The sequence below is a fragment of the Moorena sp. SIO3I8 genome, assembly GCF_010692325.1.
In the GTDB taxonomy this organism is placed as follows: Bacteria; Cyanobacteriota; Cyanobacteriia; order Cyanobacteriales; family Coleofasciculaceae; genus Moorena.
In genome coordinates, this window is the sequence record NZ_JAAHHW010000002.1 from 143,835 (window position 1) to 201,505 (window position 57,671).

The window sequence follows — 57,671 nt, forward strand, 5'->3', positions numbered from 1 at the left end:
ATGGTCTGCTAATTGCTCAACAGATTCTACATCGATGGCCAGATCCATTAACTGTTCTAATTTTTCGACACTCAACCCCTTCACACGAGCTTGAATTTCAGGGGATAGGTCTCCAAAGCGCCTGTTAAGCAATCGTAGCAGCAGTCGCTCAGCTCCTTCCTGACGACCTTCTTGACGACCTTGCTTAATGCCCAACCTTTCGATACTCGTGACATACTTCATGTTGACCTCCTGTTCGTACTGGTTAACTTCTTCACGAAAGGCTTGTTCTAGTGCTGAGGGTAAGTGCATTACCCAGTCGATGAAGTGATATAAGTTTAAAATGTCTTGTCGCTGATACCCTTGCTGGTACAATCGTCTGGTCAGAGCCATTTTCCAGATTTTCCGTTGCTGGCCATCACTACGAGTATCAACTGCTTTCAGGTGAGCCATGATCACCGTGGCAAAGGGATTGGCACTTTGTTCTAATTCTGGCCACTGCTGTTTGTAGTCTAACAGTTTCACCATCAAAAAATTGAACTGGATTTTACAGCCGAAGATTTCGCTACTGTATTGGGTTGGTCGCCACTGGGGGTTAGCATCACTCAAGACTGCTAAACTAGCAACCGGTCGATTGTAGCGTCCGCTAATCCGATGATGGTAGGTGTACATCCGTTTAGCAAACTCCGTCTGTTTTTCCCCTTGGACTTCCACATGAATTAGAATCCAGGTTTCTTGACCATTGTTGAGCCAGACCTTAACCAGTTTGTCTGCCCATCGACGTCCTACTTCCGCGTCTCGCACCACCTTTTGTAGTTCTTTGTCGAGGAATTCACTTGGACGAGACCAATTGATTTGACTATGAATGTGGGCAAAGCACAGGGCAATGAAGGGCTCAAAGTACCATTCCAGGGTGTCTTTCCAGGGGGAATCATAGTCCGCTGCTGGGTTAATCATTAATTTCCTCTAGTTCGGCTGATTCATCTAATTAATCACCAAACCCTGTTTCCCTGGTCATCAAATAGTGAAGGATTAATTGTGATTAACCCTTCAGAATAGATACAGGACATATCAGTCCTGGTTTTAATCAGCGTTTTAATTAGCGGCTTCGGGTGCTGGCAAATGGTCTGCTAATTGCTCAACAGATTCTACATCGATGGCCAGATCCATTAACTGTTCTAATTTTTCGACACTCAACCCCTTCACACGAGCTTGAATTTCAGGGGATAGGTCTCCAAAGCGCCTGTTAAGCAATCGTAGCAGCAGTCGCTCAGCTCCTTCCTGACGACCTTCTTGACGACCTTGCTTAATGCCCAACCTTTCGATACTCGTGACATACTTCATGTTGACCTCCTGTTCGTACTGGTTAACTTCTTCACGAAAGGCTTGTTCTAGTGCTGAGGGTAAGTGCATTACCCAGTCGATGAAGTGATATAAGTTTAAAATGTCTTGTCGCTGATACCCTTGCTGGTACAATCGTCTGGTCAGAGCCATTTTCCAGATTTTCCGTTGCTGGCCATCACTACGAGTATCAACTGCTTTCAGGTGAGCCATGATCACCGTGGCAAAGGGATTGGCACTTTGTTCTAATTCTGGCCACTGCTGTTTGTAGTCTAACAGTTTCACCATCAAAAAATTGAACTGGATTTTACAGCCGAAGATTTCGCTACTGTATTGGGTTGGTCGCCACTGGGGGTTAGCATCACTCAAGACTGCTAAACTAGCAACCGGTCGATTGTAGCGTCCGCTAATCCGATGATGGTAGGTGTACATCCGTTTAGCAAACTCCGTCTGTTTTTCCCCTTGGACTTCCACATGAATTAGAATCCAGGTTTCTTGACCATTGTTGAGCCAGACCTTAACCAGTTTGTCTGCCCATCGACGTCCTACTTCCGCGTCTCGCACCACCTTTTGTAGTTCTTTGTCGAGGAATTCACTTGGACGAGACCAATTGATTTGACTATGAATGTGGGCAAAGCACAGGGCAATGAAGGGCTCAAAGTACCATTCCAGGGTGTCTTTCCAGGGGGAATCATAGTCCGCTGCTGGGTTAATCATTAATTTCCTCTAGTTCGGCTGATTCATCTAATTAATCACCAAACCCTGTTTCCCTGCTCTGAAAATATCTCTGTCGTACGTAAATATGGGGGCGGTGGGACTTGAACCCACACGACCGTTTAAGGTCAACGGATTTTCATTCTCCCGTAGCTTTCGCTACTGCCATAGCTGGCTCTTGAGAATTGGACTCTCTCTTTACCCTCGGCTTTACGTTAGGGTAGCTCCCGTCGAGTCTCTGCACCTTCCGAGAGGTTTTCCCGGCTTGGCTCAGGATTGCCTTATCTTTGACCAGACTTAGGTTTCCCTGAGTTTGAGAGCATTCACATGACAGATTTCTCCATCAGTGCTCAATTTCCTTAAGTCCGTAGCGTCTACCATTCCGCCACGCCCCCTGGTTGATATCACATAGCGGTGGGTTTGCGTTTACCCATCAACCACTGTGATTTCACTGTTTTCTATTTAACCATGAACTGGGGCTACTATGCAAGTATAGTATTGAAATTTTTGAAATTTTTAGGATGGGGCAAAGTCTGCCTCTGGGGGAACACAGGGCAGCATGTTCGACCTAAGGTAGTATAGTAGGGTTGAGCGATTGACCTTGGCCTTTGGGCCACGCTAAGCGAAGCAAATGGTCACGCTACGCGAACGCATTTTTGTCTTCTGTGTCCTAAACCAAAATTCTATGATTACTGCGATACTATACCTGTCTCTGGCAGGAGCCTACTTATTGGTATTCCCTCTCGCCATCTATCTCTACCTACAGAAACGGTGGTACGTTGCTAGCTCCTTTGAGCGAGGCTTCATGTACTTCATGGTCTTCTTATTCTTTCCAGGTTTATTACTCTTCAGTCCAATCTTAAACCTCCGCCCCAAGCGGCGTCAGCCACAAGGGTAAGTCAGTCACTTAAGCGATCATTAGTAATTCATGCGACGAATTGACGCGATTGGAATTGCCCTTGGTATCTTTGCCGCTGGCGGCATAGCCTACTTGATCTTTCAGCTCGCTGGGTACGATCACATCCAAGCCGGGATTTGGAGTCAAGTCCTCTTGGTTGGGGGGTTAGTTGGGTGGGTGCTAACCTACCTGTTTCGAGCCCTGACCCAAACCATGACCTATAACCAGCAGGTGAAAGACTATAAAGATGCTGTCCTGCAAAAGCGACTCGAAGAAATGACACCAGAAGAACTTGCCCAACTCCAAGCAGAGGTGGAACAGGAAAAGCGTTTGACCAAGGCACAGGACGATTCCTCCATATCCCCCCTTAAGCAGGAGGGGCAGGGGCAAAACTAGATGACGAATGACCAATGACAAAAATTTCCGATTGCTTCGGATCCCTGAGATCTAACTCCCAGTGTGCTCTGATTCCTTTTATTACCGCTGGGGATCCCGATTTAGAAACCACAGCCAAAGCCTTGCGGGTACTCGACCAATCCGGTGCTGACATCATTGAACTGGGAGTACCCTATTCCGACCCCTTGGCCGATGGTCCAACTATCCATGCTGCTGCGACTAGAGCATTACAAAAAGGTGTGCAGTTGGATGATGTCCTGGCAATGGTCAAGGACATTAGCCCAGAGTTACAAGCGCCAATTGTCCTATTTACCTACTACAATCCCATTCTCAACCGAGGGATTAATTCCTTTTTAGAGCAGATTGCTGAAGTGGGGGCGAAAGGCTTAGTGGTGCCTGACTTACCCCTGGAAGAAGCTCAAATATTGCTCAAACCTGCAGCAGAGCTTGGGATTGAAGTGATATTGTTAGTGGCACCAACTTCACCAACAGAACGGATTGAAGCGATCGCTAAACAGTCTCAGGGCTTTATTTACCTAGTCAGTGTTACCGGTGTCACCGGGATGAGAACTCAGCTGCAATCACGGGTAAAAGACTTACTCAATCAGATGCGTGGTCTCACTGATAAGCCAATTGGGGTTGGCTTTGGTATCTCCCAGCCAGAACAAGCTAAGCAGGTCAAAGATTGGGGTGCAGATGCAGTGATTGTGGGTAGCGCTATCGTAAAGCGTTTGGCAGATGGGACGCCATCAGAAGGCTTGTCAGCCATTGGAGACTTTTGCCAAAGCCTGAAATTAGCCATTACAGAGTGAATCCATGGGTAGTAAGTAGGGCTTGGCATTTACTGTCAAGGTCTAGGATACCGATCAGTAGTTTCTGATCGGATTAATCCTTGGTATTTAGATGTTATTTCATATCCAGATTAGTTCTCTGATTAAAATCCTTTCTCGGATTTATCAATTTCGTTTCCAAACACTGTTACGAAATCCTCTTTCATACTGATAACTGTCCAACCACGAGCTTCGGCCTCCTGAAGAGCATTCTCGGCACCTGTATCGTATACATATTCGCGGGGATCATCGTGGTGAACCAGCATCATCAAAGCTGGACCGTCTTGCTCGTCAGTGTACTGAAGCATTTCTAAATCACCATCGGAATTACCAACTGTGATAATTGGTTTTTTACCAATGTAGCGCTCAATCCCCACTACTTTACCTCCTTTAGTATTAATGGGTTGCACCAGTTCTGGCTTCCGAACCAAGACATGGGATCCATCGTCTTTGGTGATAAACTCGGTTTGGATGCTACTACCAATGATGTTTTCAGGGGGAATACCGTAGGCATCTTCGGCATAGGAGCGAATGAAATCAATCCCCCCCCCAGAGCAAATATAGACCTTGAAATCATTACTCCTGAGATAGTTGACCAGTTCAACCATGGGCTGGTAAGTCACCTTTATGTATGGAACTCCAAAGTCTGGATGCTTTGAGTTATCCAAAAATTCCCTAGCCTTCTGTTGATAGTCTTCTGTTGTCATTCCCTGGAGTTGAAGATCGTCTAGGATTACATCCTTTTGACTTAAAGAAGCAAGTTCTTTGAAATCTGGCAATGGATTACCTAGCTGTTCTAGGATAAATAACCGCTGAATAGTTGTGGGTTTTTCAGTCCACAGGGTTCCATCATTATCAAACGTGGCGATGCGATCGCTAGGACGAACGTAGTTATCACTGTTGGGATTGGTAACCTCTTGCACAAAGTCAAAAATCCCTTGCTTAGCTGCACCGGCATTCCAAGACAGTAAGGGGTCATAGTCCGCAGCAGCAGGGGCACATCCCAGAAAGCCTCCTAGGTAAAACACTGATAAGAGAATCGACAGGAAAACTAAAAACGTTCTTTTTTTCATGACCTAAGATTTATCGGGTGTAATTGCTGATCCGCTTCAAGGCAAACAAGGCTATTTTTACCGACTAAACCAATCTTGTCAATATAATCTTTTCCCATTAGTTAACCCTGTTCCAAGACACAAAAATGTTTCCTAGAACAGGGTTATAGCAGTCGAATTATAGATTAGGAGGTTAGCGGAACAGCCATGTCTACTCCCTCTCGTAAATATTCAATCGTACCACGTGACTTTCTCCGTTGGTTTTTAATCGGAAACCAATAATGTTCTATCTCATTTCAATCAGGAGAGTAACCAAGCAAATAATCAATTCTATAGCAATTGTCTTTCCCATGAGGTACAAAGGGATACCCCTAAATCCCCCTTAAAAAGGGGGACTTTGAATAAATGCTATATAATTTTTTCAGATTTAGGAAAAATTATCAGGCTTAACTAACCTAAATCCAATGTGAGTCGTTCCTGTATCCGGTGATTGAGACTCCCGAGCAGCAGGACGATAGCGACTACAATAATTAGGAGCACACAGGTAAGACCCGCCTTTAATTACATGTTTAGCAACACCCGGTTCTCTCGGGTCGAAGCTTTCTTTTTGATTAGGTCCTGTAGGATTAAGGCTGTGGGCTTTGCCATTGTGACCGATGCTATACCAATCTGAAGTCCACTCCCAGACATTACCAGTTATGTCATACAAACCATAACCATTTGGTTCAAAAGAACCTACAGGTGCAGTGCCGGTGTGACCATCAGCTTTGGTGTTGAAAAAGGGGAAGAATCCTTGCCAGGTATTCGCCTTCTGGGCCGAGTATTGCTCACCCCAGCTGTAGGTGGCATCATCCATTCCACCGTGAGCAGCATATTCCCATTGGGCTTCTGTGGGTACTGACTTCCCTGCCCACTTAGCATAGGCTTGAACGTCTTCATAGGCAACATGGACGACGGGATAGTTCTTTTTACCCTTAATGTCGCTCTTTGGACCAAAGGGATGTCGCCAGTCAGCCCCAGGAGTCCACTTCCACCAGCTCAGGTAACCCACTGGTCTAACCCCATTGTCCGGCATCTGAAAGACTAGGAAGGTGCCCGTTGCTCCTCTGTTAAGTCCGGAAACTGTTCGGAGGAGAGGGGACGCTCTGCTACTGTAATATAACCAGTTTCCTTGACAAATTTGGCAAATTCGGCATTAGTGACTTCGTATTTATCGATGCAGAAGCTCTCAACGGTAACATCTTCGGCAGAGCGCTCGGAAGGATAGTAAACGTCGGAACCCATCTTGAAAGTACCGCCAGGGATTAAGGTCATACCTTCAGGGCAGCTATTTACGGTGGGAGATGCCTTGACTTGTGTGGCAGTGCAAAGGACTAGGCATACTGTCAGGAAACTGAGGAAAAGTTTGAAGAGAAGTGATTTTAACCAAGGAGTCTTCATTGTTGAGTCAGAAAAGCTATTAGTACGTAGGCATTTAGCGGTCAGCGATCCGTTCAGCTATCAGGCGTTGCCCAAAGACCAATGGCACCTCAAGTACCGTGCCCATAGCCCATAAGCTGAATATCACTAAGCCACTCCATAGCCTGTGTAAGGACGTTTATAACTGGGATGTAAACCGAGAATAATATCGTCTTTTGGTATACCCATTTCCACCAAATCTTGTGCCAAATCAGCTTCTGTCATATTTCGCTGAATCCAAATTCTACCATCTTTGATATCTAAATGGATGAAACAGTTATAAACTCGTTTGAGTCCATCCCAGCCGATATCTAGAAGTTGATAATGGTCATGTTCTGTGTCAAAAATAAGTTGACCCTCAATCTCTGAATCTGAATTATTCGCTTCTAATGTGGCATGATTAGTTAATAGTTGGCGAATTATTAATCGGTACTTTTCTAATTTTTTCATAACAAAGGGGAACCATTATAATGAGTAGTAGACTGACACAGTTAAAGTAGTAGAATGGATTTTTGCTAAAAACCTTAATTGACAAGGGATTTAGGGATTTTACTAAAGCACCATTTTAGCTGTGTCAGTCCAGTGGGTTTCATTTTCGGGCAGCCAGGATGCCCACCCCACTCATATTGATCCCGCCCCTAAGCAATGCTTGGTTATTCAGGAATGACTGTATCTTCCCGGAAAGCCAGATTTTGAATTCGCTCGTCCAATGTTGGGTCAGTATCAGGCTGATTAAAGGCATTAGCTGCGGTGGGGAAGAATTCATGGAGGTATTCTGCTAAGGCATCCTGCTCGGAACCAAAGGAGGCAAAATTGGCAAAACCATCGAAAGGTTCAGGGATCGCACCATCTCGGATGCCGTTTTTGTTGAGGTCTTCGTCAGGATCTAAAACCCCATCGCCATTGCTATCCGGCTCACCCCAGAAATCGACCCGATTGAACAAAGCTGGATTGGCACTCAAGAAGGTGGATAAGGGAGCGCCATCAGCCACGTAGCTAATGGTAACACCACGAAACGTGCGGCTGGGATCCCCCACTAATTCACCATTTTGAGCCACCACATCAATAACTTGGTCTTGATCCTCCAGGACAACCAAAGATAGAACCCGATCATTGGCAGGACGAGTGCTATCAAAGCTAAATTTAAGCCGACCGACTTGGGGAAACTGGCCGGGAGTCACACCTGGAGCTGTTGCTGCTACCGCATCCTCGATGGTTTGCAACAATTGATCTGCCGTGACGGTAAACAGGGTAAGTCCATTGTTAAAACGGAGGGAGTTTGTAATGTCGAGTTGGGAAACTTCCCCTTCTTCCTTGCCCACCGCAGGATTGGCTGCTGGGGGCAACAGTTCAAAGTCATTGGGGTCGATGCCACCGTTAGCAGCGCTAATTACCCCGATGTTGGAACGGATGCCACCTCCATTTTTGAAGGAAAACACGGTTGTATCATCGACAGTCTTGGCATAGGTCAGGTTAGCATCAGCGGTTAGGTTACCCAGGTTGGTTTCTTCGGTACGGACAAAAGCGCGATCGCCCCGCAGGAAAACTTTGGTATTGCCAAAAATATTGCTATCCTGAGTACTGATCACTTCATCCAGGGTATTGGTAATTTCTACAACCTCTGGATCTGGGGTCCCTCCTACCGCTGCAACTCCTTGATCATCTGTGGCGTAGGCTCCACTAATGTTGGGGTCAATACTGCTGGCAATCAGGATACCGTTTGCATCAAAGTCCACCACCAGACGACCCACATACTTATAGGTGGCATCTGTGTTCACAACAGCGATCGCGTTTCCATCTCCATTGGTTTTGATAATAGGATAGGAACCGCCACTGGTATCTCCGAGCCGAAGATGATCGGTGGCATCAGACAGCAAGGTGTGAGACCCTCCCGCCACAATTATATCTACATCCCGCAAACGAGGGGCTAACTCATCCCGCTCAATGGTCAACTGTTGCATATGAGCCAGGAGAATAATCTTGTTGATGCCCGTAGCCGTCAATTCATCCACCGCAGTTTGGATTTTAGCAGCCAGGGCGTCATAGTCTGTGGGATTTTCCGGGAACACCGTGACTCCATCAGAGGAAGAGATGGTAGGCAGAAGGGGTGTGCTTGCTCCGACAATACCAATTGGCTCACCATTGACGGTAATCACTGCAGTCCCCGCAACTTGTCCTGCCGGAATGGTGCTGACTTCTTGACCGTTTGCACTGATCAGGCTTGATAGGTTAGGGTCTGTGCTAAAATCCAGGTTTGCACTGAGATAGGGAAACAGCGCCCCACGGTAAGATCCATCAGGTTGAATGATATCCCGCACTTCCTTGCTGCCGAGATCGAAATCGTGATTCCCAAAGGTCGAAGCTTGGATACCGAGTTGATTGTGGATTTCGATATTGGCGTGACCAATACTAGCTTCTCCCACAGGGGTGTCGTTCAACCTAGGGTCGCTGCCAGCAAACAGGAACGGACTGGGAATGTAGTTGTCTCCAGAGGAGAGGACAAGAGTATTGGGGTAGTCCTCCTTGAGGGCATTCAGGACGGCGGAAAACCGAGGAGCATCTTCCAATGCGGCCAGTCCAGCCTCAAAATCTGAAGCATGGAGCAGTTGTAGAGTAAAAGGCTCTGTATCTGAGTCAACAACCTCTGGCTCCGGGTTACTAGTTCCTGTAGAGCCTATATCGGGGATGGGTCGATTCTGTTGTCCTATCACAAGGTAGGCAACGATAGCCAAAACTAGGGCGATCGCAACTGCTACCCCTATTTTCCAAATACGGTTCCAATTCATTAAATATACCTAATAACTTATCTGTGCCTTGTTTACCCTATCAAGTTATTGCTCTTTTTTGTACGATAGGATGCCGAAGCAATACCAAACTTCGACATCCTATCTCTAATCCCTAGTTGTTTAATTCAACTGGCCGCCCAAACCAACGCAAAAGTTAAATATCCCTGCTGTTTCGGACCTATTGCTTGAACCGATTGATTGGCGCTAATACGTGTGAAATACAAATCACCAATCTGGGTAGCCAAAAACTCACTCTGGAACGAACCACAAGAAAGCTGCATTATTTGCATTTGGCTATAGGTCAAGAACTCAGTAAACTGTTCCACATCCGTAAAACGACAGGAAAGAATCTTGGAACGTCCTGCGGTAGATTCGTTCAAATCTTGACCAGAATTTGCTGCATTAAAACTCATGACTAGTTCAGATAAAATACATTATAATTCGTGGCATTTGTCAGTAAGGATGTAGTTCACCCTTGGTATTTTAGGGAGTAGGGATTAGGTAGTAATAAAATTAAATCTACCTCATAAGTATGATCAATTATATCAAGCTTTTGCTAAGATATATAGCAATTATCATAGTTATGAGGAAAAAATTTCTGGATTTTAGGGAACAGGGAACAGGGAACAGGGAACAGGGAAGAGAGAATAGGGAATAGGGAATAGGGATGTCCTGCATCAACACAGGGAATCAACGTCAAAGAAGACTGTACCTCATAACTGCGAGAAACGCTATAATTTAAAATTATCTCATGAAAGCAAATGCTGATTTATCATACAGCCGTTTTCCTATTAATGAAGTACACACCGATTTTTTGTCTTTTCCCTGTTCCCTGTTCCCTATTCCCTATTCCCTATTCCCTATTCCCTATTCCCTTTGACCATTAATTATAGTTTCACCTCTCAACTAAAAATGCTATAGCTGATGGCTGACAGCTGACGGCTGAATGCTTACTAACACCCTACGTTAAAAATTCCTTAATTATGAAACCCCAAACTGAGCAAATTGTTACTACCCTTCAAGAACTAACCAAAGATGAATACTACAGCCTAGTTGGTGACGCACCTTATATAATTATCCCTTGGGAAGTGCAAGATAAAGGTTCCTTTTCAGTGGAACGCTTTCTAGTGGATAACACCGGTCTTATGCCCTTTGCTCCTGAAGAGTTTCTCAGTCAGATTCGCGCAACCCAATCTCAAGCTGTGAGCGACCATTACCAAAATCTGATCGCACTGCTGCAAGCTAACTTGTCAGAGTTAACTATCTATGGCTATCGCCTTCCTACACTACCAGAAGACTTGGAAGAGGGATTTCCCCTTCAACAAAGTGTCTTTGGCTCCTTAGGAATTCCGATGCTAATCGGTTCATCAACAGCAGGAGAGTGGATTGGATTAGGTATCAAACAAAGTTGGCGGTGCAACTCATCACCACAATTTATGATTCCGGATCTAGAATCTCTCCAAGACAATACCGCTGCACTGGTTGAGCAAATCAAATCTATCACCAATCAAATTACTCATCAAGCCCAAGCAGAGGAAGAATTAACTTTGGGAGGTTTCGAGGTAGTGATCACCACTAGTCGCAATGAAGTTATCCAAAAATTATTGGATACTACGGGATTTTTAGAGATTAGCGAAATCAATGAATTTATTAGAGTTCGAGATGATTACGGCACCGAGATAGAAGAGTATCAGGAAACAATAGCACAGCTAGAACAAGAACTAGTAAAGTTAGAGGAAGAAGGAGACTTATCAACGGAACAATACCAAGAGGTTCAAGAAGAATTGTCAGAAGAAAGAGCAGGATTAGAGGAAATCCAAACAGAATGCAAGTTCGAGTTAGACTTGAGAAACTTGTTTGCCACTCAACTGCTTAATTCCAAAACTTACCATCTTAACTTCAATCTGTCTGGAGAATGGTGTACAGTTCACTATGCCTTAGGGGAAACTCACGATCACGATTGGGTAGTAGTAGCAACAATTAGTTATACTCTTTGAGGGAATCACAGGAGTGGGCGCGGGGAGATGGGGAGATGGGGAGATGGGGAGATGGGGAGATGGGGAGATGGGGAGATGGGGAGATGGGGAGATGGGGAGATGGGGAGATGGGGAGATGGGGAGATGGGGAGTCAGATAAGCAACTGGAACTCCAAGAGCGCGCTCCATCGCTACTCCCTGCTCCCTGCTCCCTCTCTCACTATTGGTGATTTTTCATAACTATATTTTTCACAACTAGTTGAAAATTGTGATAAGATAGTTTTTGGAAAAAATTCAGGATTAATCAAAAGTTTACTCTCGGATAGTAGGGATTTATGGTAATAACTAAAACTTAGTTATTGTTAAAATATTTGCTTTTAACCGATTCCCGATTCCCGATTCCCGATTCCCGATTCCCGATTCCCGATTCCCGATTCCCGATTCCCGATTCCCGATTCCCTGTTCCCTGTTCCCTAACGATATGCAAATTATATTTCGTGAGTTTAACCCATTTGATTTGTGGATTTGGATAGAATTTAGCACTGTTCCCTCCTATCGGGAAAAGGAATACGTGGAAGAACTGTTCAATTCCTGGTTTTTATTAGGTAAATTGGGAGGATTTGATGCAGAAAACCTGCCGGTGCAAGAAGTTGGCCTAGAAATCAGCTACATGGAATATGATGATAGAGTAGCGGAAAAGAGTTTAATGGCCTTGATGCATAATCAGGGCGAGTTTGAGTATGAAGGCACTTGGGGGCGCTGCTGGTTTGATTTAGGAACTAGTGATGCGATCGCTCTTGATATTTTAATTAATTCTCTCCGGCAACTTGCCAAAGAATATGTGGAGATTGAAAAATTAATTATTGGTGGTGAAAACGACGATTGGCCAGTGTACGATCGGAGCAAATCAATGTTTTACGAATCTAATTCCAACTAATTCCTACTAATCACTTAGCAAATCGTCCCTGGATTTTTGGGTCAGGGTAATGGGTAATCGTCAAGTACCCATTACCCATTACCCATTACCCATTACCCATTAGCACTTAGACCAATTCAAGTAGGGTGGGCAAAGTAATCTAATCATTAATACTCATTTGAACCAAACTGTTTTTGCCCACCCTACAAGCTACAAGCTCAAGCAGATTAGAGATTAAACAGCCTCTAAATTCCTTTCTCCAGTCCTAATCCGGACAACTTGCTCAATGGGACTGATAAAAATTTTCCCGTCGCCGATTTTACCGGTGTGAGCAGCAGCGAGAATTTTTTCTACTGCCATGTCAACTAAGCCATTTTCAACAACGACTTCTAGCTTTACCTTAGGAAGAAAGTCTACCCTGTACTTTGTACCGCGATACTGTTCAGTTTGACCTTTCTGTCGTCCAAATCCCCGAACTTCAGACACGGTCATGCCAACGATACCAGCATTGACTAAAGCGATTTTGACGTCTTCGAGCTTATAGGCTCGGATAATTGCCTCGATTTTTTGCATTTTCCCAGCCCCTTACTGGGGCTACCACTCCAATTGACTAAGACCAGCATGACACATATACCACGAAAAATAAATTTTTCTGTAAAAAATAATACTTTTGTCATAGGTCATTTGTTAACGCCCATGTTCGTGCCTGCCTTGCTCAGAGAGGATAAGGGGGAATCCCCATTTTTTCGTTTAACTTTTACCATTTAACTTTTCCCGTTTAATTTTTATAGCAATTCCCATCACGAGTGAGGTACACAGGTTTTTTTACCACTCCCTACTCCATTCCCCCCTTATTAAGGGGGGTTAGGGGGGATCCCTACTCCCTAAAACCCATAAATTTGTACCTCACCCAATTGATAACTGCTATATCTTCATTGAAATCCCAGTGCTAAAGCTCCCTGGTAAAATATCAAGCTAGCTACCCAAGCCAACCCTAAGGAAAACACTAAGGAAAATAGGGTAAATTTCCAGGATTTAGCCTCATTAAATAGGGTAACAATGGTAGTTAAACAGGGAGTGTAGATTAAGCAAAAGATACAAAAACTATATCCTTGGATAAAGGTTACTGTATCAGTTATCTGCTGACTAACAGCAACGGAGTTAAGTCCATAAATTACCGCTAAAGAGCCAATCACAATTTCTTTAGCAATGAAACCAAAAATTAGGGCTAGGGTTAAATGGGGATTAATACCAATGGGATTCATGACCGGACTTAAAAATTGTCCAATTTGCCCGCCAATGGTATCCAATCCTGTGGCTCCTGGCGGTAAATTCGTGATGAACCAAACGGCAACACAGCCAAAGGTAATAAACCCAGATGCTCGTTGCAAAAATTCTTTGACTTCTCCCCAGCCTCTTAGTAAGACTTGTTTGAGGGTGGGAATTCGGTAAGGGGGTAATTCTATAATAAAGGGTTCCTCGTTTTTAAAGACTCCTTGGAAAAGAGCAGCAGTGACAATGGCGGCGACAAAACTAAGTAGGTATAAAGAAAATAATACTAACGCTCCGTTACCATGGGGAAATACAGCGGCAATGATAAAGACAAATACCTGGAGTCTTGCAGCACACAAAGCAAAAGGAATGACTAGCATAGTTAGCAGTCGCAAGGCTTGCGATCGCATAACTCTAGTGCCCATTAATGCGGGCACATTACAGCCGAATCCCATCATTTGCATCACAAAACTGCGACCATCTAACCCCAACCGTTCCATAAAGATATCCATTAAATAGGCAGAACGGGATAGGTAGCCACTATCTTCTAGAATTGCCATTAAGATAAAGAACAGCACAATTAATGGAACAAAGGAAGCAACGGTAGCTAAACCGTTCCAAATCCCATTAATCAAAAAGTCTTGAATCACTGTGGGTAAGGGTTGGATAACAGGCTCAATTATGGCACCTTGAATCCAGCCAGTAATCTCATCCATCAGGTCTTGAGAGGGTAGTCCCACAGTCCAAACTACCCAAAATACCAGGAACATTCCTAAGAAGAACAAAGGTAAACCCAATATCGGATGCAGCAGGAACTGATCAATCCTGGCAGTTAAATTGACTGCCATCTCAGAGGGCATTTCTACCGCACCATTGAGGAGTGAATCTATCTCTTTAGTGGAGATAGAGCTATGGTCTGATATACTATTTTTTAGATTATCTATTAGATTATCTCTATTAATCGATTCTTCTTGTGCGTTTAAAGTTTTAGAAATTTCTAGGTATGCCCTCATATAGCCGTCTCCATACTTGGCACTAATGAGGAACACGGGGATATCAAAATTATCGGATAATTTTTCGGTGTTGATTTTAACTCCATATTGCTTAGCTTCATCAGCCATATTCAGCATCACCACTGCAGGTAAACCTAGGGCTTTTACCTGCAAAACCAAGCGAATTTGACGGTCAATTTGGGAAGCATTGAGAACAATAATAAATAGATCAACAGCAAAATTTTCTAAAAAGGTTTGAACAATTTTCTCATCATCAGAAAATCCCTTGAGGTCATAAATTCCTGGTAAATCTACGAATTCCGTAGGTTCGCCATTGAGTTGGACATTAGCTTGTAGTAGATCTACAGTAATGCCGGGCCAATTGCCAACATGAGCATTGGTACCTGTGATCCGGTTAAAGAAGGTTGATTTTCCCGTGTTGGGCATTCCTAGCAAGGCAACTCGCTTAACCCCTTTCGAGTCTTCAATGACGGCGGTGCTGGTATTGTGGCAAGAGGTCATAATGTTACTGGCAGATATTTGTTTAAGTTCTGCAGGCTATCGGGGGGCCTTGAACCGTAACGATTATATAGCAATATTTCCGATTATTATAGCAATACGCGCTTGGGTATTTACAAATAATGGTGAGGGATAAATTGCTACAAGCTTTGTCAAACTTGGCTTTTCTATTGCTAGCATGCCTCTTGCCTATTCCCAGCCCGTAGCGCTATGGCTATGAAAGCGAACGCTAAAGTATCGCTGATACAAATTGCAGCTAACCATGACTTGATTGTCTGACCAATTCACCAGTCCCATACTGTAAAGCTTAAATGCCTGTACCTGTTCCAAGGCCACTGGAACTTTTGCCCTAACCACTGCTTCAAAGGCTACGGCTAAATCAGGCTGAAGGTTCAAACGCACAGTTTGGTAACCCTGAGTTTCTGCATGAGCCAGAATCCTCACCATCAGGGATGTTTTCCCCATCTGTCTGGGTGCTTTAATATGAATAAAGGCTCCTGGTTTAACAATCTCTTCGTAACACCTGAATTCATAGGGGACTCGCTCGACATAAAATCGGGAAGCTAAAGGAACTCTTCCCTCTGGTAACTCCAACTGCTGCGATTGAGGATTGAGGATTTGGGATTGGGGATGGTTCGGAAAAGAAACATTTGATATCTGTTCAGTAGCTGTAGATTCCACCTTCCCTTTTTCGTAAGGCTCTAGTCCCTGTTTCAATACCCCAAGCAGCTCCTGAGTATGACTCGATTCTTGATTGACCTGTCGTCTTTCGAGTACACTACGAAAGTTGGTTTTACTAACTTTTTCCCCTAGTGCCTCTGAGAACAGTTTCCATAATTTAGGGGCAACGGTCTGCTTGATATAACTTGCTGAATAGCCTAACTCTTGAGCGATCTGGTCATAGGTTTTGCGTTGCCCTTGCCAGGATTTTTGCAAAACTGCTCTTTGGATATCACTGAGAGATTGCCCTGTGTTGGAAAACACTAATTGTTCCGCAAATCCTAATCCTTCCTGAATATCGATCAGGTATTGTAAGTTAAGCACTGCCATTTACTTTGCACCCTACATGATTCTTGGCGGCTAACCTGAGTGTGATATAACCATAGAAAACTGCTAGACTACCGGTTCAGTAATCAAAATTATGGGTAGACGCAAACCAAAAGATGATAGCCCTTTTGCTGAAATCCTAATTGCTTCGTTCTTTGGCTTCGCCTACTTCGTTATTCAAAATGATTAATGTCTCGATGGGGTAGGAGCTAGTCAAGAGTTCGGTGTGTTATATCAAATTCCGTTAGCCTACATCTTTAGTAAGGCTGACGAAAGTTTGCGATCGCGCCCCGCGTGGCCTACGGCCAATCGCGTTAGCTAAACGTATGATTTATGTGTAGGTTATGTATAATATTTCTTGAAGCCAAGCTAAACTCAATGGCACGCTCCAATTGCCCTGAGATTAAGCATGATAGCATGATCGCTTTAATACCAAAATCAAGCGAACGCGCCCCGCGTGGCCTACGGCCAATCGCTCTACTCCGACTCCACAAGGGATTGGCTTCATCGTTGCCAGGCTTTGCTGCTGTAGCACCATGAGATGGGACCTAGGAGCCGCTACTTGAGGTGCATCTTGAGGTGAATCAAACCAACCCCAAGGTGGGAAAATTTAGATAAGTATCCGAAAATCCCATTCTCAATCGTGTAGTCTCTAGGAGAATAATCTGGGATCACGTTCTGCTAATTGGCAGTGTTGGATGGTCAGCACCCCCCTGTTGCCTAGACGGGGCGACCTGACTCAACTGCTATGTTTTCCATAACCCTGATGCTAGGTTAGGTAATTATGGCGGAAAAACTTGAGGTAATAATTATGCTTATACCCTTATCGATGACTTTGATGATCGCCTCAGTAGCCATTTACCTTTGCGTTAAGACTACTGAAGAAATCGTCAAAGTGGCTGCAGCTATAACAGCCTTAATCTGTCTGTTTGTCAGCCTATTTTTTGTTCCTTGGCCAATCAAACTACTAATTTTGATCCTTCCCTTTTTTATTGAAAAACTCCAGCGGGTAGCCTCTCGCTAGGGATTAGCCATGATCGGTTTAGGCTTTAAGTACTAGAAATTAACCATTAACCATTAACCATTAACCCAATACCTAAAACCGTAAGCATATGCGCTACGCGCATATGCTTACCTAAAACCTAACCCCTAAAACCATTAACTTAGCTGCGACCATTACCATTACCATTACCATTACCATTACCATTGCTGGTTGCCAGCACCCGATCAGCTAGCTTACCTGGCACTTCCTGGAGATGGTCATAGCTCCAATTAAAGAAACCGATCCCTAAAGTAAGCGATCGCAATTCCATGATCAAGTTCTGCATTTCTGCCTGGGGGATATAGCCAGAAACACAATCCCATCCTGTCCAATCAGAACAGGTCTGATAGCCCAGGATTTGACCCCGATGACCGGTGATCAATTGCAGCACCTTAGAGGTGAATTCCTGAGGTGCATAGACCCCAACAGACATAATTGGCTCAAGTAACATTGGCTCACAATCGGGCATACCACCGGTCATAGCTAGCCGTGCTGCTTGTTTAAATGCCTGTTCCGAACTATCTACGGAGTGGTAAGACCCATTGGTTAGAGTCACAGCCACATCTACCACTGGGAAGCCTAAGGGTCCGTGGGACAAGTACTCCTTTACTCCGATCTCCACACCAGGGATATATTGCTTTGGCACCACCCCACCGACAATGGTTTCCGAGAAGTTAAACCCTTCACCCCGAGACAAGGGTTGGATATCAAGGTAGACATCACCATATTGCCCATGACCACCACTTTGGTGCTTGTAGCGCCCATGAGAGGTAGTGGATTTGCGGATACTTTCTTTGTAAGGCACTCGGGGTAAGTGAGTGGTCATCGGTAAGTTGTATTTGCGGCTCATCCGGTCTAGAGCAACCTGAAGATGAATATCTCCCTGTCCCCATAGGATGATTTCGTGAGTGTCTCCATGTTGTTCCCACACCAGAGATGGGTCTTCTTCCAGCAGCTTGGTTAAGGCACCACTCAGCTTAACCTCATCTTTGCGCTTCTCAGGAGTAATGGCTAACGCATAGACTGGTTTGGTTCCCTCAGCTATTGGTAATTTAATCTCTGGATTACCCGTATCAGTGGTCAGGGTGTCACCAGTTTTAATGCCCTCTAAGCGTCCCAGGGCAACGATGTCACCAGCAGATACTTGGGAAACTGACTGAGTGTGGTGACCAAACATACGGTATAAGCCTCCGGCCCGGACACCGTTAAAGACCATGCCATCGGTTAGTTTCCCTTGCCACACTCGCACTAGGGAGAGTTTTCCACCTTGGGGAGTGTAATAGGTTTTGAGTACCTGTGCCACTGTGCTTGATTCATCACCAGCAATGTCGCGACGCTCGGCAGTGGTTTCTGGGGTTGGTGATTCTCGCAGTAGGGCATCGATCAAGGGGCGAACACCATAATCTTGCTGAGCAACACCCATAAATACAGGTACAATCAAGTCGGCCCCCAATTCCATCTTCAGGTCTTGGACAATTTCTTCTTGGGGTGGCTCGATTTCTTCTAGTAGTTCTTCGAGGAGGTGGTCGTCAAAATCTGCTAAGGTTTCTAGTAATTCTGTGCGTGCTTGCTGTTCTGCCTCTTTCAATGACTCTGGCAGTGGGATCGGATCAGCTGGGGCATCAGGATGGTAAAGATAAGCTTGTTCGGTGACTAAATCAATAAACCCGGTGAGGTGTTCTCCCTTACCAATGGGGTATTGGTGCAGTACTAAGGGGCGAGTGGAAACTGAATTGAGGGCATCAAAGACGGACCGTAAGGAGTTACCATTAGCATCATCGGTCAACTCAAACCGATCCATTTTGTTAATAAAGACTAAGTGGGGGATTTCCCAGTCGTCGAGAAATTTGAATAAGGGTGCTAAGGTGAGGACGCGATCGCTTACTGGTTCACAAACCACGACAGCCGCATCCACACCAACTAAGGCGTTGTAGGTTTCTTGAGCAAATTCAATGGAACCGGGACAGTCTATAAAATTGAAGCAGATATCTTGATACTCGGTGCTGGCGGCAGTTACCTCCACACTCATTTGGCGTTGCCTGGCCTCGGTGGCATTATCACCGACGGTGTTGCCTTCCTTTACTGTGCCTTTGCGAGAAATCCTACCAGTAACGGACAACAAACTTTCGAGTAGAGTGGTTTTCCCACTGAGATACGGACCAACAATTGCCACATTACGGGTGGCTTTACACGCTTTGCCGTTCATAATTTACCCCCAAATTATTTCAATTGGACTTATGCATTGAAGCGGAGCTTGAAGGGGATGATCTGGTAGCGAGGTGAGTTGGTTAAAACGTGCCATACGTCAACGCTTCTCTTACCTGCTCATCCTACCTACTTATCTCCTGACTACTGGTTTATGCGTAAGTTTTGTTGAGATGGGATCAACGTTATCTGGTTGTGAGATTAACTTATTTTGGTTTGATCTAGATCGAACTTGCAATGTCTTGTAATGTAAACTACTAAAACTGTTAAGTAAGATAACTCTAGGTCACTAATTTTCAAAAAATATGAATACACGTAACAACTATAAAAAAAAATGTTTAAAAAATCTTAAGCAAAATTTATTCCCACTCAACTTAATGTTTTTTAACAGAAAAGTCACTACTAGAAGCTATTTCTTCCTAGGAGTCAGTTGGCTGTTGGTGCTGACACAGCCACTAGTTTCCCATGCCCTAGGGGTTAACCCAGATCATCTGAATGATTCACCAGGGAGACTGAGTAGACATCATCCCCTTACTCGCCCTTACCGTTACAGTGGTAGACTAATCGCCCAGTCTCAGTATCTCCCAGCACTCAAACCAACTCAACCCGCAGCCCTCGAGCAACTTAACCAAGGACTGGCATTAATTCAAGAGAGTAAGGTACTTGAAGCAATCGTGGCGTTTGAAAAGGCCGCCCAACTGAATCCCAAGCTAGCACCAGCACACTACAACTTGGGCCTAGCATTGCGGCAGGTTGGAAAATTGCAGGCGTCAGCCGATGCCTTTTATCGGGCGACCCAGACCGATCCAGAATTTGCTCTAGCCTTTGCTAATTTAGGGGCTGCCCTGTTGGAAGGAAAGAATTTGTCTCAGGCACGGGAATATCTAGAAAGAGCTCTGGAACTTGACCCTAAACTTGGTGTTGCTCACTATAACATGGGTCTAGTTATGTCCAAGTTGCGAACACCCGCACAAGCGATCGCATCATTTAAACAAGCAATGCAATTTAGCCGTAATGCTCCCGAACCGCCATATCATTTAGGACTGATTTATAGGCAACAGGGGAAGCTGGAGGAGGCAAAAAAGGCGTTTGAGCAAGCGATCAAAATCAATCCCAAATACCCCGAAGCCCACTACAATATCGGGGGAATTTTATTTAGTCAGAGAAATTTGGATGGTGCTCTGGCAGCATTCCAGCAAGCAGCGGTAGCTAACTCGAATTACGCTAATGCCTATTATGCTGCTGGTGTAGTATTTCTGCGCCAAAACCGGTTTAGTGATGCTCTGCAAGTCTTGCAGTATGCTAGAGACCTTTACAATAGCCAAGGTAATCCCCAGTGGGGACGTAGGGCTGAGCAATTGATGGAGCAAGCCCGTAATTCCGGTTTTTAGTGCGGTTTGTACCATCAGAACTTGTTAGCTTTGACGACTCCCCACAGATAAATCTGGAGCGTTGCACCTGTAGGGGGATGATTTATGGAGATGGGGAAGATGGGGAAGAATCCACCCATCCTCCTGTTGATGTTTATCACGTTTCAATTAGGATTTCTAGATCAGTTGTTTTTTGCTTTTTTTAATGGCAGGATTTACAGAATATTTTTAATTTTTTTTTTTTAAAACTTTAATAAAAATTCAATCAATACTCAATTATGTGAAAATAATCAAACCAATGCCAAGTATTTTTTACTAATTTCTGAGTGTTATGTTAATAGTTAATATCCAAATAATTTTATATATAAATATAATAGTTTTGGAAAAAATAATCGAAAACTATGTCACCTTTGAATTTAAGTTATAGGGCTACAAAACTTAAAAAGCTTAAAATCAATTGTCCTTTATCTGGAAAAATTTAGGTATTGCCCAGGCTAATACTAGCCTAGCTTGAATTTTTTGCCGATTATTAAAAGTGTAGTAACGTTGGGAGACCTTGAGTTTAGGGGATAAGACTGGGTGGCGACGGTTAGCCTAATCTAGACATTATCAAAACCCGATTCCTACTCCCCACTGCGCTCTCCTTCAATTACGGTTAAGACTACAGCATACTATAACTGATAAAATTTAGCCACACTCAATACAAAAAACCCCTGATGGGCGGTTGGGTGCCCCAGGGGGATGCAGCAAAAGGTTAAAACTACCATATACAACAGTAATCGGAAATGACAGTAAACCGTATCCGCAAAATCTCGGAAATCTCTGAGCCACTCGCAATAGTGGCCTACGAATAATTACGTACTTGCCTTATCCATGGTTACTATAGGGCTCTTGTCTACTAATATTCACAGCGATCTGACAAACCAGTAACTTGGGTCGAACTAGGGAACTGGCTCCTATTCCACACCTAGTTCAGGGAATCTCAACGGAATTGAGTTGCCTTGAGCGCAAATCAGACTCGAAGGGCGTGTTCCATGTGCTGAACCCTTTGGAGTTTTCCAGGGTTTTGATCCTGCCGATACAACTTGTCTAAGCCAAGAATGAAGACAGTGAGTATAATTAGTGTAGTGGCCAAATTGCGAGCAAATAGTAAATCGAACATGACTATATCCTGAATTTCTCAATCCCTGGGGGTTCTGAGCCCCATTGCCCATGATTAAAAATTCTGAAGTGCCGATGTTTAATTTAGGGTTGACGCTCAGGTGTACTGTTTTGGTTGTTGTGTAAGAATTGAGGCCAATCGCTACAACTGGTGAAATCTGGTGAAATCTCCGAAATCTCGTAACTTACTAGTAGCTTCCTTGGTGGCTGGTGCTGTCTTGGGCTGTACCCACCAAGTTATACCGACCACACCAGCGCTAGAGGCTAAACCAGTGATTAGCAGATCTGTTACTGATCTAATTCAGATTGAACCCTTACCGATTGCGACCAAGTATAGGAATCAGTGGACTCCTGAATTGGAATCGGAATTCTGGGTGCGAGCCAACCAGGCAATTCAGTATTACGGTGGTAAAGGTTATGGCAACAACTACGGGGAAAATGAGAAGCGGTCTTATCCCTATGCCATGTTTGATTTTATTTTTGGCAATCGGGAGAAAGCCCTAGAGTTTCTGCAATCAGAAGATGCCCAAGCTGAAGATAACCAACACACTGAGGGTATTGACTACTATTACGCTTTCACCCTCAAAGGACAAATCCGAAAATACTTCTTCTTTGGGCAATTTCTCGACCCGACCTACAAACAGCGAATGTTTGACGGTGCTAAAACCTGGACAGAAACAGACCCCAACGGGCGTCCTCACCCCATTTATGGTAAGGGAAAAGGTGGTGATGGTTGGGGACCGGATGTGCGAGGAGGTTGGGTGGATGGACGCAACACGGACAATCTCCGGGCAATGCGAGAGATTTCCGTTTATCTGATGGCGGAGGAAACCGGAAATGAAGAGACTAGGCGTCTGTATAAAAAGAAAATTCAGCGCTATGTCTGGGCGCTCTACAACATTGGTATGGGAGAGTGGGATTCAGAGACTTACCATGGTCACACCTTTGCGGCTTATCTAAATCTCTACGACTTTGCGAAGGAGCCGGAGGTGAAACAACTGGCGAAAGCGGCTCTAGATTGGATGTCAGCGGCGGCAGCAGTGAAATATTATCGAGGTGGTTTTGGCGGACCGACTAAGCGGGATTACGGCAAAAGTAATGTGGTATACGGAGCCAGTGCTGCCCGTCTGTTCTGGCTTTATTTTGGCGATGTTACCTTAGTGAATCCTAAGCCAGAACGGGATGTAATTCACGTAATTACTAGCGCCTATCGACCTCCCCAGGCGGTGGTAAAGTTAGCTCGTAAGCAGTTTCAGAAGCCTGTGGAAATCCTGGCGAGTAAACCAGTCTACGAAAATTGGAAAGCTGGAGGTGAGGATAAACCAGGATATTGGGAAACCACCTTCTTTGGTCATACCTATCAGTTGGCGAGTTTGGCGGGTGAATTCCCTGATGGTGATGTCGGACCATTCAAGCTAATGGCATACAATCAAGAGCGGGGTGTGGATTATTTTGTTGCTAATACTGGTGGTGATTGGGTGAAGCCAGGAAAACATCAGGGAGACCAAGTTGGGCAATACCGTAACCTAGTTCTTTGGTTAAGACCAGCTACGGATAGACCATTCTTTTTCCAATTACCTAAGACGGCTCAAGCAGAAATAGAAGATGGGATTTGGTTCTTTAAACTGGAGAAAACCTGGTTAGCGATTCGCTCGATTAATTTGGATACCTATACTGAGGTGGCTATACCCAACCAGAAATTTGCCCAGCTCTATAGTCAGGAAAAAACTCTGAAGGCAACACCCCTAGGCAATAGCTATGCTGGCTTTGCTCTAGAAGTAGGAGAGGAGGAATCTCATGGTAACTATGAGGATTTTAAACAGGCAGTTAAGACAAAAAGTCAGTTAGATTTACGTGAAATTGCCATAGGTAAAGTGCAGTGGATTGGTAGCACTGGTGAGAGTCTTAAACTGACCTACAATCCTAAAAATGACTTGCCAAGTCTGACGCGAAATGGGATAAAACATGACTGGTCAAAACACCTTGATCTGTACAAACCAGTTAATGGGAATGGACCAATTTCTCTAGGTTGGAAAATAGGTAATCTCCGGGTTGACGCAGGGGATTTGGTGTTTGAAAATTGATTGTTAAGTGTTGAGTGTTGATCGCTGAATATCCCCTAAGATGATGTCTGAAACCAAGGGTGCATCTCATATTTGTAAAAAATTTGCGTAGGGTGTGTTAGGGTAGGGGGGGCCTCATTTTCCGCCTCGTAGCCAGGTTTTAGACAGCCCGCCCCGTAACGCACCACCTTGTCAAACAACAAAAATGAGATGCACCCGAAACCAATAGTCAGTAATTATATGGTCATATAAGTCATTTTTTAACCAATAACGTTGATTATATAATTCATGATTATGGAGTTTAGACTAACTGGTGTTGAAGGAGTTGTAATCTCTTCAGCGCATCCTCATTGCTTAGGTCTGGTGCCCTAGAAAGCAGAAGGTTAAAATTTTCAATAGGATCGGTTAAACAAGCACCATTAGCCCCCTACTAGGGTGACTGATACGAAACTTGTCAGACATGTTAACGTTCAAGGCTAAAGGTCTTGCTTCTCCCATGGAGGAGGGGCTTGCTTGGAAATTTTATCAATAAGTTAGGATTTTAGCCCCGATGTATTTATGAGAAACAAAAAAAATAAGTCTTTATGGATAAATCTCTATTTTTAGATCATCAAGAAAATGCCAAAAATCAGGAAACTATCAAGCCGAAGCGGCAAATTTATCCTTTACTACTGAGCCTATTGGGTTTAATCCTAGCTGGGATAGCTGTGTCAAGCAAGTATTTTGTATCAACATCCCAAGATAGAACAATCCCACTAAGTGGTCGGATTGAGGGGGACGAAACTGATATTGGGACGAAAGTTGGAGGTAGAGTTAATTTTGTAGCTGTGCAGGAAGGGAAAGAAGTAAACAAAGATCAGAACATTGTGCGGCTTGACGATCAAGAAATTCAAGCTCAGTTAAAAGGTGCTACTGCTCGTTTAGTTTCTGCTCAGCAACAGGAACTTAAAGCCCGTCTGCAAATCAATTTAGTCGAAAGTCAGATTCTGGAGGTGCAGCTAAATCTCAAAAAAGCACAAGAAGATACCAGAGGTCAAGTCTTACAAGCTGAGGCATCAGTTGCAGCTAATATTGCTCAACTTAATCAAGCGTTTGCTAAGTTAGAAGAAGCTCAATCTGAATTAAACTTAGCAAAAGCTAATCGCGATCGCTTTGCTCAATTGGTGGAACAGGGAGCCGTAAGCAAACAACAATTTGACCAAACTCAGACAACTTTTGAAAAAGCCCAAGCAACTGTTAAAGCAAGTCAAGCATCAGTTAATGCTATCGGCAAATTAGTAAATGTAGCACAGGGTCAGTTAGTACAAGCCCAAACCTCTACTCTCAACCCAGAGATTATCAACGCTCAACTGAGCAGATTACAAACTCAGTTAGCCCAGGCTCGTTTACAACTGGCTATGGTTAAAGCTGAAGTTGAGATTGCCAAAGCTTTCCAACAAGAGATTAAAAGCAAAATAAGTGATCTGGAAATTGCCAGTCCCATTGATGGTGTGGTTATTACTCGTCTAGTTGAACCGGGAGAAATAGTTAGTGCTGGTCAAACACTCTTAACGGTGATCGATCCCAACAATGTTTATCTACGAGGATACATTCCTGAAGGAGATATTGGCAAAATTCGAGTAGGACAGAAAGCTAAGGTATTTCTTGATTCATACCCAGATCAACCTTTAAGTGCTACAGTGACTACTATTGATAGTCAAGCATCCTTTACTCCGGAGAATATCTATTTTCGGGAAGATCGGGTGAGACAAGTCTTTGGGATTAAAATCACTATTGATAATCCTGGGGGGTTTGCTAAACCAGGGATGCCAGCCGATGCCGAAATTATTACTGAATCGAAGGCTAATTAATCACAATTATAGTAGTCATATAGCCGACATTTATCCTGAGGGGGTGACCTGAGGGGGTGACCTGAGCCCTGAAAAGCTTACTATATAAGGCTTTGATGCTAATTATCTCAGGGAAGATAAAGTCCCAAATTGACCCTACGAATGATTTTCTGGAAGCTCAAACTCTTATAACTACGTCCAAGGTCGCGCCCACAATAGCATGTATCTTTTAGGTGCGACCCGTGGCGAATTTAATAATTAGATGCGGAAAGCGCACCTTAAGTAAATGATGGGCTGAATTCATTACTCAGTAAGGATTTTAGCTTGTATGTCACCCCCCCAGCCTTATATCAGTTTCGTATCGTAATTTTTTTAACCATTTTCTATCGCTTTAAAATAAATTTATAATATCCTAAAGAACCTTGGTTAGTATTAAAAGCAAAATGCATTAATAGACCTGGGACAGCATTTCTAACCAGGTATTTTGGCAGTAAAAAAGTTAAAACTTTTGACCGCCAATAAGATTTAAAAAAAAGTAGTGACAGCGATTGCAAGCGCAAAAGAGTTGGTTGTATGGCAAAGGTTAAGTCTTCTCTTGTTTCCACAGAAAAACCCACATTTTTGGCAACCTCAGTCCAATCTTCAAGTTCACAGAAACCATGTTGCACTGCCATGCCAATTTCAGTAAGTTGAGTTAAGGTTTGTAACTCTTGAGAAAAACTTTCCAGTTTAGCTTGACGATAACCATCAAAAATAACGAGTTTTCCCCCCGGACGGAGGATGCGGAAAATTTCAGCTAGGGTGATGCGGGGTTGATGTGCGTGACACAGACACTCGCAAGCAAACACCAGATCGAATGATTGTGACGGGAAATTTAAGCAATTAAAGTCCCCGATTTGATAAGTTAAGTTGGTAAAATCCCTTACCTTGCGATTAGCTATGGCGATATGCGACGGTGTTAAATCGATGCCAACAAATTGAACGCTGGGAAATTGCTGAGCTAAAAATAGACTATTAAATCCTTTGCCGCAACCCACTTCTAGAACGTTCGTTGCACCCAGCTTATCGATTTGTTCAGCGACAATTCGAGGTTGAGCTTGGTAGCCATCAACGTTAAAAACACCATCAAAATTTAATGCCATGTGAATGGCATCTTCAGCGGAATGATAGAGACGATAACCTAACTCGCTCTGGGTGTAGTAAGGAACCGTAATATCGGCATCAAATTCTTTTAACATGCTATCGCGACCAAAAAAGTGATCAATTTGAGCAATGGCATTTTCTAAGGATAGTTCTTCAGTTGGTTGATAATAATTATTTTTTATACCTGCTGTCAGAAGTTTAATAATTAATTTTTTCATGCTATTTCACTAAAAATAAGTGGCTAATCTATCTATCTTGCCAATCCCGATTTCAGGTTAATTATGATACTTTTGCAATTTAAAAAGATACAAGCATAAGATAAACAATCCTACGGCTATTATCACCAGTAAAAGTAAGGGTTGCCACAACATCTCAAACCCAATTCCTTTTACTATAACACTACGCAGAATAAAGATGTAATAGTGCAGTGGATCTAGAAGGGTCAATCCTTGAAACAAAGGAGGCATAGCTTCAATGGGGGTGTAAGCTCCAGATAACTGCACTAGAGGCAAATTAATAAAAAGCGTGGTCAGGAATGCTTGTAGCATATTCTGGTTTAGCAGACCTAAGATTAGTCCTAGTTCAGATGTCAGCACAATATAAACAATTGTGCTAGTCATAAACATTGGCCAACTACCACGAAATGGTAGGTCAAAGACAACCAGGCTAAAGCCGGTTGCCATCAACACCATGACTAGGATAATCCCCACAATGGAAAGCAGTTTGCCTAGAAGCACTTCCCAAGGAAGTAGGGGAGTAAGCAAAAGTTGTTCAAAAGTGCCATAGTCTTTTTCTGCTGTCATGGTGGAGGAAGCTGCAAAAGTGCTAATTGCCGTCAAAATTACCCCCAATACCCCCGGCACAAAATACCAACTGCTCACCAGTCCGGGGTTATATAAAATAGTTGTCTGTAGATTAATCAGGGAAGATTCAGGGGAATTGTGATTACGATAGCGATACTGACGGACGATCTGGCTGAGATAACCCCGAAGAATACCGACTCGATTAGCATCAACACCGTCAATCAGGACTTGCACCTCAGCTAAGTTACCTTGAGAGAGTTGGCGATCAAACTCTGGCGGAATTACAAGGGCAACCTTGACTTTTCCTGCCAGTAGCGATCGCACTAAATTCTTTTCTGCCAAAGTCTGCACCCTAGTAACAACTACATCACTCGTCGTTAGGGTTGCAATCAGCTCTCGACTGGCTGAGGACTGGGCATAGTCCACTATCCCTAAGCTAACCTGTTCAACACTGGGGTTAAGGGCAAAGCCGTAAAACATTACGAAAAACACTGGTACCAAGACAATTGTGGTAATAAGCTGGCGATCGCGGAAGATATTGGTCATTTCCTTGAGAACAACTGCCCAAACACCTCGACCTGGGAAAAATCCGAGCTTACTCTTCGCCATGTTTGATTACGGTTTTCTATCTCTGCCGAATTCGCCACCACGATAACATGAACATTCCAATTGTCAGCAGGAATAGAATAGGAATAACATGGCCAATACGAAGCCAGCCCACACCTACTACAAATGCATCTCGGGTGAGTTCAATATAGTAACGAGCTGCCACGACATTGGCAACCAGTGACAGTGGCCAAGGAATATTTTCCACAGGGTAAATAAAACCTGACAGCCAGGTAGACATTAAAAGTCCAGTATTCATAACACTCTGCACAGCAACCAAGGCTTGCTTGGAATAAACGCCAACTACCAGTCCATAAACCACACTGACCATCAAAAACAGCCCAGTGCCCACTAGCAGCGGCCAAGGATTTGCTACTGGCCAAAGGTCAAACAGCAACCCCCCCAACCCCATCAACAGCACCGCTTCGCCGATGGCAATCAGTACATAGGCCAAAGCCTTCCCCAGAAGAAACTCCCAAGCACTAATCCCTGATGCTTTGACCTGAACTAACGTCCCTTGTTCTTTCTCCCGTACCACCGCCATTGCTACTATCAAACCAGGATAACTAAATAAAATGACGGCATAAACACCCGGCACAATAAAAAGAGATTCTTTTCGCCCCGGATTAAACCAGATACGGGTATGAGCGAAAACATCGGGACGCTGAGTCTGGAAACCCTGTTTTTCCAAGAAAAATTGAGTGGTAGCACGAAGGCTGTTCTGGATGACCCGAGCATTGTTCACATCTGTGCCATCGATTATGACCTGGAGGGCATTGATTTTTCCCCCTTTCAATTGCCGTGAAAAGTTGGGAGGAATAACCACTATTGCTTGAGCGATGCCCCGATCAAGCAAGTCCATGCCATCGGTTGTGGTAGCTGCTACAGGCTTAAACTGATTAGTGGCAAAAACCTGCTCAATATAGGCTCGACTGAGGGGGCTATTGTCAAAATCTCTAACGGCTAATGGTACATCCTTAATTTCAAGGCGAATGGCAAAGCCAAAAATCAGCATGGTCATTAAAGGCAACAAAAAGATCAATGCTGCCCCTAGGCGATCGCGACGAAATTGCGCCAGTTCTTTGATGCACTGAGCCAAAATCCTGTCCATCGCGCTACCTTTTCTTAGGATGTTGTGAAATGTTGAGAAACGCTGCTTCTAAGGAGAAGGGGATGGGAGTGATTTGGTGAGGTTCAACTTCTACCGAAGCTAGATAATCCTGTAGCTGGGAGATATTTGACGGCTGATCCAGAATCATCTGGATGCGATCGCCCATAAATACCATGCGCCAAGGCTCAAATTGTTGTTCTAAGCTATACAGGGTGTTTTTGGGAGAGGCAGACAAAATTTCGACGAGGGTACCGGTTTGCTGGGCTTTGATAGCGGCAGGAGACCCTTGCAGAATTAGCTCTCCCAACCGCATAAACAGCAGATTAGTACAGTATTCCGCCTCTTCCATAGAGTGGGTAGTGACAACAATCGCTGTACCTTGGCGGGCAAACCCCTGAAGAATTTGCCAGAACTGCCGTCCCACCAGAATATCCATGCCACTGGTAGGTTCATCTAGAAACAGGATATCTGGCTCGTGTAGAATAGCAGCTCCGAAAGCCACTCGCTGTTTATTCCCCCCAGATAGATTTCTAACCCGTTGATTAGCGGACTGGGTTAAGCCAAAAGTCTGAAGTATCCAATCGATGCGAGCATTACGTTGCTGACGAGGAACTCCATAAGCTCGACCAAAAAAAGACAAATTTTCTAGGATGGTTAAGTCTGGATACAACGTCAATTTCTGACTCATGTAGCCAATTCTTTGCTTTACTGAGGGTGAATAGGGGAGCAAATGCTCAGATGTGTAGCAAATTTTTCCGCTACTGGGACGCAGTAGACCACATAGGAGCTTCATTAGTGTCGTTTTGCCAGCACCATTGGCCCCCAGCAGTCCCAAAATTTCACCTCGACTAATAGTAAAGCTTAGCGATCGCACGGCCTGAAAATTACCATAAACCTTGCTGACCTGATCAACCTTCACTATCCAATTAACATTAGAAGCTGAGTTATAGGGTGGTGAAGATCTCTGGGACACTGTAGAGAACAACCCTGGAAAACTTGTCTTTACCCCTGAGGATCGCTGCAAATGATTGGCCATGACATGCTCCAGGGTAGGATTGGCAGGGTGTATCCGAGCTGAGGGCAGTTGGTGAAGATGTAATATTTGTTGTATGGCCTCCTCTGCAGAGATAGCCTGTTTGCTCACAAAAACCATCATGCGATCCCCCAGGGGTTTGAGATCTACGACTGGAGTATGGTTACTAGCGATCGCATTTTGCAAAGCCTGTTCAGTTGCGGCAAAAATTGGCCCCGATGCCAACATTGGATCCTCAGGCACCACCTCAAAACAAGATAATTCCATACTGGCACGCAAATCTTCTGGAGGTCCGATTTGTTGAATGGTGCCGTTGTGGATTAAGGCAACGCGATCGCACCGTTCTGCCTCATCTAGATAATGGGTTGCCACCACAATAGTAGTTCCCTGCTGAGCAATTTTTGCTAAAAAGCTCCAAATCTCACGGCGGAAGACAGCATCAATACCAGTAGAGACCTCATCCAACAGTAGAATTTGGGGCTGGGTAATCAATGCACAGCATAGAGCCAGCTTTTGCTTCATTCCCCCTGATAAATGTCCTGCTAATCTATCAGCAAAAGGCTTAAGGGCTAACCATTGGAGATACTGCTTTCGGCGAGATTGAAAGATTTCCTCGGGTAGACGACGCATTTTAGCGTAGTAACGGAGGTTTTCCTCCACACTCAAATCGGAATACAGTGAAAACTGTTGTGTTAAGTATCCTAGGGATGACCTTACCATTGCTGGTGGTTGTCCCATGACCCGAATCATTCCAGACGTTACTTTTTGTACCCCAGCTAAAGCTTTTATTGTGGATGTTTTACCAGCACCGTTGGTACCTATCAAGCCAAAAATCTCGCCGGGATACACTTCAAAGTCAATGCCATTGACAGCAGCAAATTTATCGTAATACTGTCGTAATCCTTTTACTTGAATAATGGCTTGATTTTGTTTCATTCCGGTTTTTTAGTTTGTTGAATCCTGTGCTAATACCACTGGCTTGCCTAGGGGAGGCATTGATGTTTTAACTGACGTTAACTAGGATATTTTGGGCTAATTAGTCACGAAGCAATATAGTTGCTTACTTAAATAATTCACTAGTTGTATTTTTAAAACGACATTTTATTTTTTTTGTCAAAATTATTTTCGATGATAATCACTGAGGCAATATATAGCGCTAGTTTTTTTGGGCTACCAAGCCATGAAAGTTTATTCACTAGATGGAAAACTTAGCAAATAATCAGGCGTTGCTGAATCAATTAATGAATCGGAGTAGAGTGGGCATCCTGCCCGCTCCACAAGATATCGAACGGGCAAGATGCCCATTCTACAAAACTTTTCAAATCATTCCATTATTCAGCAACGCCAATAATCAGGGTTTCACGGGTTGTTTTCCTGTTCCTAATCTGCGTTCGCGTCGCGTGACCTACGGTCAATCCCTTTTGGTAAACAACAAAAAATCCCCCACCGGAAGGCAGGAGATTTCAATTAATTACCTACAATTCAAATACCTAAAAAGCTAGTTTCAGCAACCATTAGCCAAACGCACCAGCTGTCGAGGCAATCAAGAATGCCGCGTAGGTAAGTATATAACCAACCGTGAAGTGGGTTAAACCAACCAGACGAGCTTGAACGATGGACAGCGCAACAGGCTTATCCTTCCAGCTAACCAAGTTAGCCAGAGGAGTACGCTCGTGTGCCCAGACCAAAGTTTCAATTAGCTCTTGCCAGTAACCACGCCACGAGATCAGGAACATGAAACCAGTTGCCCAAACTAGGTGTGCCAATAGGAACATCCAAGCCCAGACAGAAAGGTTGTTCGTTCCAAACGGGCTGTAACCATTGATCAACGGAGCAGAGTTAGCCCACAGGTAATCCCGGAACCAGCCCATGAGATAAGTAGAGTTCTCATTGAACTGAGCCAAGTTACCTTGCCAGACGCACAGATGCTTCCAGTGCCAGTAGAAGGTCAACCAGCCTAGGGTATTGAGCATCCAGAACATGGCGAGGTAGAAGGCATCCCAAGCAGAGATGTCGCAAGTACCGCCACGACCAGGACCATCACAAGGGAAGGCATAACCGAAGTCCTTCTTATCGGGCATTAGCTTGGAACCACGGGCATCCAGCGCACCCTTGACTAGAATCAGGGTGGTGGTGTGCAGACCTAGAGCGATCGCATGGTGTACCAAGAAATCGCCAGGACCAATGGTCAGGAACAGGGAGTTAGTTCCGCTGTTGATGGCATCCATCCAGCCAGGTAGGTAAGCTGCACCAGCGCCAGAAGCTAAGCTATCGGGATTGGACAGCAGAGTATCAAAGCCGTATAGCAGTTTACCGTGAGCCGCTTGGATGAACTGAGCAAATACTGGCTCAACCAGGATTTGCTTCTCGGGGGTGCCGAAAGCAACCACGACGTCGTTGTGGACATAGAGTCCTAAGGTGTGGAAACCTAAGAACAGAGTTACCCAGCTCAAGTGAGAAATCAGAGCTTCTTTGTGTTCCAGCATCCGGGCTAACACATTATTCTTATTAGCCTCTGGGTCATAATCCCGCACAAAGAAGATGGCACCATGAGCGAATGCTCCAACCATCAGGAAACCAGCAATGTACTCATGGTGAGTAAACAGTGCTGCCATGGTGGTGTGATCCTTGGCTATGAAAACATAGGACGGCAGCGCATACATATGATGGGCTACCAAGGAACAGACCACAGCCAAACAGGACAGAGCTAACCCTAACTGGAAGTGGAGAGAGTTGTTGATGGTGTCATATAGACCCTTGTGACCCTCACCTAACATGCCCCCAAAGGGAGTACCTGCCGGAGGATTGTGGGCACTATGAATCTCCTTGATGCTGTGACCAATACCCCAGTTGGTGCGGTACATATGACCGGCAATGATGAAGATCACTGCGATCGCCAAGTGGTGATGGGCGATATCGGTCAGCCACAAGGACTCAGTCTGGGGATGGAAGCCACCCAAGAAGGTCAGAATCGCTGTCCCTGCACCCTCAGAGGTACCAAAGATGTGTCCAGCGGTATCTGGGTTCTGGGCATAGACTCCCCAATTCCCGGTAAAGAAAGGTCCTAATCCAGCTGCATGGGGTTTGACACTCAGGAAGTTATCCCAACCAACGTGCTGTCCGCGAGATGCGGGGATAGCCACGTGAATCAAGTGACCTGCCCAAGCTAAGGAGCTAACACCCAACAAACCTGCCAAGTGGTGATTCAGCCTAGACTCTGCATTCTTGAACCAGCTCAAGCTGGGGCGGAACTTAGGCTGTAAGTGCAACCAACCTGCAAACAGTAATAGGGATGACAACAATAACAAGAACATGGCACCACCATGCAGTTGGTTATTGGTTGTCATGCCAATGGTGTAAAACCAGTGGTAAACACCAGAGTAGGCGATATTTACGGGGTTAGAAGCACCAGCTTGGGTGAAGGCATCAATTGCCCCTGAGCCAAATTGGGGATCCCAAATCGCGTGGGCGATGGGCTTGACAGTTTCAGGATCTTTAATCCACTCTTCAAAGTTACCTTGCCAGGCGACGTGGAACAGGGTGCCAGAAGTCCACAAGAAAATGATTGCAAGATGGCCGAAGTGAGAAGCAAAAATCTTTTGATATAGATTCTCCTCGGTCATGCCATCATGGCTTTCAAAGTCATGGGCTGTGGCAATCCCGTACCAGATTCGACGTGTTGTCGGATCTTGAGCGAGGTCCTGGCTAAATTTTGGAAATTTTGTTGCCATATGCTTTAAGGAAATTCTCCTCGCTGACCTATGAGACTTATGCAATCATGCTGCTCATTGTTTTTTGTTAATTAACTCCCTGGAACCGAAGTTCCAGGTTGCTTAGGGTATCGACAGGCGAGACACAGGTTATGGTATCCCACTCAAGGTTTGGCATCGATTCCTGGTAACCAGTTATCCCACTGACAGGATTCGTGCCAGGAAGAATGACCAGGTAACGACGATTCCTCCCAGGAGGTAGTGAGCTACCCCCACAGCCCGACCCTGAGTGATGCTCAGAGCACGAGGCTGAATCGATGGGGCTACTTTCAATTTATTATGGGCCCAAACGATGGATTCGATCAGTTCTTGCCAGTACCCACGACCACTAAATAGGAACATCAGGCTAAAGGCAAAGACGAAGTGACCAGCTAGGAACATTATGCCGTATGCCGACAGAGCTGAGCCGTAAGATGTGATTACATTTGAGGCTTGTGCCCACAAAAAGTCCCGTAACCAGCCATTGATGGTGATCGCACTTTGGGCAAAGTTGCCATTGGCAATGTGAGACACAGTCCCATCCGGGAATACTGTTCCCCAGACATCAGATTGCATCTTCCAGCTGAAGTGGAAAATAACCACAGAGATGCAGTTATACATCCAGAACAAGCCTAGGAACACATGATCCCAACCAGATACTTGGCAGGTACCGCCACGACCTGGACCATCGCAGGGGAAGCGGAAGCCTAGCTCAGCTTTATCGGGGATCAGACGTGACGAACGGGCAAACAGTACCCCTTTGAGCAGAATTAGTACAGTGACATGGATGGTGAAGGCATGGATATGGTGAACCATAAAGTCCGCAGTACCCAGCTCAATCGGCATCATTGCCACTTTACCGCCTACTGCTACAACGCCTCCGCCAAAGGCATAGCTAACGGTTTCCAAAGCATTGGGAGCAGTTCCTCCCGGCGCTAGGTTGTGGATGTTTTGAATCCACTGGGCAAAGATTGGCTGTAGCTGAATCGCCGTATCAGAGAACATATCCTGAGGGCGACCCAAAGCCCGCATCGTATCGTTGTGAACGTACAGACCAAAGGCATGGAAACCCAACCAGATACACACCCAGTTCAGGTGAGAAATAATTGCATCCCGGTGACGGATAGCCCTGTCTAATAGGTTGTTCACATTCTTGGCTGGGTCATAGTCCCGCACCATGAAAATAGCACCATGGGCTGCACCTCCCACAATACAGAAGGCACCAATCCACATATGGTGGGTGAATAGGGACAGCTGAGTACCATAGTCTGTGGCAATGTACGGATACGGAGGCATCGCGTACATATGATGAGCCACAATGATGCTCAGAGAGCCTACCATGGCTAGGTTAATCGCTAGCTGGGCATGCCAAGACGTAGTCAGGATTTCATAAAGACCTTTGTGTCCTTCGCCAGTGAACGGACCCTTATGAGCCTCTAGAATTTCCTTCATGCTATGACCAACACCGTAGGTATTACGGTACATGTGGCCAGCAATGATGAATAGGACTCCTAGAGCTAAGTGATGGTGAGCGGTATCTGACAACCACAATCCACCGGTTACTGGATTGAGACCACCATGGAAGGTGAGGAAGTCAGAGTAGACGCCCCAGTTCAGGGTGAAGAAGGGGGTTATGCCCTGAGCAAAACTGGGATAAAGATCTGCCATCAAGCTCTGATTGAATAAGAACTCATGGGGCAGTGGAATCTCACTAGGAGCCACCCCAGAATCCAAGAGCTTGTTGATGGGCAAAGACACATGGATCTGGTGAGCTGCCCAACTTAGGCAGCCGCAGCCCAGCAGCACAGATAAGTGGTGGTTCATCATCGACTCCACGCTCTGGAACCATGACAGTTTCGGAGCTTTCTTGTGGTAGTGGAACCAGCCAGCAAATAGCATCAGGGCTGCCATTACCAGACCACCAATAGCTGTTGCGTACAGTTGGGTGCTATTGGTGATACCGGAAGCACGCCACAGCTGGAAGAAACCAGAGGTGATTTGGATGCCGTGGAAGCCCCCACCAACATCGCCATTTAAAATGCCTTGACCAACCACAGGCCAAACCACTTGAGCACTGGGCTTAATAGTAGTGGGATCACTCAGCCATGCTTCGTAGTTGGAAAAACGAGCACCATGGAAGTACATGCCGCTCAACCACACAAAGACAACGGCTAGGTGACCGAAGTGTGCACTAAAAATTTTGCGAGAAACGTCTTCTAAGTCACTGGTATGACTATCGAAATCATGAGCGTTAGCGTGAAGGTTCCAAATCCAAGTGGTGGTTTTGGGACCTCTCGCTAGGGTTCGATCAAAATGACCTGGCTTACCCCACTTCTCAAAGGAAGCTGGTACCGGGTCTTTATCGACCTCGAGTGGCATGAGGAATCTCCTCTCTAGACAAGGAACGACTAATACCCCTAGGGGAGTTTTATTTTTATGGATAAGAAAGCACTTTTCTAATCACTGCTTTCTAACGGCAGCAAGGACCTGTTCTGAATTTACGTCAAAACGGATACCTCCCTTAGAAGATAATAGGTCTTGCTTCAGGGGATTTTTGAATTTAGTTAAAAATAGTTAACAATTTTTTTGGCAATTGTCAATTATTCTCAATTAGCGGTATTACTATATATACCACTGTTTGTGTCTAAGCCCTCATCAGAAAAAATCAAAATTAACTATAGAAGAATTCAATGATATTTTTTTCACAATGTTACAAATTGCAAAGAAATGCTAAATATTTTTTGAAAAGAGTGTCCCCGATCTATAAAGAGGACCCTCAAAGGTTAAACGTCTAGGGATATGGTTAATACAGAAGCGGAATATTTATAAAAAAGCGGAAGACTTGAAACAGGGGTGCGACCCCGGGGAGATCCCCTAACCAAGGGAACGGGCACCAAGAGGGAAAAAGTGAGAACACACTTGATCATCCTGCCAATAGGCAACCCCAACGCTCATAGACCAACACCATTAGACAAGCAGCAAGACTAGAGGTCAACCTGTAAGTTAAGATTAAAGGCTGGTGATCAAAGGAGATGGCTTGTTGGGTAGGAACAGCCAGATAATCATGGTGAAAAGACTTTTTTTCTTCCTAATCACAACGATTTTAGTTTGGGGTCTGGTGGCCTGTGGAAGCGATCGCATCAAGACATCGAAGGGGTTTGGCATCGATGGCAGCTCCCAAACCAAGCAAGTTAATCAGTTATCAGAAGTAGGGCCACCCCTAGCTATTCAAGAACTTAGTCAGAGCCTAGAGGCTTACCGGCCTCAAGTCATCATTGTCAGACCTGGTGATGACATGGTGCTCGAAGATACAACAGTATCAGTGAAATTTCAGGTTCAGGACTTGCCAATTTTCCAAGATCCCGATCTAGGTATAGGTCCTCATCTGAACCTCATCCTGGACAACCAACCTTTCCAAGCCATCTATGACCTAGACCAACCTCTAATCCTAGAGGATTTATCCCCTGGCACCCATACCTTGCGGGCATTTGCCTCTCGCCCCTGGGATGAGAGCTTCAAAAATAAAGGTGCCTATGCCCAGACCACATTTCATATCTTTACTAAAACTGACGACAACAACCCAGATCCAGCCCTGCCACTGCTAACTTACAGCGTTCCAAAAGGCGACTACGGAGCCGAGCCCATTATGCTGGACTTCTATTTGACGAATACGCCCTTGAGTAATACCCCTCTGCAGCTAGTGGCTCAAGACAATCTAGATGATGATAGTGTTGATTGGCATATTCGGGTTACTGTCAACGGTCAAAGTTTCCTACTCGACCGTTGGGAATCGATTTATCTGACAGGGTTTAAAGAGGGCAAAAACTGGGTAGAGTTAGAGTTTCTGGATGAACAGGGCAACCCAGTCAAGAATGTTTTCAACAACACAGTAGAGGTGATTAACTACCAGCCTAACGGTGAAGACACCCTTTCCCAGCTAGTACTAGGTCAACTCTCGGCTGAGCAAGCTGGTGGTATTGTAGACCCGAACTATCAGCCACCGCCAACCCCAATACCTGTACCAGAAGTCACACCAGCTCCGAGTCCATCACTGACTACTTCACCTACAGTAGAGCCAACACCAGAGCCAACACCAATACCCTCGGTTGTTCCTATAGTTGAAGAACCTCTAACCTCTGAACCGACTTCCCTAGAACAAGAAACTACAGAAGAAGACACTACACCACCAGGGGAATTAGACACTACTGAAACAGAGCAAATACCAGAACTAGAGGAATCTGTAACACCCAGTGAACTGCCAATAACTCTGGAGGAAGCAACCCCTGGCGTTGAGCCCAACCTACCTGAGGTGGAAACAACTTTGGAAGCAGAAGAGCTGGTTCCTGCCACTGAAACCCCAGTACCAGTTGAGGAAGCAACTACTGGCGCTGAATCAGTAACCCCTCTACCTGAACCGTCAGAAAAGCCAAAATTAAACATCTGGAGTCGCTTTGGCAGTTTCTTCGGACGTTCCGCTGTCACCCCTAGCCCCTCACCTGAAGCGCTAGAGGAACTGGACATTACATCAGAGGAACCTGTGGTAGCTCCGAGGGAATATGAGTCCACTAGTGTGGTTGAGGAGATATCGGCAGAACCGGCAGTAGAGACAGGGGAGGATGAGTCCACTACTGTGGTAGAAGATAGTTATGAACAACCGGCGGTAGCTCCAAAGGAATCTAATTCAACTAGTGTGGTTGAGGAGATATCGGCAGAAATGGGAGTAGAGACAGGGGAGGATGAGTCCACTACTGTGGTAGAAGATAGTTATGAACAACCGGCGGTAGCTCCAAAGGAATCTAATTCAACTAGTGTGGTTGAGGAGATAGCGGCAAAAGCGGCAGTAGAGACCAGGGAGGATGAGTCCACTACTGTGGTAGAAGATAGTTATGAACAACCGGCGGTAACTCCAAAAGAATCTCAGTCCACTGCTGTGGTTGAGGAGATATCGGCAGAAGCGGCAGTAGAGACCAGGGAGGATGAGTCCACTACTGTGGTAGAAGATAGTTCTGAACAACCGGCGGTAGCTCAAAGGGAATCTAAATCCACTAGTGTGGTCGAGGAGATATCGGCAGAAGCGGCAGTAGAGACCGGGGAGTATGAGTCCAACACCAAAGTCGAAGATAGTTCTGAACAACCGGCAGTAGAGACAAGGGAATCTGAGTCCACTACTGTGGTTGAGGAGATATCGGCAGAACCGGCAGTAGGGAATGGGCAGTCTGAGTCCAACACCAAAGTCGAAGATAGTTCTGAATAACCGATAGTGGCAACACTTGAGTGCGATCGCACTATCACAATAGACAGTTAGCCCATTGCTAGATCAACTGTTTGAGCACCAAAGGCGATCGCTTTTAGCGTGGCCTACGGCCAATCGCGTAGCGTGCGCCAATGCGCAATCCCTGAACCAGTGGGGATGGCTGGTCGATGCTCGATGTGCAGCTGGCGGTGGCTCCCCAAGCCGCCCTGCATCGATTTCAGTACTCAAAGTCGATTGTTATGACTTTCTTTATTAAGTTTTTTTGTAATAGTGCCAGCTATCAGCATAACTCCCCAAACTTTTCCCGATAACGAGCCAACAACGATTCCCTATCTGCTAATTGATTTATTACCGATTAGCTATTATTAAAGTGTATCTATAAACTCTGTCTAAGAGTAGTGTTGGTTTAAAAGTTTCCCTGGGTAATCTAGGATTAGGCGATAAGTGCCGATTCATCCTTCAGCCTTAATCCTTCCTAAAAGTTTGTACTAATCAAAAATTATGGAGTAGATAAATCAGGTGAAACCCTATTTACCAATCCAACTATTAACAACATTATTTGTAATCACAACCAGCACCCTCACTCCTGCTGTTTCTAACGCTCAAATCGATTTAGCCTGTTTCATGCGGGATGCCAATGGCAATCTGATTGACCTTGGCAAACTTTGCGGCATATCAAAGCAAAACAGTTCAGGGGTGATTACAATCCCGATCAAACGCCGAGTCTATAACACTCCTGTAATTGATGTCACTTTTAATGGTAAACGAACCTTTGAAATGGTGGTTGATACAGGAGCATCCGTCGTGACAATTACCCCAAAAATGGCAAAAGCTTTGGCATTGAAACCAGAAGGAACTGCCACGATGGATACAGCTAATGGTACAGTTGATGTACCCCTGGGTCGCTTGGCCTCCGCTGCCGCAGGAGGTATTGTGGCTAACAACCTATTGGTTGCTGTGAGTCCATCCCTGTCAATTGGACTGCTAGGACACAATTTCTATCAAGATTATGATCTGACGATTAAGCAAGATGTCATTGAGTTGCACCTTCGTTAATCCGTAAGGTTAAACACACGCTCTTTACACAGGTTTGGGGAACTCGCCAACAAGAAAGCGATCGCTTAATCAAATCAATCATTTGGGATTCCGTCAGGGTAGAGGCTGCTTCATCCCACATCACCCTGATCACGCGACCTCTACGCACTAGGAACTCGAAGACAATTTCACCAGCTACCCCTAGGGGTAGGTTCAACCGTTGCAGATGTTGGGTTAAACAAGTTGTCCCTATTTCATCTAATCCCTTAACTCTGATCAACTGTAACCTGTGATGGCTGATTGCCGCTGAGCTTAATATCTCTGACTTCACCTTTTGAATCAATCTAGGACAGACCAAGGTCAATTCAAAATTATCTGGTGATTGAGTGCCGAAATTGTCCTCAGTGATTATTTCTGATTCCTGATGGCCAGGATATATATTATCATTATCATTGTCTGGTTCCTGAAGTGTCTTAGAAGTAATATACTCCTGAGGGATAATTTCTGATGCCTTACCGGGAGCATAGAGATTATCATTATCATTACTTAGCTGAGATTCCTTGGACCTGTTTTGCTTATACTCTGACTGTTGAATCCAAGCTTTGGTTTTAACCCCTAATTTCCTATATTCACTTATTGGTAGGACAGACCTTGGGATAGGAGAAGACCAGGCGGTGGGAGAAGACAAGGCAGAGAGGGAAAACAGTAAAGATCGGTTAATCTTAGAGTTCTTAGGTGTCCCCTTTTTCCCCTGGTCATGAGGAAATGGTTTTGAATTGATGTCAATTCCTGCTTGTCTGCGGCTCCCCTTATCCCCTGCTCTCAACCCTGAACGCCACTTCTGTAGCCTGAGTCTATCCTGAATTGCACTAGCAAAAGTACTTTTGATCATGCCTTCCCAGTTAACTCCTTCTGGTATTGTTACTGGTACTTGCATCGATACGAGCTGGCTTTCTCCTGCAACCACCTGATCACTGACAGCAACAAAAGCGGTGTACTGGCACAATAGTTGATAACTCAACGCTGTTGCGGTCACTGCCTCTACCCCAGCTTTGGTTTCACAGCTCAACATTTGCTGCATCAGGTGTTTAATCCTTGCTCTACCCCACAGCTGGGCAATGGCTGGATTGTCGGCTTGATCAAAATTGAGGTTAAATCTTTTCTCGTAGTAACTACCATCCGCCCTAGTACCAGTAATCCTGAGAGTACCAGTAGGGGTTGTTCCCGTAGCGTGGCCTTTTGGCCAAGGTTGGTTTGGGGTTAAGGTTGAATGTTGTTTGGTTGAAAGTTCTAAGGCCGTAGGCCACGCTACGCGATCAGCTGTAGCATTCGAGTCGGGTTGGTTATTCTCCAAACCTTTAACCTTCAACTTGCTAACCTGCAACTGTTCTGCCTGGAACTCTTGAATGGGAGAAATGCGTCCACAGATAACCAAAGGCTGCTGGGTAAATAGATCCGGAGTGGGATTGGGATAAATTATCGCTTCCCCTGGGCCTTCCCAAGTAACGTGAATATTGGTTAGCACTGGGTTATTAATTTGACGGAAAAACTGTTCCGCTACTGCTTCAGTTGGTTCATCCTGACGCACCATTCTAGCTATTCCCCGTCCAATTTCAGCTAAGCGATTGAGCAGAAAGCGGTTCGGAGAACTGCCGACACCAAAGCTATAGATGCGATTTCCAGGTTTAAGCTGTTGCTGTACTTCTGCTAGTACCTGATTCTCATTGCTAATGTAGCCATCACTTAGCAGTACAATACTCCGTAGTCGTCCCTCTGGTGCAGCCGGTAAATTCAGCAAGTTACGAATACCTTTGAGTAAATAAGTACCACCGTTGGCTTTTAATTGATTGATGTAGTTAATCGCCTTTCTACAGTTTTGGGGGGTATTCGATAAGGGTTTGGTAGATAGCTGGGTAGCAGTATCTGAAATATCAATAATGGTAAAGGTATCCTTCGGATTGAGTCCATTAATAAACCGACGCATCAATTCCTGAGACTTTAGCAGAGGATCCCCCATTTGAGAACCAGAGGTATCGATCAGGAACACCACATCCTTTGGCACAATCTCATCGGTGCTATAGTCCAACGCGGGGATAAGATACACAGCAAAATGATTGCCCCGTTGATCTGCGTGGGTAAGTACTGTTGTCTGAGTTTGCTCCTTGGCAATCCCATAGCGTAGAATCAGGTCTTTGTTGGGAATCGTGTCTTCCTGACTCAGTTTTACCCGCAGGATTTGCCCCTGTTGTTCAATGTTAATCTGATGGGAGGTAGAATAAACCTCTGTAATTGCTACTCCAGCGTCAATCTCGACGGTTACCCCAATGTCATGACCTGAGCGCATGTCTGGCGGAATCAAGGGTGGAGTGATCCGGGAAGCATCGGGAACGAAGTCAGTATCCCCACTCTCATCAATGGGAGTACCAGGTATGAAACGGGGGCCAACTACCATTGGGAAGACAAATTCATAATTACCCCCCTGGAACTGTAGCTGATCGGTATAGCGAATGGTGACCTCAATTTGCTCCCCTGGTTTAATGTGAGCTAGAGATTGAGTAAAAATATTATCCCGTTCTTGCTCTAAGAGTCCCGCAGTCCGCCCCTGACTGCAAGCTTGCTCGTAGATAGTTTGAGCCTCTTCCCGTTTTTTGATATTGCCCTCAATTATGCGATCGCTTAATTTAATCTCCATCTCATCCACCGCCGCTTCATCCGGTAGTGGAAATATATAGACCGCTTCTAAGGGTTCGCTGAACGGATTCTCAAAGGTCTGTGTGACCTCTACCCGTGACAGGTGACCGGTAATTTTTGCGTAAACCTCTGTATGTTTCAGAGGAAATACCGAGTGTTCCTCGTCTTCGTTAACGTATAGTCCCCCTAGCAACTGCTTGGAGCATAATAGTGCATGAGTGGGCATGGGCATTTACCTTAAGATTGAGCAAATGGGTGAGCTTCGCCACTGTCCCTATCAGTAGCAAGGTCTTGGGTAGACGCACCATGCTAGCCACAAATCTAATGATAAATCCTTACCAAGAGTGAACTTGGGTCAATCTGCCTTTTAGTTAGCCATCATAATCGCTGTCAATCTCAATATCGAGAGTTTCTTGATCTACCCTTACATACAAAATGTTTGGACGACAGCACACTTGACAATCTTCGATATAGGATTGCTGTTCACCAGCGCTTAGATCAACAAAGGTCAAATTGGTTTCACCACAATAGGCACAGGAATATTGAGCAGTCTCTTGCATTCACTCAGAATTTTCTTTGAGTGTAGCAATAATTTTATTGGGTCAGGGCTGACGGAGATCACAACTGACCTATGAAATTGGTAACTGATAAATTTACAGGCTGACGGTCTGTTGTGGAGTCGTTTTTTGTGGAGTCGTTTTTTGTTGAGATTTGACGGTTGACGGTTGACGGTTGACGGTTGATGGTCAACCATAAACAAAAATTCAATTTACAACAGCTGATGACTAAACCATCTCCATCGTTACCACCAGGATGCATTTTCCGCCCTGCCTGTGCTAAGGATACCTGGGCAATTCTGAAATTAATTCTGATTGCTAAACTAGAGCCTACCCAGTTACGTTGGACCCAGTTTCGGGTGATTGAATTTGAGGGGCGTGTGGTGGCTTGTGGACAATTGCGCAACTTTCCCGATGCCCAAGAATTGGGGAGTTTGGTTGTGGCACCTAAGTGGCGCAATCGGGGCTTGGGGAGTTATCTGATGGAAAATCTAATCAAAGAGGCAACTCAGCCTCTTTATCTCGAATGTATGGGTTGGCTGACGGCATTTTACAACCGTTTCGGTTTTGTGTCAGTATCCTGGCAAGACTTACCCAAATCCCTTAAAGTTAAGTTTGGCTTGTCCAAACTAGCAACTACAGTATTGGGTATTCCTCTATCCATCATGACCTACCAACGAAAGGATGAAGGATGAAGTATGTTCCCGTAGCGTGGCCATTCGCGTACCGTGGCCTTTTGGCCTTGGCCAAGGCCAAGGCTGAATTTTTTGGGATCCATGCTTTTTGTCTTCAGACTTTATACTTGGTATCGAGCTATTGTATGGAGCTATAAAATAAGCAGTATTGGAAGCAGCCAGCCGCCTATGGCAACCGCCGCATTTTTTCAAGGTATATTAGGAGCTTCGAGTTTGGCATTGGGAGCCTTAGTTGGGGTTTTCTGGCAGCCAAACCGCACTGTTTCTGCTGCCATCATGGCATTTGGTAGTGGGACCTTAATTTGTGCGATCGCATTTGAAATCACCATCATTCAACTCCAATTACCCAACGGGCGCGTTGCTGAATTTCGGTATTGATTGGTTTTGTATTTTGCCTTCAACCTTGGCCTTTCGGCCACGCTACGCGAACAACCTTCAACCTTGGCCTTTCGGCCACGCTACGCGAACAACCTTCAACCTTGGCCTTTCGGCCACGCTACGCGAACAACCTTCAACCTTGGCCTTTCGGCCACGCTACGCGAACAACCTTCAACCTTCTGGACTTGGTGATGAATCACTAGATTTGACATCCAACCAAGCTCGGATTTCTTCAACTAACCAATTCAATTCAGCTTCTGGTAATTGTTCGCCAAAGATGTAAGTTTGGGATTTTTGACCAAAGGGTGATGGTCGTTCTACCTGAGTAGTGATCGCAATCCCCCGATGGTATCTGCCTTGTGCATCCCGATAGGCAGTAATATAAACTTCTTTAATTTGTGAGTTTTCTCCTCGATCCCATTTTTTGCGGCTCAAAGATGCCTTAATAATTTCAAATTTTTTGTTATCAAAACAAATACGAACTGCCTCAGAAAAGTCTTTTTCAGAGTTTAATGATGTTATCCACATCACTAAAAAAATTGGGATAGCTAAAGGCAGTAATGAGACTGGAATTGCTAATAAAATTACTAATATTTGAAGAATAAGGTGCTTAAATAAGTCAAGTAAAATTGCTACGACTACTCCCAACCCAACACCAACTAATAACCGGCGTTGCCTAGACTTTTCTAAGGTCTTGAATCGCTGTAGGGAGTAAGAAAATACCCCCTTTACCACCCCTCTAGCTTGTTTTAGGGCATGTTTGAAGGGTTTCATCACTATCATTTCCCAGTGAGAGGGGATATCAATGATCAGTTGTTCTGCTGATTTATGGATACGGACAACAGTGTCTGGGAGACCAGTTGGGGAGGTGTTGTTTGATGGAACCACTGGGTTAGTGTATAGCGCTTCAGTAGCTTGTGGAGCATCACTGAAGCGGCGCTCCACAGCTGGTTCTGTAATTTTCTCTAGCCACGTCACCAAGCCAGGCTCAACAGTAGAACCGAGTAGTTGACGAAATTGAATCCGCAAATTTTCCTGAGGTAACTCAGCAGGTGCCACTCCAGTCAGCAGTTCAATCAAGGTCACCCCTAAGGCATACAAATCAGAAGCAGGCACAGCTTGACCCCCAAACTGTTCCATGGGAGTATAACCATAGGTTCCCACCACTGTAAATGTGGCACCCGCAGTAGTTGGTTGAGCCTGCACTGCTCCAAAATCGATTAAATATACCTGCTCATCCTCACCCCAAATTAGATTGCTTGGCTTGATATCTCGGTGTAAGACTGGGGGGTTGAGCTGATGTAAGTACTGAAGAATTTCTAAAATATCAGCTGCGATAGTATTTACCTGCTGCTGAGAGAATCTAAACCCTTGAGACTGTTGCTGTTTCAGGGATAGACCAGGGATATACTCCTGAACCAGTCCAAACCATAGGATACTCTCATCGAGGGAAAAATAATCCCGATACTTGGGAATCCGAGGATGATCCAGTTGTTTGAGAACTTGCGCTTCCCGCTCAAATAGTTTCAAATCGTCCCATTGTACGGGACCACCTAAAGCCAAAAGCTTGACTACGACTTGTGTGTCAGACTCGGAATCCAGTGCTAGCCAAGTCTGGCGCACTGGATTGTCATTCAGCTGCTGCTGGAGGTAATAGCGATTTTGGAGGACTTTTCCAGATTCTAGCATAGTGTAGTAGGCGTTGAAGCCAGTTCTTTTACTATAGCTTTTGGTGAATACAACATAGTATAAAGAAGGATCCTTGTGAATAAGAGCAATCAACCATGTCCTGTAGTAGTTACAGAAGTATTGGGGTTGTTGCTAATAGATTGTTTGTCAAAAAATTATGATTCCCCTAAATCCCTCTGGTAAGCTATCAGCTAATGCGCTACTTGAGGTGCTACTTGAGGTGCTATCAGCTAATGCGCTACTTGAGGTGCTACTTGAGGTGCTATCAGCTAAAGGCCTGTGGCCACGCTACTTGAGATGCTTAGGTGCGCTTTCCGCATCTAATTATTAAATTCGCCACGGGTCGCACTTGAATAAAATAAGCTGACCGCTAAGCGCTGACCGCTGAATGCTTACTCCCTCTGCCTGATTAACCCCCTTCCATCCCCCTTAAAAAAGCAGAGTTGTTTCAAGGGGTGCTAGGAAGGAAATCAAAGACACGAAGCTCTTAGTTTTTAAAATTTGTTTTATACACAGTACAGTCTATATTCAATATAATATTAATTACATTTTAGGTAATTTTATTGATTGTTTAAATTGAACTTTAAATTATAACGAAGTGAATAATTAAACTAGATAAAAATTAAATTATTGCTCCAGCCAAGATTCCTAAATACCTATTTTAATTGATAACTGCAGATGATCAATCATAAGTTTTACCCTGGCTATTTTTTTGATAAGGACATTGAATTCGCTTTAATAAAGCAAGTTTACATTCTGGATTATATATTTCTATAAAAAACTAGTATTTAATATAAGTAAAACAATGATAATTACATAAACATAAATCCCTGGTTTCAAGCGGAAAGTGATTACAATATCGATAAAAAAATTGGTTATGGTAAAACTAAGTTGATTACAATTTTTACCAATCATGATCTGGAATGTTCAAGTTTTAACTATTTGCCAGAGTAGCTTTTTGGTTAGATTTATCTAACTATAAACTCTGTCAATGAGATGTAGCAACTCTTGTGGAGCATCATCCTTTCCCAGACCAGATAGTTATAGTCTCAAGGAGTTTAATTCAGTAGGTGTTGCAATTGCTGTTGTTGTAGTTGCCCAATCCCAGTGGTTGCCCAATCCCAACTTGAACCTTTTCTGTAATCCAGGCAGACTACCACCAGCCTGTGATGGGATAAAGTCTCTCCCCATCCCTGTTTTTGGCGGAACGGTTTTTGAGCTGGTGGAGCTGTTGCTTTAATAGTTCTATCTGTTGCGTTCTATCGGTTGCGGCTGGGCGGAGATTTGTCAATCTAATTTATTTAGATGTGTTTGCCCTGGGGGGAAAGCCAAACACACAAACAACCACCGTCACGGTTATTCAGTTTTTAAGGCGCGAAACTTTGACACTTGTCCCTAAGTGTGATACTTTCATTGAGTGCTTATCGATACTGATTTAAAGCCAGCAAATCCCACACCATTTACCCCAGCATAACCTCTGGGGGGTGTTGTAATTTGTTTTTACCTGGTAGTCGGTGTCGCACCGCTATCTTCAATGGCCTAAGACTTGGTTTCTTAGGAACCGATTCTTGTCGGGGTCGAGAAGACAAAGATACTGAAGACAATGTGAAATTATTCTTATGATTACTCAGTCACCACCAAGTAACTGGCGACTCAAGCCAGGTTATCTGAGCTATAGTGGCTCTCAGTTTGAGTCCGTTCACATTCTTTTGGGAGGGTTTTTGGCCGATCGCCATTCCTCTAATCCTCTATCGACTGGCTCTTTACTGTCCGACAATCCCAGCTGTGAATGGGGCAAGGGGCAGCCATTCGAAAAAGTGATCGACTCTCCAGAAGCTTTTGCGGCGTTGATAGCAAATCCTCAGTTGTTTCGACATGCGATCGCAATTATTGAACCCTGGAAACATGTGGGCTGTAACCCCCTAGGTGAGGAGGTCCGTGCCTCGGTTAATGTGGCTTATTTGGCGCAAAAAGTTGCTGACTGTGATTCAATTCTCTTTCCCTATTGGGCCTCAGGTCCGTTAGATTTGGAGCGACTGATCCCCGTCATCAGCTCAGGATTGGCAATTGTGGTAGAGGGGGGGGATCCATCTCTCCGGAATCCCTCTACCTTTGCAGGGGCAAGTTGCTCCCATCAGGATCTTCTCCGTCTATCTGAGCAAATTATCCTGTCTCGGACTCCTGCAAGCGCACCTGCCATATTTATTTGTTTAGGGCACCAGCTTGCGGCTCAGGCTCACATCAGCCTGATTCGTCGGGCAGTCAGGGAAGTGTTAGCTCTAGATGTATTGGAAGGGGATGGCAATGGCAAGGCTTTGAGGGCTTTACAACGTGTCTGTCAAGAAATCCAGGCAGTAGGGCAGTCCCTGGTCATCAAGAAGCGGGATGGCCGTGTGGTGGCAGACAATTGGGAGCATCAGGAGTTTGCGGTGGCTCACAACGAAGCAAAAGAGATTGGTGATCGCCAGCTGCGGCAGTATGAATCCCCTGACCATGAGACCTCCGGTGTTCCTGAGGCACTGATTGTTGCCCATGAGATTACCGCTGATGAGCACGAAGGGGTGATTGATACGTCGATTGCCTATGAGCATGAACTCAACATTGCAATGTTTCATTCGGACGAGGTGAACGAAGAGGCAATCTTATTTGCAAACTGGGCGTATCGGTTAATTCATGATGCTCTCATTCCCAGCCGTCACATTGTGGCGAATAGTGCTTTGTCTTGGCTTATCCAGCTCCCTGATGCTGTTGAAATTTTGTGCTCGACGGCGGATGATGATGATGAGGTGTTGACAGAGTGTTCTGCCACTTGCATCAATTACAGAGATTTTGAAAGTAAAACCGTTCGGCGATCGTTTACCTGTCAGTTTCATCCGGAATTGCTGGCAGATCTGCGGGTGGTGGGCTTGCGGCAGCCCCCCTCCTATGAAGAGCTGAAGCAGGATGATGGGGTACGGCTATTTGCACGTTTGTTGTATGCCGGGATGCAGGAATAGCGATCGCAATTTCACAGGCAGACAGCTCTTGCTTGAATAGTTCTATCTGTTGCGTTCTATCGGTTGTGGCTGGGGGGAGATTTGTTTTTGCTGTGGTTCAATCAGTGAGCTAGTTGAGGCGGTATAGCGTAGAGCTTCTTTTGATAGTGGCTAAAACTAACATGAACCAGGTAACGGTACCTGGTTCATGGTTATACTTATTCAACAAAATATCTAGCTAGGGTTTACAGATTCTTACAGCCGAAGCTCAATAAAAAATTATATTCCTCCATTACTTACTTTCCTGAGTGGTTTGGCTTTTGATGTTTTAACAGTTTGGTTAGCCAAAGACGCTGAACAAAGATGCTTCAGATCATGACCACTAGCTAGTTAAAACATCGATTAATTAGGGCTAGACATGGTTTTAGTTGTCTAGGGTAGGTGGGAATTAAACTGAATTACTCCCATTGATGGTTATTTAACGCCTACCGATACTTTTTAGCTACCAGAATCTACCAAGGCAGATCCTAGCCCGCCAATGCAAGATGCAATCGCATCCAGGGGGTATCTCCCAAAGCTCTGACGGAATATCCCGCGAGCGCCATAAAAATGTCAAAAAAGTTATAACACCGGGATAGAGAGCGCAACTATTAAACCCTTGGTTTTCGGCTTTAATTTAAGTTACATAATAATCCCTGTCGGTGTTACCCTAATTTAAGTCTAACAAATAATAAGAGTTTTTGGTAGACTCTGCGACATTTTCTTGTGCTGTTTACTAACCTTACCCTACATGTCTTGTTAATCTCTACGACTAAGTTTCTAGGGCTGTAAGTTGTTCAGGACAGGAGGCACAGTCCTGAATTCCGATTGGTTTGTGTGCCTATTTATGAATGTATCAACTTGGCTGAACTTTTGGTAGACTCTGTTCAGATAAATTTGCTTAACTTAAACTTTGTTTAAAAAGCCTATGAATTCGTAACGTTGGACAAATCCTATAGGACTTACGGCGCAAACCCGGTTATTGAGGGTAATTACACCGATTTCAGCCTTTGACTGATAAGAGAAACCAGGTTTTAATGGTCTTAGTGTGTAAGTTCTGTACTAATTATTGATTCGATAATATTCCACCCTCAGTAACTCTTCCCGAATCTAATTTGATCATGGGTATAGGGATAAATGGGTAAATTAGGGCATGGGATAATATAGATTTTCGTTTGATTCATATGTTAAGCATTTTGTTAGCTTGTATTAGTTGACCAAGGCTCTAAGGGAAAATTTGTCCAAAATTGATTAAACTTTCTCATCACCTGTCCTAGGTAGTGCCAAGGGTTAACTGGAACAGGACTTACGCATTTGCTCCCTAAATCACCCAATTCTGGGGTACTTTGACATCATTACCCCCAAAATTGGGGGGCTAGGGGGGCTATATCAACTTAACCGCGTAAGTCCTGTGGAAGTGGAAGACACAGCCATGTGGCCAAATTAATATGAGGGGTGACACCCCTCATTAAAATGGCTATATTTTGATTATGTAGATGCACCCTGATGATCAAGAGAGCTTGAAGACGGCTCTCTTATTTTTTTTTAGGGAAAGGGATCCATGCAGGAGATCTCAAAAGCTGTGTGTACTCATTCAAAAACAACGCAAAATAAACAACGCAAAATAAACAACGCAAAACTAGCGAATGCGATTGGCCTAAGGCCACGCTTCGCGATCGCATACTCTGTCGGACATGATCTTACCAGCAATATTAAATCAATACGTCTTCTACCATAATTTCATTTAAAGTTTTCAATAACTCCCGCTCATTGTAAGGCTTATAAAAATAGGCAGATGCCCCTAAAGTCATAGCTAGTTGGCGATGCTTAGAGCCACTCCGGGAGGTGAGCATAATAATGGGTAAAGTCTTTAAGCTCGGCTCTACTTTGACCCGAGTTAAAAAGCCGTAGCCATCCAGCCGGGGCATTTCGATGTCACAAATAATGGCTTTCACCTCTAATCCCCGAAGCAGTTTTTCTATCCCATCCTGACCATCTTTGGCATGTTCTACAATATACCCAGCTTTTTCTAACCCCAATGCCAACATCCGGCGCACGTTAATCGAGTCATCAATGATTAAGATGGTGTCTTTGGTACTTGGTTGTATACCGATTGAGGGAGGTTGTTGCTCCACAAATCCCTTTGAGGTGGGGCAATGTTGTGGGGATAAACTCTCTAGGTTAGTGGTGCGCTGACAACTGATTATCCAGCGTAGCATGGCGTTGGCGTCTACCAGAGGAACCACTCGACCGTTGCCGAGAATGGTACAGCCGCTAAATCCATCAGGTAACCCTAGGGTTCCTTCTACTTGACGCACGGTGACTTCTCGCTCTCCCCAGGAGCGGTCTACACACAGGCCGATTAATTGCTCGGCTTGATTGATAATTAGAATAGTAGGTTCGTTGATGCTCGGGGTTTCTTCTAGGGTGGTGACCCGACGGCGACAGTAAAATTTCAGCCACTTTTTCATGCGAATCAGGGACACCATTTTCCCTTGCCAGTTGATGACTTCGTTGCCTAGGGTGGTTATGATTTGCTGGGATTTGAGCATCAGCATCTCTTGAATCACATCGATGGGAAATGCCAAGAGCATGCCGTTACTTTCCACTAGCAGGATGCGTGCTACCGATAGGGTAAAGGGGACGGTGAGGGTAAAGGTGGTTCCCCAACCGGGTTGGGTATCGACTCGGATATTCCCCCGGATTTGCTTGAGGTTGTTGCGCACTACATCCATCCCCACACCACGACCAGATAGGTCGGTGACTTGATCAGCCGTACTAAATCCGGGTTCAAAAATCAGAGACAGCAATTCCTGGTCACTGGCGCTGGCGAGCAGCTCCTGGTCTAATCCCATTTCCTCTGCTCTGGCTCGGATTTTAGTTAAATTAATGCCTTTGCCATCATCACGGAGGGTAAGCTGGGTCTGGTTCCCCCTGTGGATGGCTTTGATTTCAATAGTTCCCTTTGGCGGTTTCCCCATAGCCTGACGGGTGCTAGGGTCTTCAATGCCGTGGTCGAAGGCATTGCGCAATAAATGCATGAGGGGGTCACTCAGGGTTTCCAGGATGGTGCGGTCAATCAGGGTACCTTTCCCCACTACCTTGAGTTCTACTTGTTTGCCATGCTCCACACACAAGTCCCGCAAAGCTCGGGAAAATCGTCCCACTAAATCAGATAAGGGACGCATCCGAACCTGAGTCAGATTGGTTTGCAGCTGCTTGGCAGTTTTGTTTAATTCATGGGCAATGCTATCAGTATCGTCTAGGGTCAATTCCAAATCGCTGGTGACTTCTTCGATTTGAACAATGGTTTCCATCACCTCCCTTGATAGCAGGTGCAAGTCGCTGTAGGAATCCATCTCTAAGGCATCAAACCCTTGAACAGTAATAGCTAGGGAAGTAGAGGAAGCAGAGGAAGCGTCAGAAGCGGCGGGAGAAGATACGGAAGATGGCAGCAACAGTCCCTCGGATTTGCTGGTTTCCCCATCCCCCTGTCTTCCTGTCATTCCTCTTGGGGTGGCAATCTGGTCATAAGATGTGCGCAGCTTGTGATTGGAGGCTTCGAGAATCTTGACCCGGCGGCTGAGGTTGTCTACTAGGGTGCGCAGTCGTCCCAGTTGCAGGGAAAGACCATTGCGCTCGATAGTCAGTTCTCCAAACAAGTCATTGAGTCGATCCAACTGTCGCACAGGAATGCGCACAGTATTTTCCTGGTGTGGGTCTTTTGAGGAGTCTTCCTGATTGTTCTCCCTCACGAAGATGGGTTCAGGGCAAGGGGGGGAAGACAAGGGAGGGGGAGAAGACAAGGGAGAGGGGGAAGAAATCTTGGGATTGCTATCCACCCATTGAAATACCTTTACTTCCCCTTGATCTGGCTGGTCTGGCTGGTCTGGCTGGTCTGGCTGGTCTGGCTGGTCTGGCTGGTCTGGCTGGTCTGGCTGGTCTTCCTGGTATGCCTCATCCCCTTGTCCGAGTAGTTCTGGCTGATCGGTTTCCAATTCCCCAACTAATATAGCTTCCTCTGGCACCCCTGGGTCTGTAGCTCCTCCTTCATTCTCCTGAAACTCCCTAGCTTCGAGGCGGCGGGGTAAATGAGTCAGTTGACCCACCAGTACCAACGCCTGGGATTGCCGCCACAGCATTAGAGCTTGTTGGGCGATCGCTTCCACTTGGTCTGGGGCAGCTTCTAGCTGGTGATTGATGTCTTCGCACAACTGGCTAAAAGCCTCAAGCTGCAGCATTTCTCCTAACCCGCCCAATTCTTGAGCCATGATGGACACTTCTTCTAGCAAGCAGGGTCTTTCGGGGTCTGCTAATACCCCTTCTAGGCGAGCTAGACACCCTTCCACTTCTGTTTCAAACAGCATGGCAGTCACATTAGTGCCATCCTCTGCTCCCAGCATAGTAGTTGCATCATCTGCGACCGGGTCTCCTAGAATCTCGTGCAGTTGATCAAATACTGGGTTAGCTATGGTTTCTAGCCACTGGGAGTCTACCCGATTGCCCTGGCGGTTGATCTCGAGTACCTGGCGCAGACAGTCTACCCCCTGTAGGAGTAGACTTTCGAGTTGGTTTTCGATTGCGATCGCATTTTTCTTAGCCTTGAGAACTTTAAATGAATCCTCTAAACGGTGAGTTAGGTGACTCAAGGTGCCATATCCCATCATCCCAGCTCCCCCTTTGACAGAATGAACCGCTCGCAGAATCCCATCCATTTTCTGACTATCAATGGCAGCGCTGGCTAAACCCAGCAGCACCGATTCAATGGTATCTAAGTATTCCTTTGCCTCTTCGAGAAACTGTAGCTGAATTTCCAGTTCTTTGTCCTGTGACATGTGTAGTGGTTAGTGGTTAGTGGTTAGTGGTTAGTGGTTAGTGGTTAGTGGTCATAATTCTGATCAACTTTAAACTTGCCAACCGATGTTTGTAATTCTTCAGCAATACTGACAGTGTCTTGGAGGGAGTGGGAGATATGTTCTGTTGACTGGTAAGTGCGTTCTGAGATTTGGGCAATGTCTTTCATTACGTTGGTCACAGCGCTTGAGGTTTCCGCTTGGGAAACGGTAGCTTGGAATATGGATTGAATGAATTGGTCGATTTGGGTGGAGACGTTGAGGATTTGACCAAAACTGTCTTTGGCTTCTTGAACTAGATAGGTGCCTTCGACCACTTGGGTAGTCCCCAGTTCCATGGCTTCCACCACTTCGGAGGTGCCTTGTTGGATGTTATCTACAATTTGTTCAATTTCTTTAGTGGCCGTGGCAGCGCGAGCAGCGAGTTCCCCAACTTCTTCGGCAACCACGGCAAATCCTTGCCCCTCTTCTCCAGCTCGGGCAGCTTCTATGCCAGCGTTGATCGACAATAGGTTGGTTTGCAGGGCAATTTGGTTAATCAATGCCACCACTTGGGAAATTTGCTGGGAGGATTCCCCGAGGCGCTTGACTTTTTTGGCAGTTTCTGCTATTGTATCTCTCAAGATTAGGATACTGGCAACAGAGCGCTCAATAGCGTAGGTGCCGCTTTGGGCGGTGTTGGCAGCGGTATGGGCGACAGCAGCGGCTTGGCGGGCATTAAAGGCTACCTCTTGAATAGAACCAGTCATTTGAGCCACAGAATCTAGGGTGTCGGTGATTTCCTGGGTTTGTTGGAGTGCGGCTTCAGACAGTTGATGAATAGCTCCAGCATTGTCCCCAACAGACTGGTGTACCTCAGTAGCAGCAGTTTTGACTTGGGTAACAATCCCTCTTAGACTTTCGATGACGGCATTGAAGAAATCAGCCACAGTGCCAATTTCCCCACTGAGGATCTCAGCCCTTACCGTGAGGTCACCTTGAGCAGCTCCTTCCACTTTATTAACCAGTTCTAACAGTTGCAACTGTAGGGCTTCCCGTTGTTGCTGTTGTTCCTGGGAAACTACTTCCGCAGCAATGCGGGCTTGTTTGAGCTGCTCCACTAGCTTGGCTTGCTCAAGGGCAAAGCCCAATTGAATCGCCATCTGCGTGAAAAAGTTGATGTCTGATTCTTGCCAATGCCGGGTACCGGAACACTGATGGGCGACCAACAGTCCCAGTAATTTGTCCTCCCCTAAGATGGGGGCGACTAGGTTAGCTTTGACTTTAAACGGTTCAAGTTGACCCAAGTAACACTCACTTAAGTCTGCCTGGTAAATGTTATCCAAGGCACTAACTCTACCCTGCTGATACTTTTCCACATATTGGTGGGCAAAGCAGGGGTCAGCAATTTCTGCTCCTAGGGATTTCGGCCAGCCATGACCCACGGATTCCGCAACAATGGTTCCTTGCCAATTTTCGTCAAACAGATAGACTAGGACTCGGTCGGTTTTCAGAGCTTCTCGGATGCCACTGATGGCTGACTGGTAGATTTCCTCGACTGTGAAGGATTTCCGGATACCGGAGGTAATCTCAATGACTTGCCCAGCTCGGTCGGCTTCGGCGGTCTTCACTGTGGCGAGACTGGCACTGCTTAAGGCTAGTCCTAAGTGGGTGGCTAATTCCTGTAGAAAGTCAATCTCATCGGTGCGCCATACTCGAGTGTTAGAACACTGATGAGCTACCAATAAGCCAATTAGATTATCGACCCCCACAATCGGGACAACTAGGTTTGCCTTAACTTGCAGTCGGTTCAACAACTGCATATGGCCAGAGGAATATTTCTGTGCTTGGACATCACTGGTGGGCACAACCCTTCCCTTGCGATAGGCTTCCAGCAATTTTCTGGGAATACAAGCATCGGTGATTTCGTTGGCGATTGCTTTTGGCCAAGGGGAGTCTACCGCTTCAGCCACAATGGTTCCCCGATAGCCTGGGTCAAAATAATAGATCACCACCCGGTCGGCGGCTAACTTTTCCTTAGCAGCATTTACCACTAAATCAAAGGCATGGGCTTTCTGATCAGGTTTGGCAGCATGGGTGACAACATCAGCAAATAACCGAGCCTTGTCTAGGGAAGCTTGTTGCTTAGCAACTAGGGTCTGTAGCTGAGATGCCATACGGTTGATATTTGACCCAAGTACCCCCAGCTCATCGGTTCCCACCAGCTCCAAACGGGTATCCAGTTGCCCTTCCCCGAGGGCTTTCACTGCCTTGGTAGCTGCTAACAAGGGACTGGTCAACCGGTTAGCGAGATAGACAGCTACTGCAGCAACTAATAAGGTGGTCAGGGAGATTCCCAGGGTCAGGGTGAGGAGTAATTGTCGCTGGGGCAGAAATGCGATCGCATCTGGGGTGGCCATGACTGCTACCCAGGGCAGGTCAGGTAAGTCGTTGATTTTACGAAAGGGGGTATAGGCTAGCAGATCCTGATGCTTTTTGACCTGATCAGATGTGACTAGAGTATTTGGTTTATCAGCAGTTAGCAGTTCTTTGGCGTCCGGGAATACCTTGGTTAGGGGCTGATTAACGATCTTGCTTTGGTTGGAGAGAAAAATTTTACCGTTGGTGGTATTGATTAAGTAAAGTTCTTCGCGATCGCTGCCCATCAGGTTGATCGAATCTTGAAGGTATTGGATGGGCATCCGGGATTGGATAACTGCGACCAGCTTTTGTGTATTTTCGTCAAGTACCGGTGCAGCTAAGTAAAGGGATAACTGACCAGACGCATCCGAGTGTATCGGTTGACTAATCGCCGGTTGTTTGGTCTTGATCACCTGCTCAAAATAAGACCGGGAGCTGGGATTATCTACCGGAGTCTGATTAGATTTGGCAATCACTTTGCCTGTTAAGTCGAAAACAGCTATACTGTCGTAGACTTGGTAAATGTCTTCGTAGCGGTTTAATAATAGGGATTGTCTTTCCGAAAGGGAGCTGGTCTGCTGTTGACTGGAATTAGTAAAAACTGGGAGCGTAGCTAGAACTCGAATATCGGCATAGCGGTCTTGTATGAAGCCCTTGAGGTTGTCTTCTAGGCTAACTACCCTAGCAATGTTATTTTGGGAAATTTCTTGGGTAATAGATTGCTTAGCTAAGTTATAGGCAATAGAGCCAATCAGCAGCACAGGAATAGTGCCTAGGGTGATCAATAATGATGTTACTTTAGTTTTTAAGCTGA

46 protein-coding genes (1 of these 46 only partly in view) are annotated in these 57,671 nt (G+C 45.2%); 22 read left to right on the forward strand and 24 right to left on the reverse strand.

Annotation, left to right across the window (positions count from 1 at the left end; translation table 11 throughout):
* Together F6K51_RS01380 and F6K51_RS01385 are read right to left on the reverse strand one after the other, a co-directional pair.
* Positions 1–936, reverse strand: a 936-nt coding sequence (locus F6K51_RS01380) for a DUF4351 domain-containing protein (RefSeq protein WP_293017490.1), incomplete at its 3' end; no start/stop codon positions are given.
* Positions 937–1,074: 138 nt separating this feature from the next.
* On the reverse strand, positions 1,075–2,037 hold the full coding sequence (locus F6K51_RS01385; protein WP_293017491.1) for a DUF4351 domain-containing protein: 963 nt from the start codon (positions 2,035–2,037) through the stop codon (positions 1,075–1,077).
* 628 nt (positions 2,038–2,665) lie between these two features.
* Between F6K51_RS01385 and ndhL the strand changes: the two genes are divergently transcribed.
* The 3 genes from ndhL to trpA are packed head-to-tail and all read left to right on the forward strand — an operon-like array spanning position 2,666 to position 4,140.
* Entirely contained in the window at positions 2,666–2,932 is a 267-nt protein-coding gene (ndhL, locus tag F6K51_RS01390; protein WP_267876526.1) for an NAD(P)H-quinone oxidoreductase subunit L, read from the forward strand.
* Between the two features lie 30 nt (positions 2,933–2,962).
* Positions 2,963–3,328: a DUF3007 family protein gene (locus F6K51_RS01395; RefSeq protein ID WP_293017494.1), complete on the forward strand. Its 366-nt coding sequence runs from the start codon at positions 2,963–2,965 to the stop codon at positions 3,326–3,328.
* A 14-nt stretch (positions 3,329–3,342) separates the two neighbouring features.
* On the forward strand, positions 3,343–4,140 hold the full coding sequence (gene trpA, locus F6K51_RS01400; protein ID WP_293017495.1) for a tryptophan synthase subunit alpha: 798 nt from the start codon (positions 3,343–3,345) through the stop codon (positions 4,138–4,140).
* Between the two features lie 122 nt (positions 4,141–4,262).
* On the opposite strand, the gene F6K51_RS01405 is transcribed toward trpA, so the two are convergent.
* The 3 genes from F6K51_RS01405 to F6K51_RS01415 all read right to left on the reverse strand — a co-directional run bounded on the left by F6K51_RS01405 (position 4,263) and on the right by F6K51_RS01415 (position 6,494).
* Positions 4,263–5,231: a haloacid dehalogenase-like hydrolase gene (locus tag F6K51_RS01405; protein WP_293017496.1), complete on the reverse strand. Its 969-nt coding sequence runs from the start codon at positions 5,229–5,231 to the stop codon at positions 4,263–4,265.
* Between the two features lie 406 nt (positions 5,232–5,637).
* Positions 5,638–6,261, reverse strand: a complete 624-nt coding sequence (locus F6K51_RS01410; protein ID WP_293017498.1) for an SUMF1/EgtB/PvdO family nonheme iron enzyme — start codon at positions 6,259–6,261, stop codon at positions 5,638–5,640.
* 32 nt (positions 6,262–6,293) lie between these two features.
* Entirely contained in the window at positions 6,294–6,494 is a 201-nt protein-coding gene (locus F6K51_RS01415) for an SUMF1/EgtB/PvdO family nonheme iron enzyme (RefSeq protein ID WP_269086982.1), read from the reverse strand.
* A gap of 1 nt (position 6,495) precedes the next feature.
* On the opposite strand from F6K51_RS01415, the gene F6K51_RS01420 reads away from it, so the two are divergent.
* Entirely contained in the window at positions 6,496–6,765 is a 270-nt protein-coding gene (locus F6K51_RS01420) for a hypothetical protein (RefSeq protein WP_293017499.1), read from the forward strand.
* Between the two features lie 11 nt (positions 6,766–6,776).
* Here the strand turns inward: F6K51_RS01420 and F6K51_RS01425 are convergent, their stop codons facing one another.
* The 4 genes from F6K51_RS01425 to F6K51_RS01440 all read right to left on the reverse strand — a co-directional run bounded on the left by F6K51_RS01425 (position 6,777) and on the right by F6K51_RS01440 (position 10,154).
* Positions 6,777–7,118: a XisI protein gene (locus F6K51_RS01425; RefSeq protein ID WP_293017500.1), complete on the reverse strand. Its 342-nt coding sequence runs from the start codon at positions 7,116–7,118 to the stop codon at positions 6,777–6,779.
* A 203-nt stretch (positions 7,119–7,321) separates the two neighbouring features.
* Positions 7,322–9,454 carry a bifunctional metallophosphatase/5'-nucleotidase gene (locus F6K51_RS01430; protein ID WP_293017501.1) on the reverse strand — a complete coding sequence of 711 codons (2,133 nt, stop codon included), beginning with the start codon at positions 9,452–9,454 and terminating at the stop codon, positions 7,322–7,324.
* 125 nt (positions 9,455–9,579) lie between these two features.
* Positions 9,580–9,867: a hypothetical protein gene (locus tag F6K51_RS01435; RefSeq protein WP_293017502.1), complete on the reverse strand. Its 288-nt coding sequence runs from the start codon at positions 9,865–9,867 to the stop codon at positions 9,580–9,582.
* Between the two features lie 143 nt (positions 9,868–10,010).
* Positions 10,011–10,154: a hypothetical protein gene (locus F6K51_RS01440; protein ID WP_293017503.1), complete on the reverse strand. Its 144-nt coding sequence runs from the start codon at positions 10,152–10,154 to the stop codon at positions 10,011–10,013.
* Between the two features lie 51 nt (positions 10,155–10,205).
* On the opposite strand from F6K51_RS01440, the gene F6K51_RS01445 reads away from it, so the two are divergent.
* From F6K51_RS01445 to F6K51_RS01465, 5 genes are all read left to right on the forward strand, one after another.
* On the forward strand, positions 10,206–10,334 hold the full coding sequence (locus tag F6K51_RS01445; RefSeq protein ID WP_293017504.1) for a hypothetical protein: 129 nt from the start codon (positions 10,206–10,208) through the stop codon (positions 10,332–10,334).
* A 103-nt stretch (positions 10,335–10,437) separates the two neighbouring features.
* Complete coding sequence (locus F6K51_RS01450; protein WP_293017505.1) at positions 10,438–11,451, forward strand: hypothetical protein; 1,014 nt, start codon at positions 10,438–10,440, stop codon at positions 11,449–11,451.
* A gap of 59 nt (positions 11,452–11,510) precedes the next feature.
* Positions 11,511–11,660, forward strand: coding sequence for a hypothetical protein (locus F6K51_RS01455; protein WP_293017506.1), 150 nt, complete (start codon positions 11,511–11,513; stop codon positions 11,658–11,660).
* A gap of 129 nt (positions 11,661–11,789) precedes the next feature.
* Positions 11,790–11,963 carry a hypothetical protein gene (locus F6K51_RS01460; protein ID WP_293017507.1) on the forward strand — a complete coding sequence of 58 codons (174 nt, stop codon included), beginning with the start codon at positions 11,790–11,792 and terminating at the stop codon, positions 11,961–11,963.
* Entirely contained in the window at positions 11,912–12,367 is a 456-nt protein-coding gene (locus F6K51_RS01465; RefSeq protein ID WP_293017508.1) for a DUF3531 family protein, read from the forward strand. Before F6K51_RS01460 ends, F6K51_RS01465 begins: the two co-directional genes overlap by 52 nt.
* 213 nt (positions 12,368–12,580) lie before the next feature.
* Here F6K51_RS01465 and F6K51_RS01470 read toward each other — a convergent pair whose 3' ends face one another.
* The 3 genes from F6K51_RS01470 to F6K51_RS01480 all read right to left on the reverse strand — a co-directional run bounded on the left by F6K51_RS01470 (position 12,581) and on the right by F6K51_RS01480 (position 16,179).
* A complete protein-coding gene (locus F6K51_RS01470) occupies positions 12,581–12,919 on the reverse strand; it encodes a P-II family nitrogen regulator (RefSeq protein WP_293017509.1) in 339 nt (112 codons plus the stop codon).
* 359 nt (positions 12,920–13,278) lie between these two features.
* Complete coding sequence (gene feoB, locus F6K51_RS01475) at positions 13,279–15,132, reverse strand: ferrous iron transport protein B (protein ID WP_293017510.1); 1,854 nt, start codon at positions 15,130–15,132, stop codon at positions 13,279–13,281.
* A 186-nt stretch (positions 15,133–15,318) separates the two neighbouring features.
* Positions 15,319–16,179: an AAA-like domain-containing protein gene (locus F6K51_RS01480; protein WP_293017512.1), complete on the reverse strand. Its 861-nt coding sequence runs from the start codon at positions 16,177–16,179 to the stop codon at positions 15,319–15,321.
* Between the two features lie 808 nt (positions 16,180–16,987).
* Between F6K51_RS01480 and F6K51_RS01485 the strand changes: the two genes are divergently transcribed.
* Positions 16,988–17,200, forward strand: a complete 213-nt coding sequence (locus F6K51_RS01485) for a hypothetical protein (protein ID WP_293017513.1) — start codon at positions 16,988–16,990, stop codon at positions 17,198–17,200.
* A gap of 139 nt (positions 17,201–17,339) precedes the next feature.
* On the opposite strand, the gene F6K51_RS01490 is transcribed toward F6K51_RS01485, so the two are convergent.
* Positions 17,340–19,424: an elongation factor G gene (locus F6K51_RS01490; protein ID WP_293017514.1), complete on the reverse strand. Its 2,085-nt coding sequence runs from the start codon at positions 19,422–19,424 to the stop codon at positions 17,340–17,342.
* Between the two features lie 304 nt (positions 19,425–19,728).
* Here F6K51_RS01490 and F6K51_RS01495 point away from each other — a divergent pair, with 304 nt between their 5' ends.
* The 3 genes from F6K51_RS01495 (at position 19,729) to F6K51_RS01505 (ending at position 25,867) form a co-directional block, all read left to right on the forward strand.
* Entirely contained in the window at positions 19,729–20,814 is a 1,086-nt protein-coding gene (locus F6K51_RS01495) for a tetratricopeptide repeat protein (RefSeq protein WP_365939890.1), read from the forward strand.
* 1,301 nt (positions 20,815–22,115) lie between these two features.
* Positions 22,116–24,038 (forward strand): hypothetical protein, encoded by a 1,923-nt coding sequence (locus F6K51_RS01500; protein WP_293017515.1) that lies wholly within the window; start codon positions 22,116–22,118, stop codon positions 24,036–24,038.
* Positions 24,039–24,601: 563 nt separating this feature from the next.
* On the forward strand, positions 24,602–25,867 hold the full coding sequence (locus tag F6K51_RS01505; protein WP_293017516.1) for an HlyD family efflux transporter periplasmic adaptor subunit: 1,266 nt from the start codon (positions 24,602–24,604) through the stop codon (positions 25,865–25,867).
* Positions 25,868–26,229: 362 nt separating this feature from the next.
* On the opposite strand, the gene F6K51_RS01510 is transcribed toward F6K51_RS01505, so the two are convergent.
* The 4 genes from F6K51_RS01510 to F6K51_RS01525 are packed head-to-tail and all read right to left on the reverse strand — an operon-like array spanning position 26,230 to position 31,478.
* Complete coding sequence (locus F6K51_RS01510) at positions 26,230–27,207, reverse strand: class I SAM-dependent methyltransferase (protein ID WP_293017517.1); 978 nt, start codon at positions 27,205–27,207, stop codon at positions 26,230–26,232.
* Positions 27,208–27,264: 57 nt separating this feature from the next.
* The gene (locus tag F6K51_RS01515) at positions 27,265–28,401 is read right to left on the reverse strand and encodes an ABC transporter permease (protein WP_293017518.1); all 1,137 of its coding nucleotides are present in this window, start codon (positions 28,399–28,401) and stop codon (positions 27,265–27,267) included.
* A gap of 16 nt (positions 28,402–28,417) precedes the next feature.
* Positions 28,418–29,509, reverse strand: a complete 1,092-nt coding sequence (locus tag F6K51_RS01520) for an ABC transporter permease (protein WP_293017519.1) — start codon at positions 29,507–29,509, stop codon at positions 28,418–28,420.
* A 4-nt stretch (positions 29,510–29,513) separates the two neighbouring features.
* Positions 29,514–31,478: an ATP-binding cassette domain-containing protein gene (locus F6K51_RS01525; protein ID WP_293017520.1), complete on the reverse strand. Its 1,965-nt coding sequence runs from the start codon at positions 31,476–31,478 to the stop codon at positions 29,514–29,516.
* Between the two features lie 263 nt (positions 31,479–31,741).
* Between F6K51_RS01525 and F6K51_RS01530 the strand changes: the two genes are divergently transcribed.
* Positions 31,742–32,044, forward strand: a complete 303-nt coding sequence (locus F6K51_RS01530) for a hypothetical protein (protein WP_293017521.1) — start codon at positions 31,742–31,744, stop codon at positions 32,042–32,044.
* A gap of 12 nt (positions 32,045–32,056) precedes the next feature.
* Here F6K51_RS01530 and psaB read toward each other — a convergent pair whose 3' ends face one another.
* Complete coding sequence (psaB, locus tag F6K51_RS01535; protein ID WP_293017522.1) at positions 32,057–34,273, reverse strand: photosystem I core protein PsaB; 2,217 nt, start codon at positions 34,271–34,273, stop codon at positions 32,057–32,059.
* A gap of 174 nt (positions 34,274–34,447) precedes the next feature.
* Positions 34,448–36,670, reverse strand: a complete 2,223-nt coding sequence (gene psaA / locus F6K51_RS01540) for a photosystem I core protein PsaA (RefSeq protein WP_293017523.1) — start codon at positions 36,668–36,670, stop codon at positions 34,448–34,450.
* A gap of 685 nt (positions 36,671–37,355) precedes the next feature.
* On the opposite strand from psaA, the gene F6K51_RS01545 reads away from it, so the two are divergent.
* The 3 genes from F6K51_RS01545 (at position 37,356) to F6K51_RS01555 (ending at position 40,601) form a co-directional block, all read left to right on the forward strand.
* Positions 37,356–39,545, forward strand: coding sequence for a hypothetical protein (locus F6K51_RS01545; protein ID WP_293017524.1), 2,190 nt, complete (start codon positions 37,356–37,358; stop codon positions 39,543–39,545).
* Positions 39,546–39,600: 55 nt separating this feature from the next.
* Positions 39,601–39,801: a hypothetical protein gene (locus F6K51_RS01550; RefSeq protein WP_293017525.1), complete on the forward strand. Its 201-nt coding sequence runs from the start codon at positions 39,601–39,603 to the stop codon at positions 39,799–39,801.
* A 263-nt stretch (positions 39,802–40,064) separates the two neighbouring features.
* A complete protein-coding gene (locus tag F6K51_RS01555; protein ID WP_293017526.1) occupies positions 40,065–40,601 on the forward strand; it encodes a retropepsin-like aspartic protease in 537 nt (178 codons plus the stop codon).
* Here F6K51_RS01555 and F6K51_RS01560 read toward each other — a convergent pair.
* Both F6K51_RS01560 and F6K51_RS01565 read right to left on the reverse strand, forming a co-directional pair.
* A complete protein-coding gene (locus F6K51_RS01560; protein ID WP_365939891.1) occupies positions 40,579–43,497 on the reverse strand; it encodes a VIT domain-containing protein in 2,919 nt (972 codons plus the stop codon). The genes F6K51_RS01555 and F6K51_RS01560 overlap by 23 nt on opposite strands.
* Before the next feature lie 145 nt (positions 43,498–43,642).
* Positions 43,643–43,831: a CPXCG motif-containing cysteine-rich protein gene (locus F6K51_RS01565; protein WP_071103615.1), complete on the reverse strand. Its 189-nt coding sequence runs from the start codon at positions 43,829–43,831 to the stop codon at positions 43,643–43,645.
* Positions 43,832–44,052: 221 nt separating this feature from the next.
* Here F6K51_RS01565 and F6K51_RS01570 point away from each other — a divergent pair, with 221 nt between their 5' ends.
* The 3 genes from F6K51_RS01570 (at position 44,053) to F6K51_RS01580 (ending at position 45,093) form a co-directional block, all read left to right on the forward strand.
* Positions 44,053–44,523 carry a GNAT family N-acetyltransferase gene (locus tag F6K51_RS01570; RefSeq protein WP_293017528.1) on the forward strand — a complete coding sequence of 157 codons (471 nt, stop codon included), beginning with the start codon at positions 44,053–44,055 and terminating at the stop codon, positions 44,521–44,523.
* A 168-nt stretch (positions 44,524–44,691) separates the two neighbouring features.
* On the forward strand, positions 44,692–44,901 hold the full coding sequence (locus F6K51_RS01575) for a hypothetical protein (protein ID WP_293017529.1): 210 nt from the start codon (positions 44,692–44,694) through the stop codon (positions 44,899–44,901).
* Entirely contained in the window at positions 44,902–45,093 is a 192-nt protein-coding gene (locus F6K51_RS01580) for a hypothetical protein (protein ID WP_293017530.1), read from the forward strand.
* Here F6K51_RS01580 and F6K51_RS01585 read toward each other — a convergent pair.
* On the reverse strand, positions 45,073–46,590 hold the full coding sequence (locus F6K51_RS01585; RefSeq protein WP_293017531.1) for a serine/threonine-protein kinase: 1,518 nt from the start codon (positions 46,588–46,590) through the stop codon (positions 45,073–45,075). The two genes, F6K51_RS01580 and F6K51_RS01585, sit on opposite strands and share 21 nt — an antisense overlap.
* 991 nt (positions 46,591–47,581) lie before the next feature.
* Here F6K51_RS01585 and F6K51_RS01590 point away from each other — a divergent pair.
* Together F6K51_RS01590 and F6K51_RS01595 are read left to right on the forward strand one after the other, a co-directional pair.
* The gene (locus tag F6K51_RS01590) at positions 47,582–47,830 is read left to right on the forward strand and encodes a hypothetical protein (RefSeq protein WP_293017532.1); all 249 of its coding nucleotides are present in this window, start codon (positions 47,582–47,584) and stop codon (positions 47,828–47,830) included.
* A 379-nt stretch (positions 47,831–48,209) separates the two neighbouring features.
* On the forward strand, positions 48,210–49,586 hold the full coding sequence (locus F6K51_RS01595; protein ID WP_293017533.1) for a hypothetical protein: 1,377 nt from the start codon (positions 48,210–48,212) through the stop codon (positions 49,584–49,586).
* A gap of 1,730 nt (positions 49,587–51,316) precedes the next feature.
* Here the strand turns inward: F6K51_RS01595 and F6K51_RS01600 are convergent.
* Both F6K51_RS01600 and F6K51_RS01605 read right to left on the reverse strand, forming a co-directional pair.
* Positions 51,317–54,439 (reverse strand): response regulator, encoded by a 3,123-nt coding sequence (locus F6K51_RS01600; RefSeq protein WP_293017534.1) that lies wholly within the window; start codon positions 54,437–54,439, stop codon positions 51,317–51,319.
* A 44-nt stretch (positions 54,440–54,483) separates the two neighbouring features.
* A protein-coding gene (locus F6K51_RS01605) for a GAF domain-containing protein (RefSeq protein ID WP_293017535.1) crosses the window boundary here: on the reverse strand, positions 54,484–57,671 show its 3' portion. The gene runs 220 nt beyond the window's last position; only the last 3,188 of its 3,408 coding nucleotides appear in the window; its start codon lies off the right edge, out of view; the stop codon is at positions 54,484–54,486.

Excerpts from the sequence above, each read along its gene's own strand:
- F6K51_RS01530 (WP_293017521.1), top strand. The coding sequence starts at position 31,742 with ATGGAAAACTTAGCAAATAATCAGGCGTTGCTGAATCAATTAATGAAT.
- psaB (WP_293017522.1), bottom strand. The coding sequence starts at position 34,273 with ATGGCAACAAAATTTCCAAAATTTAGCCAGGACCTCGCTCAAGATCCG.
- F6K51_RS01505 (WP_293017516.1), top strand. The coding sequence starts at position 24,602 with ATGGATAAATCTCTATTTTTAGATCATCAAGAAAATGCCAAAAATCAG.
- psaA (WP_293017523.1), bottom strand. The coding sequence starts at position 36,670 with ATGCCACTCGAGGTCGATAAAGACCCGGTACCAGCTTCCTTTGAGAAG.
- F6K51_RS01445 (WP_293017504.1), top strand. The coding sequence starts at position 10,206 with ATGAAAGCAAATGCTGATTTATCATACAGCCGTTTTCCTATTAATGAA.
- F6K51_RS01490 (WP_293017514.1), bottom strand. The coding sequence starts at position 19,424 with ATGAACGGCAAAGCGTGTAAAGCCACCCGTAATGTGGCAATTGTTGGT.
- F6K51_RS01565 (WP_071103615.1), bottom strand. The coding sequence starts at position 43,831 with ATGCAAGAGACTGCTCAATATTCCTGTGCCTATTGTGGTGAAACCAAT.
- F6K51_RS01600 (WP_293017534.1), bottom strand. The coding sequence starts at position 54,439 with ATGTCACAGGACAAAGAACTGGAAATTCAGCTACAGTTTCTCGAAGAG.
- ndhL (WP_267876526.1), top strand. The coding sequence starts at position 2,666 with ATGGTCACGCTACGCGAACGCATTTTTGTCTTCTGTGTCCTAAACCAA.
- F6K51_RS01430 (WP_293017501.1), bottom strand. The coding sequence starts at position 9,454 with ATGAATTGGAACCGTATTTGGAAAATAGGGGTAGCAGTTGCGATCGCC.
- F6K51_RS01575 (WP_293017529.1), top strand. The coding sequence starts at position 44,692 with ATGGCAACCGCCGCATTTTTTCAAGGTATATTAGGAGCTTCGAGTTTG.
- feoB (WP_293017510.1), bottom strand. The coding sequence starts at position 15,132 with ATGACCTCTTGCCACAATACCAGCACCGCCGTCATTGAAGACTCGAAA.
- F6K51_RS01545 (WP_293017524.1), top strand. The coding sequence starts at position 37,356 with ATGGTGAAAAGACTTTTTTTCTTCCTAATCACAACGATTTTAGTTTGG.
- F6K51_RS01570 (WP_293017528.1), top strand. The coding sequence starts at position 44,053 with ATGACTAAACCATCTCCATCGTTACCACCAGGATGCATTTTCCGCCCT.
- F6K51_RS01385 (WP_293017491.1), bottom strand. The coding sequence starts at position 2,037 with ATGATTAACCCAGCAGCGGACTATGATTCCCCCTGGAAAGACACCCTG.
- F6K51_RS01515 (WP_293017518.1), bottom strand. The coding sequence starts at position 28,401 with ATGGCGAAGAGTAAGCTCGGATTTTTCCCAGGTCGAGGTGTTTGGGCA.
- F6K51_RS01470 (WP_293017509.1), bottom strand. The coding sequence starts at position 12,919 with ATGCAAAAAATCGAGGCAATTATCCGAGCCTATAAGCTCGAAGACGTC.
- F6K51_RS01455 (WP_293017506.1), top strand. The coding sequence starts at position 11,511 with ATGGGGAGATGGGGAGATGGGGAGATGGGGAGATGGGGAGATGGGGAG.
- F6K51_RS01415 (WP_269086982.1), bottom strand. The coding sequence starts at position 6,494 with ATGGGTTCCGACGTTTACTATCCTTCCGAGCGCTCTGCCGAAGATGTT.
- F6K51_RS01495 (WP_365939890.1), top strand. The coding sequence starts at position 19,729 with ATGAATACACGTAACAACTATAAAAAAAAATGTTTAAAAAATCTTAAG.
- F6K51_RS01595 (WP_293017533.1), top strand. The coding sequence starts at position 48,210 with ATGATTACTCAGTCACCACCAAGTAACTGGCGACTCAAGCCAGGTTAT.
- F6K51_RS01585 (WP_293017531.1), bottom strand. The coding sequence starts at position 46,590 with ATGCTAGAATCTGGAAAAGTCCTCCAAAATCGCTATTACCTCCAGCAG.
- F6K51_RS01405 (WP_293017496.1), bottom strand. The coding sequence starts at position 5,231 with ATGAAAAAAAGAACGTTTTTAGTTTTCCTGTCGATTCTCTTATCAGTG.
- F6K51_RS01395 (WP_293017494.1), top strand. The coding sequence starts at position 2,963 with ATGCGACGAATTGACGCGATTGGAATTGCCCTTGGTATCTTTGCCGCT.
- F6K51_RS01435 (WP_293017502.1), bottom strand. The coding sequence starts at position 9,867 with ATGAGTTTTAATGCAGCAAATTCTGGTCAAGATTTGAACGAATCTACC.
- F6K51_RS01520 (WP_293017519.1), bottom strand. The coding sequence starts at position 29,509 with ATGGACAGGATTTTGGCTCAGTGCATCAAAGAACTGGCGCAATTTCGT.
- trpA (WP_293017495.1), top strand. The coding sequence starts at position 3,343 with ATGACAAAAATTTCCGATTGCTTCGGATCCCTGAGATCTAACTCCCAG.
- F6K51_RS01560 (WP_365939891.1), bottom strand. The coding sequence starts at position 43,497 with ATGCCCACTCATGCACTATTATGCTCCAAGCAGTTGCTAGGGGGACTA.
- F6K51_RS01525 (WP_293017520.1), bottom strand. The coding sequence starts at position 31,478 with ATGAAACAAAATCAAGCCATTATTCAAGTAAAAGGATTACGACAGTAT.
- F6K51_RS01480 (WP_293017512.1), bottom strand. The coding sequence starts at position 16,179 with ATGGCAGTGCTTAACTTACAATACCTGATCGATATTCAGGAAGGATTA.
- F6K51_RS01425 (WP_293017500.1), bottom strand. The coding sequence starts at position 7,118 with ATGAAAAAATTAGAAAAGTACCGATTAATAATTCGCCAACTATTAACT.
- F6K51_RS01590 (WP_293017532.1), top strand. The coding sequence starts at position 47,582 with ATGAGATGTAGCAACTCTTGTGGAGCATCATCCTTTCCCAGACCAGAT.
- F6K51_RS01485 (WP_293017513.1), top strand. The coding sequence starts at position 16,988 with ATGCTTATACCCTTATCGATGACTTTGATGATCGCCTCAGTAGCCATT.
- F6K51_RS01450 (WP_293017505.1), top strand. The coding sequence starts at position 10,438 with ATGAAACCCCAAACTGAGCAAATTGTTACTACCCTTCAAGAACTAACC.
- F6K51_RS01465 (WP_293017508.1), top strand. The coding sequence starts at position 11,912 with ATGCAAATTATATTTCGTGAGTTTAACCCATTTGATTTGTGGATTTGG.
- F6K51_RS01510 (WP_293017517.1), bottom strand. The coding sequence starts at position 27,207 with ATGAAAAAATTAATTATTAAACTTCTGACAGCAGGTATAAAAAATAAT.